Origin of the sequence: Paenibacillus urinalis (assembly GCF_028747985.1) — a bacterium.
Classification (GTDB): domain Bacteria; phylum Bacillota; class Bacilli; order Paenibacillales; family Paenibacillaceae; genus Paenibacillus; species Paenibacillus urinalis.
This window is the reverse complement of sequence record NZ_CP118108.1, coordinates 255,001-312,671: the sequence shown is the minus strand read 5'-3', so window position 1 is coordinate 312,671 and position 57,671 is coordinate 255,001. Positions and strand designations below refer to the sequence as shown.

The following is a 57,671-nucleotide window of genomic DNA, read 5'->3' as shown; positions in this document are numbered from 1 at the left end:
CATCCATGAGCAAGAGTGCGGCCATCCCGCTCCCTCCTGCACATACAGCCGACCAGTTGTGATCCGCCTGCCTCCAGAAGAAGGGCTTTTTCTGTATAAATACCGGCTCAAGAACCCGCTGCCGTACTTCTATTCTGATCCGCTCTGCTACCCGGCGATCCAATACATCTTCATACATATATAACAGCTCAGCCAGTGTCTCAGCCGTCTTGGCGGCAAACAGATCCACCTCTGACACCGGATCACCTTCTGCCGGAAGATGGGCAGTCAAGCACCAGGTGTACTCTCCGCAGATATCCCAGAGAGCATCCTCCAGAGCAGCTAGATATGCCCGCTCTTCATCGCTGTCCGCTGCTACAGCCGCCTGAATTCCCAGAGCCACAAGCCTTGCTCTGCGTTCAAAGTATACGTCCTCATAGCCTTTACGTGCCCCCGTCTCGGCAAACTGTCGGAAGATGGAATAGGTGAGCGGAGGCAGCGGCTCCTGCACGGCGACCCGTGCTGTTTCGGCAATCTGCTGCCAGTACAGGCTGAACTCAGGTCTCTCTGTCGTCTCCTGCAGCTGCACCTTCCAATCTGCCGTGCCTAGCAGGAAAGCAGGCTGTTTATTGCCTTGGATCAAAGCTTCTCTTATTTGGCTGCTGTCAACGTTCAAGTATGGAGTCCTTTCGCCTGTCAGCTCAACATTCTTCATATCAATCCTTACCACCTTTGCATAGGATAGTATGTATTCGTTTACATTTATCGAAGAAACTTTAGAGCATAAGTGACTTACAGAATTATTGTTTTAATTTAATATAAATTGAAGTCTAAGATTGGTTAATGTATGATAAGAATAGAAATAAGGACGGAGTGCCATCCGTCCCCAGTACAAACATCTTGATAGGGATTACCCTCCAGGATTACAGATGTAACCTAGAAAATAACCCACTTGGCCTTAACCTTACGTGGGTTATTTTCATTTATCCAGGTACGTCAGCAGCGCAATCAGGAAAATCCCGAAGGTCAGCACTTCACCAAACGAAATTTGCATCGCATCACCTCCTTTCGGAGGGAGCGCCCACTCAAGGTGTGTTGTACATGCTGTATTATATCATGTAATAAACTTCTATAATGGATTTTTTTACCTGCAATGTAGTTGAGATGTGAATAGAATCATCACACTCCCCCAAGTAAATTAAAGACAGCTGATCCTGGTATTATCCCCTCATGGTAGACAACGTAAAAAAGACATCTGGTAAGATGGACTTAAACGTTGGAGACCGGAGGGGATTTTTTGTGGGGAAAACAGGCCGTATTAATAACAGTTATCCTGAAGAGTTAAAAATGCAAGCCGTTAGACTGGTTACCGAGGGAAATATATCGTACAGAGAGGTGGCCAGACAACTTGGAATTCGAAATAAGTCACAGGTAGTAGTGTGGGTAAAGCGGTACCGTGAAGGCCAGCCATTTAAGCAAGAGGCACCTCGTAAAGGACGACCGAAAACGAAGTTTACAAGCGTAGAAGAAGAAATGGCATATTTGAGAGCTGAGATCGAGTACTTAAAAAAGCGGTATCCAAATCTACACGGGGAGTGACGAGTAAATCGAGTCGGTATGAAATCGTTGAGGAGATGCGGCTGAAATATCCATTAGGATGGCTCCTAAAATTAGCGGAAGTCTCACGCGCAGGCTACTACAAATGGCGTAAAAGGGGAAGCCATCTGAATTCCCTTATGCTGCAAGAGAAGTTGCTGGAAGAGCATATCATGGCCATACACCGACTGCACCCGTATTTTGGCTACTTGCGTATGACGGTGGCTATGAAACGAGAAGGGCTACACGTTAACCACAAACGCGTTTACCGACTTATGAAGAAGCTGGGGATTCGCTCTGTGATCCGGAAGAAACGACGCTTTTTCGGCAAGCAAGCCTCGGTGGTTCATCCCAATCGGCTGGAACGTCAATTCCACGCTGAGGCACCGCTGCGTAAACTAGTCACTGACATTACATATATTCGTGTGGGAGAGCGTTTTGTGTATCTCTCCGCAATCCAGGATTTATATAACAACGAGGTTGTGGCTTGGCGTCTGTCCGAGCGAAATGATCTCTTGCTTGTCACAAAAACAGTAGACATGCTCTGTGAGAAAACAGATCTAACAGGTGTCCTCCTGCATTCTGATCAGGGATTTCAATACACCTCAAAGCCGTTTAACAGTAAACTTACCAAGCTAGGAATCGTCGGCAGCCATTCTAGACGTGGAAACTGCTTTGACAATGCCTGTATTGAATCGTTCTTTTCACATCTGAAAACCGAAAAAATATATTTAACACATTTAGAATCGGTTTCTGACTTGGAACAGGCTATCCAAGAATACGTTTCATTTTATAACCACGAACGCTTTCAGAAGAAACTAAACGACCGTTCCCCGGTGGAATACCGAGAAACGGTCGCAGCATAACAGTGTCTCTTTTTTCTTGTCTACTTGACAGGGTTATGACCATCCACCTTATGGATCTGCTGTCTTTAATTTATGGAACTTTTTTTCAACTGACAGAGTCCAATTTCTAGTAACCGAATTCGCAATTCAATGAAATGGGGTCTTCAAATTGAGAAAAAAAGCATTACTGCTCTTTGTACTGCTGATGCTTACCCTATCTGGCTGTACTACGAATGCAGAGGATGAACCACCTCAGTCTGATATTCAGACACCGAAGGAATCACCTGCCGATCAGAAAGTCATCAACCTGCATGGACAAGTTTCGGGGGTATATTACCTTGATGAATTCCTAAATAAAGAACGATCTTCTCAAAAAGTCGTCTCCTACACAGATGAAGGCGATCCGATTTATCACACCTTAACACATATGGAAGACGGTACAATAGAGGTGCTCTATGATTCATCCAAGGATGCCTACGGTCCAATGGAAATCAGCACGTTCAGCTGTAACGCCCTCCAAAAATCAGATACAGACGAATCCTTAGTCTACTCCCTCTCACATTGCAATAACGGAGCTTTGGGTGAAACCTTAATTCAGATTAATTACCAGCTGGATCACTTGGAATCGCTGGACTTTCGTCTGGAATATGGCGTGGATCAAGGAAACGTAATAGATACAGAAACAAAGCAGATTACAGCCATTTTAGAGAATGGAGAGTCTGTTACAGTAAGTGATTTTCATCTGAATATAAAGACTCGAACGCAAATCTATAAGGAGATGGTCAAGCATGGGGCATTCTCCGCGAGCAGCGAGGGAAATACAACTTGCAGCAAGACACCCTATGAGAGCTACAGCCTCATTGTAAAATTCAGAAATGAAACTTATCGTCACGAATGGAGTGAATGTGATAAGTCACATCAGGATCTGACGCGATTAGCTGAACAAATAACTGACTTGGTCGACACCTACTATGAATCCAATGTAACGCTAGGAAAGGCATCCCCACATACTCCATCGGAGCCGCAAAGAACAGAACAGCTGCTTCTAAGCACGGACGAGAAAGAGTATCTGAGAGGAGAAACCGTTACCTATCACATGGCTAACCAATCTGATCAATATAACCTAACTTACGGGGAAGATGTCTTTATTGAGCAGAATACAAATTCAGTCTGGAGAGAAGCACATGTCTATGCCTCCTTCAAATTGCCGGCTTATGGCATGAACCTGGGTGAGACCGCAGAGATGGAGGCATATCAGGCTCGCAAGCTTCCTCCTGGAGAATATCGGCTTATCAAAAAGGTTACTCACTATAACCCAGAGAATCGTGATGATCGGAAGGATCTTGTACTCATCAGTAATTCTTTTCATGTAATGCCGCTCTAGGAAACAGTAGGTTCATACTTTATCACTAAAAAGATCCTCATCGAGTAGAAATTTTCGAACAGGATCTTTTTAAGTTGCGCAAAAATTATCAAAAACGCTCCTTTTTGTTCTGCTATCCTTAGAGACAAAGGAGGGCCTGACCTTGAGTACCCATCGCGCGATTCAACAAAGTATCGATTATATGGAAGCCCATCTGGAGGAACAGCTGTCACTAGAGAGCATCGCTGCTCACGTCGGCTTCTCACCCTATCATTTTCATCGCATGTTTCGAAGACAGGTTGGCATGAACGTAGCCGATTATTTACGAAGAAGACGATTGTGTTACGCAGCCCGGCTGCTGCTATACTCCGATGCTTCCATTATCGATATTTCATTACACTGTCATTTTGAGAGCCAGGAGTCGTTTACAAGGGCTTTTAAAAAGCTCTACGGCATGCCGCCTGGCCGTTATCGTAAATTATTTATGCTCCACACTTATAACCGCGAACAAGGAGAGGATTCAATGAAGGAACAGATCGCTTCACCGATTAAGGGCTGGTTTATTAGCGGGAGTCACCCCCACGACTATGAAATGGGCATCGACCGGAATACGGTACACCAAGGAAGCACCTCTGGTTATCTAAAAGCCCGGACTCCCATGGATGACGGCGCCTTCGCAACGATGATGCAGCAATTCAAGGCAGACAAATACAAAGGGAAACGAATGCGCTTCTCTGGATTTGTCAAAACCGAAAATGTAAAAGAATACTGCGGGCTGTGGATGCGTGTGGACAGCCACTCAGAGGATGTACTTCAGTTCGACAATATGAACGACCGCCGCATTACGGGAGATACACACTGGAATCATTATGCGATCGTACTTGATGTCCCTGAGGAGAGCGGCACCATCTCATTTGGAGTCCTGCTTATGGGTGAAGGAAAAGTATGGGTAGACGGTTTTCAATTTGAGGAAGTCGATCTCAGTGTGCCGACCACGAGTCTGAAGCTTGACTACGCAATAGGTGACGAACCGACTAATCTTTCTTTTGAGGAGTAGAAGACTTCTCGATCAAAAAGACAAAACGAGCCCTATTAAAGCCAGGCTCGTTTTGTTATATACAATGGTTCTATTTATTCTATGCTTTACTTCGAATCGTAAATTCAAAGGACAGATCCTTCGCCGGATCAATCAGGTACTCATCCAGTACCGGTGCGCCCCAGCTGTCATCCCCGCCGACACCCATCTGGCGTCCAGCAATAGTCACGACCGTATGATGCACATTCGGCAGCTCGTAATGATGCGTCGCATGCTCCAGCTCAAATGCAGTGAACGGCGAAATGTTCGCTTCCACCGGCTGCGTATTCGGAGCTGTGATCTCGATCCCTTGTCCGAGCTCATTCGTAATCGCAACACGTCTTACACCCGTGCGGTTACCGGACTCCTGCGGTACCAAATAAGCCGTTACGTTGTCCTCCGCTCTGTTCTGGAAGCGGCCAAGTCTCGCTCCATAAGCACGGTCAATGTAATTCTCCTCTGGTCCCTGAGCATAATAGTCCAGATTCGCATAATCAGCCGGCACCTTGAAGGACAATGCAAAGATCGGGAATTTAGGCAGGCCAGCTGCCCCTTTATAATCCGACTTCACTTTGATACTGCCATCTGCAAATACGGTGTAGGCAACCTTGACGCTGACTTCATCCGATACACTGAGTCTATACGTATACGCTACAGTCGCCTGATTCGCTTCCTCGCTCAGCTCCCACTTCACACATCTGCGGGAGAGGCTGGCTGCATACCAGGCAGAAGATTCGAAGTGGAGACCTGCTCCCTTGTCATTATCTGTCATCGCTCTCCAGAAGAGCGGCGCTGGCGGCGCGGAGATCATCTCGCGTCCTCCATAATTGACAGAGATCAGCGTACCTGCTTGCTTCGAGAACATGATCGAGAAGCTTCGGCCATGCACACCAATGTTCACGTCACCTTCAACTACACGGAATTCACTGCAAGCAGCAGGAGATGGGGCTGCTTCGGCTGCTTCGACTTGGAAGATATGCTGTCCAAAAGCCACTTCAAAGCCTGCTTCTGCCCACAGCTCTTCTTCTCTCAGTACAAGCGATACATCTACCGTATATTCCCCTGCTTCTGTATGCTCCGGCAGATCAAGACTTACATATTGCTCTTCACCAGAAGCAACCGATACGCTCTCTTCACTGCGGAACAGCTCTACGCCTTCCCGCTTCAAGCTGCATACGAGGTCAAACTGATCTGTGTTCACAAACAGATTCTCGTTCTTCACCGTGACACCCTTCGCGTCCGGCAGCAGCTTCACGTTCTGATACACGAATTTCACTTCCTGCATCTTCGGCGACCATCTGCGATCCGCATAGACAATCCCGTTACCCGAGAAGTTATAGTCGGTTGAACGGTCATCGAAGTCACCGCCGTATGCCATGAATTCCTTGCCGTAGCGGTCTTTCTTCACAATCACCTGATCCATGTAATCCCAGATAAATCCGCCTTGGTACATGGGGTACTTCTCTTCCAGCTCGGTGTATTTTACAATGCCGCCGACGGAGTTCCCCATCGCATGCATATATTCACAGCTGATATACGGCTTCTGCGGATCGGCATTCAAGTACTCCTCGATATCCGCCACTTTCGCATACATCCGGCTCTCCATATCACTCGCTGCATCATAATCCCGATTGTGGAATACACCCTCGTAATGAACGAGACGTGAAGGATCCCGGTCACGGAAGTAATTCGAGACATTAACGATGACTTCGCCTGCATAAGATTCGTTGCCGCACGACCAGATCAGGATGGACGGGTGATTCTTGTCCCGCTCTACCATCGAGATGGCCCGATCCATAACGATATCCTGCCACTCCGGAAGATTGCCCGGAACGTTCCAGGACGGCTCAACTGCTCCCATCTTCTGCCACGAGCCATGCGTCTCCAGATTCATTTCATCAATAACGTACACACCATATTCATCACACAGCTCGTACCACAGCGACGCATTCGGATAATGGGAAGTACGAACGGCATTCATATTCCCCTGCTTCAGCGTCTTAATATCCCAGAGCATATCTTCCTTCGTAATGCTGCGTCCTCTGTGCGGATTGAATTCGTGACGGTTTACACCCTTGAATACAATGCGTTTGCCGTTCAGATGCATCACTTTATCCTTCATCTCGAACTTGCGGAACCCGACACGCTGAGGTACGACTTCTACCAGCTCACCTGCTGCATCATAGATCGAGACGTACATCGTATAGAGATTCGGTGCTTCTGCACTCCATAGCTCAACCACGCCTGCATTCAGCGTCAGGCTTAAGGATTGCCCCGGTGAGCTCACATCTCCGAGAGCCGTAACCTGACCTGCTTCATTCTTCAGCTCTACGGCTACCTTGGATGCGGGAGCTCCGCTCAGCTGCACATCAACGGTTAGCGTCCCCTGCTCATAACGCTCATCCAGATCCGTATGAACAAACAGGTCCTGAACATGAACCTCAGGTACAGCGTACAAGTAAACATCCCGGAAAATACCCGAGAAACGCCAGAAGTCCTGATCCTCCAGCCAGCTGCCCGTACTGCGCTGATACACTTCAACCGCCAGCTTGTTCTCTCCGTCTGTAAGATAAGGAGTCAGATCAAATTCACTTGGAGTGAAGCTGTCTTCACTGTAACCGACAAATTCACCGTTCAGCCATACATAGAAAGCGGATTCAACCCCTTGAAAAGAGATGAATACAGGGCGCTTCCCCCACTCCTTAGGAACTTCAAAGTATTTCACATAGCTTCCCACCGGATTATGTTCCTCCGAGATCATCGGCGGACGAAGATGCTCATGTCCATCCCACGGATACATCGTATTGACATATTGGGGTTTCCCGTATCCCTGCAGCTGGATATGCCCGGGCACTTCAATATGATCCCAGCCTCTTACAGACACCTCGGTCTTATAAAAATCAGCCTGTCGCTGCGCTGGATTGAGAGCATAGCTAAACTTCCAGCTGCCGTTCAGGCTATGGCGGAGCGGCATTTCCGAACGCTGCTTCGCTTCCTCCATCGTTTCATAATAATAGTGATCGGAGTGAGCCGGCACCCGATTTACCGAAAATACGTTTACGTCAGACAGCCAGGCAAGGCTCGGTTTCTGTTGATGCGTCATTCGTATGATTCCTCCTGTCATAAAATGAAGAGGACTGCTGATATTCCAAGATTGTACTCTTCGAGTATGCAGACAGTCCTTCTTCCGTTTCATCCTTGCATAAGGGATATAGGATAATCCTCATTTAATAATTATTTAACGGACCCCGTCATTCCTGCAACAAAATGCTTTTGCATCAAGAAGAATACGATGGCCGTCGGCAATGTTGTAATAACAATTGCGGACATGATCAAGCCGTAGTCCGGAGCATACCCCGATCCGAGATTCGAGATCAGTAGCGGCACCGTCATATTTTCCGGTGATTGAAGCACGATGAGCGGCCACAGGTAGTTGTTCCAGCTGTTCAGGAACGTAATGATCGCTGCTGCTGCATACGTGGATTTCATCGTCGGCATATACACCCGGAAGAACAATCCAAGCTCTGTTAAACCGTCCATACGCCCTGCTTCGAGCAGATCCTTCGGAAACATCTTCGTGCTCTGACGGAAGAAGAAGATCAGGAACGCCGTTGTAAAGGTTGGCAGGATAACAGCTGCCGCTGAGTCGATACCGAAGAACGGTACTACGTTAGATATTTTTGCAAACATTTGATACAAAGGCACCATTATTGCGGCAAATGGAATCATCATTGACGCAAGCAGGATGTTAAATACGACATCCTTGGCTTTGCTGCGGTAAACCTCAAATCCATAACCGGCTGCCGATGCAACGAGCAAGGACAGAATGGTAGTGATGATGGAGATTTTGGCTGAATTCCAGAGTGCCTGCCACATATCTACGCTGTTAAACAAGTTCGTAACGTTCTCTATAAGATGGGACCCCGGCAGCAATGTTCCCTTCGTAACATCCACCGACTGGTTCGTTGCGCTTACGATCATCCAGATGAACGGGAAGATAGAAACGATGGTGGCGATAATAAGGAACAGGTACGTAAAAAAGCGTTTCGGCTTGATCATTTTTTATCGCCTCCAATCTTGTTCTGAATGATAGTAAGCAGTACAACCATAACCACGATGGAGTAGGATACTGTTGCTGCATAGCCGAAGTCCGGCGTGTATTCAAAGGATAGGTTATAAATATATTGCGAGATGGACATGGTCGAGTTACCCGGTCCGCCCTTCGTGATATTGACGACCTCATCAAACAATTGAAGTGTACCAATCGTAGAGGTAATTCCTGTAAACAGGATCATCGGTTTAAGCAGCGGAATCGTAATTTTGAAGAACTGGGTGAACGCATTCGCCCCATCAATTCGCGCAGCCTCGTACACCGATTTGTCGATGTTTTGCAGGGAAGATAAGTAAAAGATCATGTTATAGCCTGTAAAGCGCCACGTAATAGCGATAATAATTGTAACCTTTGCCCAGAACGGATCTGTAATCCATTGAATCGGCTCAGAGATCAGATGGAAGTTCATCAGCATTTTGTTGACGATTCCGTCTGCACCGAACATGTATTTAAATACGACCGAGTAAGCAACGAGAGATGTTACCGTCGGCAGGAAGATCGCTGTTCTGAAAAAACCTTTGAATTTCAAATTCTCATCATTCAACAAGACGGCGATAAAGATCGCCAGGACGAGCATGACCGGAACCTGAATAATCAAGTAAATAAACGTATTTTTTACCGCTGTAATGAAGTTAGCATCACTGAACAACCGAATGTAGTTGTCGAATCCGACAAAATCCAGATTCATCCCCCGGCCGGATTTAAACGACAGGATCAACGCCTGAATCATCGGATAGAAATAGAAAATACTGATTGCCAGAACCGGTATCAATATAAAGAACCAGCCCGCTAAATTCGTGCGATTGTGACTGACTAAACTTTTGCGGCCTGAGGTCAACTTCGCAGGTTTCACGCCACTCCACTTCCTTCCATAACTAAGCTTCTATTTATCTAGGCTATCTTATCTGTTCTTTAGAAAACCCCTGCCCCTTCTCCTCTAAAGAGCAATCCTCTTAAGAAGCAGCGTAAAGAGCAAGGGTTTGTTGTTATTCCAGCTTTGTAAAAATATTTAGATTAACGAATTTGTGTTTCTGCTTGAGTCTGAGCATCCGCTAGAACGGCATCCAGATCCTGTCCGCCAAGGTAGCTCTGCATCGCTACAACGAGAATATCTTCGATCGCGTACGTGTTCAGACCGTAGTTCACGTTCGGGATTTGTTCTGTCCAAGCTGCAAAATCGGATACGACTTTTTGATTCTGGAAGAATTCATCTTCCGCTTTGTATGCTTCACCTTCTGCAGCGGCTTTAAATGTACCGATAACACCTACATCTGTATTCAAGGTTTGATACAGATCCACATCAGATCCAAAGGTTTGCTTCAAGAATTCTGCTGCCGCTTCTTTGCCATCGACATTCATGACATACCAGGAGCTTCCTCCAAGGTTAGATGCATGAACAGATCCTTCAACACCAGGAAGCGTAGGAAGTGGAGCTACTGCCCATTGGCCGGACTGAGATGCCTCGGCTTTGATGGATGGTGTAATCCAGTTACCTGTAGGCACAGATGCAACTTCTCCACTATTCATTCCACCAACAAATTGGCTCCAGTCTGAAATGACTTTGACGATACCGGAATCCATCATTTCTTTATAAGTCTCAAATGCCGTCTTCATAGCAGCGTTATCAGCGATCGCTGGAGTTGAGCCGTCTTCAGCGGTATACCAGCTGCCTGCAGATTGGATCATCATACGAATGATGCCCAGATCATTAGGGTCTTGAGTCAGCATCGCTTTGCCTGTCTTCTCTTTCACGTCTTTACCGATCTCAATGTACTGCTTCCAGTCGATATCCTGCAGATCCTCAAGCGTATAGCCTGCCTGCTCCAGATAGTCGGTTCTGACATACATGCCGGTTACACCCGAGTCAAACGGTACGCCATACTGCTTGCCGTCTACACTCGTTGGGCCGATCTTATAATCTGCAAAGTCCTCTGCATTGATCACATCGGTCAATTCATAGAAAGCATCCGGGTAGGATTGAAGGAAGCTCTGTGCTCTGTAGTCTTCAATCAATACGATGTTTGGAAGTCCTTTTGTCGATCCAGAGTTAAGCCCCGTGTTCAGCTTCTGTACAATGTCATTCTGTGCATTCTCAACGATGTTGACTGTCACGTCCGGATTAACTTCAGCATAAGCTTCTTTTGCTTTATTCATTGCCGCAATATTGAATGCCGGGTCCCAAGCCCAAACGGTAATTTCATTCGTTTCTGCGCTTTGGCCTGATTCGGATTCTCCGCCTCCACCGCCACAAGCGGTCAGCAGCACTGCACTTGCCAGCATAACAGACAATAATTTTTTCAAAATCATAACCCCCTCAAGGCTTGTAAATGAGATGTTCTGTACGTCCGGGGCCTACGCCTCGGCTTAATGCAAAAAACTGAAAATAAAAGATGGAAGCGTTTACTCTTGCTATGCTCCCATCTTATCACTCTTGTATGCGTTTTCTTTAGAACTATCTTTGCAAGCTTTTGTTCTTTTATTGGGTGTTCGCAAGAGTACAAGAGTCACTGTCAGGTAATATATTTAGCTTTTTGCATTATTTTTATGACAGCCTGTACTCTATACTCTTGATTTGGGATTATTTTCATGATTTTGACGGTATCTATTATTCTCACGAATCTTAATCATTGTTTTTCTCAGAGGAAATAAGCGGCAGACTAATTCTCACCTTGGTTCCTTCTCCAGGCTTGCTTGTAATGTGAACACCATAGTCTTCTCCATACATGATTTTAATCCGCTCATCCACATTTTTGATCCCGATGCCTGAGAATAGCTTGCGATTCCGCTTGGTCTGTGGAAGCTTGGTCTCTGGAAGCCCGCTCTGATTAACACTTTCTGTACGCTCCCGAACCGGTTCCATTTCCATTCCGTCCCCATTATCCACGACCTCACAGATCAGCTGTTCATGCTGACTGGATATCATAATGAGGATGCTTCCTTCCCCTTTGTGATTAAAAGCATGAAAGAATGCATTCTCGATAAAAGGCTGAATAATGAGCTTAGGTACCTCGAAATCCATAACATCCGGCTCTATAAAATAGTTCACGCGAATTTTGTCTCCGTAGCGAACATGGTTAATATACACGTAGTTTTTCAGTGTCTCGATTTCCTGCTTCACTGGAATCGTGGATTCCACGTCGCTTACCGTATTTTGCAGCAGCGTTATTAAAGAGTTAATCGTCTCAGCTGCCCGTTCACGGTCTCCTTGCTGCACCAGAAATTTAATGGACGCGAGCGTGTTGTATAGAAAATGAGGATTAATCTGCATCTGCAGCGCTGCAAGCTCGGCATTACGCTGCTGCTTCTCGGTCTGAACAAGTCTCTCTACGTAGTCATTCAGCTCGTCCAGCATAAAATTGAACGCATTTCCGAGCTCTTGTGCCTCCAGACTGCTTGTTGAGACATCGACATAATTGCTGAAGCCCTTCGTTGGGATACCCGACATTTGATGGATCAGCCCTCGCAGGGATCTTGTCATTTTCCTAGTCATAAAGTACACGATAATTAGTGATATTCCCACAATACCCAGGGTAGTCAGTGTCAGCGCTCTTACGTTAACCATCTGTCCGATGGCAGCATCCTTATCGATTAGATTGACGAGATAGAAATCGAACTCAGGTAAGTACTCGGAGAACAAGATACGCTCATCCCCCTGTAGATCGGCGTTCTTACCTAGCTCTCCACTGCGCTGGTCGGCAATGACTTTGTTCAGCAGTGCCTTATCCGTCATTCCAATCAGCTCCTGCTGATTGCTGGAGATCACTAATCCTTCATCGTTCATCAGGAGCACATCATTTCCATCACTTGTGAAGTTGGCATAGAAAGGCTTAAATATACTGTCTCTGATCATGACGTACATTGTTCCGTAAATCTCATCCGAGCCATGATGATACAGCGCCTTGGAAGCAACCAGAACAGGCTCCTTCCATGTGCCGGACTGACTGTCATCATGGTAGAGCTGATACAAAATCTTGTGAGGATTACGAATCGTTCTTTCTGTAATCGGATGATCGGTAAGCTCTGCTGCTGTCGCGGACCAATACCACGGATCTGTCGTATAGCTGCGTCCATTGGCGCCCAGTACCATAATGCTCACTTCATAAGCACTTAGATTAGAGCTGATTGACTTCATTCGCTGCGTCATATTGTATGTCTGCATCGCCAAAGACACGGAGTCCGTATCTCCGTTCGTCAAGTAATTGCGTATCGTTCCGCTCTGACTAACTAAGTTCGTGGTGGTAGCCACGGCTCCGTTATAGGATTCAAGATTTGACTTCATCTGTTTAAGCAGCTTCGTATTCGTAATGCTGAAGGTTTGCAGGAAGAGCTGCTCCGACATCCGTATCGTTATTGCCAGTGTAATTACAGATACCGCAATAAGGCTGATTAAGGTTACCAGGAACAGCTTGACAAACAAGCTTTGATTATTGAACATTCTCATGTGTCTCAATCCTCTTTTGCAAATTGCTCTCTGCGGTAGGTACTTGGTGATAAGCCCGTAAGCTTCTTGAACACTTTTGTAAAATAGCTCTGATCCGAGTACCCCACCTGAGCACTGATCTCAGAGATGGACTCCTCTGTTGAAGTCAGCAGCTCCTTCGCTTTTTGAACGCGGATCTTATTCAGATACTCACTGAATCCCTCGCTATTATGAGCTGAGAAATAACTCGACAAGTAGGATGGGTTGAAATGAAATTGCTTCGCTACTTCGGTCAGTGTAATCGGTTCCCTGTAATGCTCTTGAATATAGCTCAGCAGCATCGCCATATTCGGATTCACCGCAGTGTTGGTTTCCCCAATCACCTGCTCGGCTTCATGAATGAAATCAACAATGCGCTGAATCGCGTCTCGGGCATATTTTGCCTCATCAATTCTGCGGAAGAACTCATATTTGCTCTGCTCGAGCCGCTCTGTATCATATTTCATTTTTCCGAGTGTACTTGTCACATTGAAGATAAAGTTGCCCAGATAAGCTTTGAATTCAAAAATATCCGTTCGGTAATCCATGGATTTGAGATGAATGTGCTCCAGAAATCCGGCAAAGCCCTTCTGAAACTGCTTCCGCTTCAGCTGCTCTGTCAGCTCTCCCATGTCGAGGTCTGCTGTCACTTGAGGCAATTCCGGCAGATCCCCTTCAAAGATAAAATGCTTATCCGGCATATAGAACGAATACCGCGCAAGCGATAAGAACTGATTCCGATACACCGCTCCTAACTGCAGGAAATCCGTAAAACGCTCTGTCATGACCATATGAACGCCAGATTTTTGTTCCGGCGGCAGCTGCCCTATCCTTCCTCTAACGTCCATAATGAGACTGCTCCAAATCCCAGAGTCCATGTTAAGTATATATAGGGCCTGGTCCTTCATGTTCAAATGGATGCCTACCGTATCTGCAATCTGTGAGATCATGGTTTCTATCATCTGACTCAAGCTGGTTCTTACTTCCTGCACTGCGATGTGCTTCATATCCATCCCTATAAGGACGTAGCTGTCCCCTGGCAGAACGGACTCCAGCACGCCGGGTGGAAGCTCTGCTTCATAGCCTGCGATCAGCTTCTCCGCGGCCTGTTCAATGTACCTCTCCTCAGCAGGTTCTTCTGCTGCGGTTTCCTGTAATTCGGCGATTTGGGCTGCCGTTTTATTCAAGATGCTGAGTAAATACTCGGCTTCCAGCTTTGGCTTCAATATATAATCGGCTACACCGCTCTGGAAGGTGGATCTGACGTACTCAAATTCACTAAAGCTGCTGAGAACGATAACCTCCGTCTTGGGGTGCCGTTCCTTCACAATTTTCACGAACTTCTCGCCATCCATGATGGGCATGACAATATCGGTCAGAATGATATGAGGTCTAACCTCCTCCACAAGATCAAGCGCCTCGAGTCCGTTCGCAGCCTCGCCGACAATTCGAAATCCGGCCTGTTCCCAGTTCATTAGATGCTTAATGCCCTGTCTTACCAGCATCTCATCATCAACGATCATCACTTTGCATATGGATTTCAAAATTTCATACCTCCTCTTGAATACAAAAAAAGCCCAGCTAATCCGCCAGGCGCCCATTCGTTGGGACATGGGTATCTTAGATCTGCAGAAAATGATGAATGAAACGCTTCCGTTCATTTGTTTTATCTATTGTATAGATGATACCGCTCACAAACAACCTTGAGGCAGAGGCGAGCTGATTTTTATGTATGCAAATAAAATAAGCTAAGATGATATTTCTTGCAAATACCTTCTTAGCTCATGCCGTTCATTCGCGCTCTTTTCTATCTTATCGCTATACACTTGGTTTAATACTCGTAATTATGATCGAAGATCTGAGAGCGGGGATTTTTCGATCGCCATACGGATCATCGTTAGCATCTTCCGCACCTAATGCGCTGTTCCCGTCATTCCTCCGCCCTGGTAATCTGTCTCATCCTCTTTAATCTGTACCCCTGTGCTTCTGGCTTCCTCCAGCAGATCAGCAGCATCGTCCTGAGGCTTGTATCCGATCAGCGATTCCAAATATCCGATATCGTAGTAATTGTCTGTATTGGCCGAGGTTCCGTACAAGCATAGAAACTTATGCTCATCCGAGGCCTCGATACATTTCTCAGCCAGCTGTACCATATCCCGCTCTGAAATCCAAATGTGGGCGGCTCTTTCTGAATGCGGACGGTCATCACCTGGAAAATTGCCGATCCGAATGTTAATGGAGGATATCCCATACCGATCCGCATACAATCTCCCAAGCAGCTCAATATAGCACTTGCTTAATCCGTAGAAGCTGTCAGGGCGATAAGGGTCTGTTACCTCTACTTCCTCGTCCACTTTATAGAAGCCGGTCGCATGGTTTGAGCTTGCAAAAATAATCCGTCTCACCCCTTGCTTGCGTGCCGCTTCGTACAAATGATAGGCCCCTGTTACATTGATCGGCAGTACTTTGCCCAAAAAGTCTTCTTCATCCTTCGCCCATGCAATATGAAGCACAGTGTCCACCCCTTCAGTAAGAGCAAGCAGCTGTTCCGCATTGGTGACATCCAGCTTCTTAATGCCCTGTTCCTCATTTGCATTCAGATCTGCGGCAATAATGTTGTATGCCTCTGTTGCCTGTAAGCCTTGGGCAAGACAGCTTCCGATTCTCCCTGCGGCCCCTGTGATAAGTATTTTCCGTCTATCCGCCATTCCTTCCTTCCACCCTTCATAAGATTATTTCCCGGGATATAATGATGAGTTCTGCTATACCCAGTATTAACCTAAAAACAAAAAACACATGCACGATGATCTCGAATGTACATGTGTTCTTAATGGGGTAAGTGTATTTTTTTATTACAAGGTGTTGTATCCATTCGGTTCATAAGGACTCAACTTCTCAAGCCAGCTTGCCTCCAGCTTCTTCAGCGCATCCTTCGCATCGAAGAAGGGATTACCCTCCGGTACCTTCAGCTTCTCCAGCACTTCAATCTCGAATGCATGCTCACCAAGCTCTGCCCACTCCTGCTGCAGCGCGCGATTTCGGTGACTACCCATGTTCAGCATAAATTGCTGTCCGTTGATAGATTTCAAATTCGGTGTGCTGGCGACGTAGAGCTTGCCGTTCTGCTTATTGCGGATTTGGTAAACCCCTGCCTCGGTCTTCACTTCTTTGGCTTGCTGTTGTAATTCCTCTCTCCGGTTCATCTTCTTATCCTCCGTTCCTATAGAATCGGTTAACACATACCGGCTTCCATCTTCTTCTCTGCTTAGAATTCCGTAATCCACCATATATCTGCGAATCGTCACATAATCCTCATACACTTGTTCAAGCATACGGTTGACCTCAGGCTCCGAGTACACGACCCCGGGTATGAAGCGCTTCGCAAGCTCGTTCATCACAATGATGCGATGCTTCTCCTGCATGGAAAAGGTCTTAAGCGGACCATCCACTCCATGGGGGAAGTATTTCTTAAGCACCTTCTCTTGTTCGGATGTGGTAATACTGTATCTGTCATCATCGTGACCAGCGCGTTTGCTGATCGGTGCCGCAAGCTCTACAGGGCGATTCGGATCATGCTCACTCAGCAGCTCCATGACCGCAAGCAGAACCTTGGCCTGGCGCTCCTTCTCCTTCAACACAAAACGATGATTGCGTATAGTCGATGTTGATCCTGTACCAAGCTCCTTCTGAATGTCTGCATCCTTTTTGCCTTCGTAAAATTTCGCTAACAGCTTGCGCTGTATATCAGAGAGTCCACTCACACTTTTATCCAGAGATATCAAATATTCAAATACAGACCCGTGCTCCTGCTCAATATGGATCTGAACATATCTGAAGGCTTCATACAAGACACCATCAACCGGATAAATTACTCCCTTCTCAATCCGTTCGCCACAGCACACACAGATGAACTCGAGATCGTGCTCCATATATCCACGCTTGATATCCACAAGCCCCGCATCATCCATATAAGCTTTATTCACTTCCATATCATTCGCACTCTCCATTATATTTTATATAGACATAATATTATTATGTTTGTTAATTGTCAAACATATATAATAATTATCTAATTATTAATTGAAAATGATATGAATCGATATTAGAGCATCAGCTTGCTCTTCTTTCTTACAGTTACAATGATGTGAACAATTAAAAAAAGCAGGACCATGAAGGTGAACTCCCTTCATAATCCCGCTTATCCTACGGTTTCAGCCAAGCGCCAGCTTGCCCATTACAACCCGGCGGCCCGCTCCTGTAGCGGAAGGCACATTGTTTGGTATGCCGTGGATATATTCGTTACCGAGCAGTGCAAAGATCAGCGCTTCTTTTGCATCGTCATCCATCCCAAACGAACTTGCCCTGGCAACGGTCCGGCCAGGAAGCAGCTCACTCAGCATAGATAGAAGCGTCTCGTTATGTGCACCCCCGCCAGATACGATAATTTCGTCAATTGTATACTTAGAGAATACCCAGCGTTCATAGCTATCCGCGATAGACTTTGCTGTGAACCATGTTGCCGTAGCTACGATATCCGCCGAGGACAATCCACGCTCCCTCCCACCGGCTAAAAAGGCTGCCGCAAATGCCGCCCCAAACAGTTCACGACCGGTGGATTTAGGCGGCACTAGCGAGAAGTAAGGATGCTGTATCATCTCACTTATCCAAGCTTGGTCCGGTGTTCCCTCTGCTGCCCATTTCCCGTTCTCATCATAGGCAAGCTGTCCTCCGGACAATTCGAGCACAACTCGGTCGATAATCATGTTACCCGGACCCGTATCATAAGCCGTTACTTGATCAGCTGTGCAGGCCGCAGGAAGAATCGTACAATTCCCGATTCCTCCGATGTTTTGTAAGATCCTCCCGCGCTGTGGATCACCGAACAGAATCAGATCTCCATAAGGAACCAGCGGAGCACCCTGCCCACCGGCCGCCATATCGGCTGGCCTGAAATCACCCACAACCGGTCTTCCGGTTCGGGCTGCGATGACCGACAAATCCCCAAGCTGTAAGGTGGAGCGGGCAAGCGACCGTCCTGCATCTTCCTTCGGAATATGCCATACCGTCTGTCCGTGTGAGCTGATGAAGTCCACTTCATCCATAGCGATGCCTGCTTGATGGCATACAGCGTGAGCAGCAGCGGCAAATCTATCCGCAAGCAGAAAATTCATCGAACAGATGTCTTCTACATTAGAATGTTCAATCGTACACAGCTATTTGATCCGCTCTCTAAATTCCTCTTCATATGGGAGCTGTGTATAGGCAATCAGACTGGATGCTGTACTCAGTCCACTCCCTTTGATTCGAACCAGCGCTGCGTCCACACCATCGAGCGACGTGCCTGACATAAGCCCGATGACTAGACTCTCTGCTTGAAAGCCTGTAATGCGGATCATTGCGAGGAGATGCCTGCCGTCAACTCATCACTAAGGGTGACGGGCAGCTTGCCCTTGAACGGAATCGAACCAAGCAACGCTCTTGCCACGCTTCTCATCGTTAGCGGCCTGCTCTCATAAGCCGCAATGTATACTTTAATATCGGGAAATGCCATAAGGTCATAGGGATTGCGTGTAGCGACCACCGCAAGCGGCTTGCCCGTAGCCTGCAGCTGTTTCACCAGCTCTGCCTGCTCAGAATAGAAGTGTGCATTATAGGTAGCGATCACAATCTGCTCAATATCCGGGCTTGCTGCTGCGGTGATGACTGATCCGATCTGCTCAGCCACTTCTGCTGCCGCTATACTAAGGTCTTCTACATGAATTCCCTGCTCGATCAGCGCAGCACCAAGACTCAGCTGATCCTTGATCTTCTCATCGGCAATGGTCATCGCTGAGGATGCTACTGTCACAGCAAGCACCTTCTTCCCAGACAACGGAAGCATGCCTGCATCATCACGAACGAGCGTCATGCTGCGTTCACTGATTCGGCGAGCGATGTCCCCATGCTCTGCAAGCCCGACGCCCGCTGGCAAGCCGTTCGCGTCGATAACGGGTGCAGCCTGCACCTCCTGAGGGAAGCTGCCATCCTCCATCATGATGCCGCGCCGGATCTTCAGCGACAGCAAACGGCGGACTGACTCATCGATTCGCTCTTCAGTAAGCCTGCCTGATAGCACAGCCTGTTCAATCGCTTGATATGCTCCAGTGAGCAGCTCATGGGTATGACTGATCAGCACGAGATCGGCTCCTGCTTCGAGCGCCATTACCGAAGCCTCCACAGTGCCGTAGGTATCGACAATGGCATGCATCTCCATACAGTCGGTCATGATCACTCCCTCATAGCCCAGCTGATCTCTTAGCAGCCCTGTCAGTACAGAGGAAGACAGCGTCGCCGGCTTCTTCTCCGCTTCGAGTGCCGGGAAGTAGATGTGAGCAGACATAATAAAGTCCACTCCCTCTTCAATCGCCTTCACAAATGGCGACAGCTCCAGCCCTTTCATTCGCTCCAAGTCATGGGGAACGATCGGCAGATCCAGATGCGAGTCAGCAGCTGTATCACCATGTCCAGGGAAATGCTTCGCACAAGCAGACACACCGGCATCCTGATAGCCACGAACCGCCTGAGCACCATACTCGGCCACCATCTGTGCCGACTCACCGAAGGAGCGAACCCCAATCACCGGATTAAGCGGATTGTTGTTCACATCCAGAACCGGTGCAAAATTCAAATTAATGCCGAGCGCACTTAATTCCTTGCCACTGGCCAGGGCCGCTTCATAAGCATCATCACTTGCGCCTGCAGCTGCAATCGCCATATTACCAGGGAATAAGGTAATTCCATCCGCTATACGAGCCACCATCCCGCCCTCCTGATCAATGGATATCAGCAGCGGCAGCTGGCTGGCCTCCCTTGCAGTAGATTGCAGCTGATAAGTAAGCTGAGCTACCTGTCCGGGACCCTCTACGTTCCGGGCAAAATAAATAATGCCCCCGACAGGATGCGCCTTGATAAATTCTACGAGCGGCACTGTCAATTCTGGACCCGGGAGTCCGCACAGCAGCAATTGACCGATTTTTTCACGCAGACTTAAACGAGCAAGCAGTGCTTCTACATTGGAATTTGAATTCATGTTCTCAGCTCCCATAGATCAGATAAGATGCTCTTCTCTCACGCCATTTCTCTTCATCCTGATGCCAATTCGCCATGATCTGCCGAAGTCCTTCTTCGTCCCGAACCCGTTCTCTAATTTCCTTTCCTCCTGTGAGGAGATCTATAAAATAACGGTTGCCTTCTGGAGGAGGCGAAGTCCATTCGAAGTGCTGAGGGTGCGAGCGTGCAATTTCATGCAGCAGCATCAGCCCTGTCTCTACTGCTTTGAATTGGTCTCTATCCGTAATGAACAGCCGAACGCCCCCGCACAGTACGCCTTGATGCTTGGAATACACAGGTGCAGCATATACGGGATGAATATGGACACCGGGAAGCTGATGAGCTTCCATTTGCCGTGCAATTCGCTCACCCTCCATCCAAGGTGCGCCTATCCACTCAAAGGGTCTGGTCGTACCTCGTCCTTCAGACACATTCGTCCCTTCAAACAAACAAGTCCCTGCATAGACCTCAGCCGTTTCTGGTGAGGGAATATTGGGTGACGGCATCATCCAGGGCTGCCCCGTCTCGGCATAGGTCATGGATCGCCTCCAGCCTTCAAGCCTGACGACATCCAGCTCGCATCCGCTCCCCTCTTCCTTGTTCCGCATCATGGCAATCTCTCCGATCGTCATCCCATAGCGTATTGGCATATGCCAGGCACCCACGAAGGATTCATAGCCTTGCTGCAGGATGCCTCCTTCTACCTTCATTCCCCCCATTGGATTGATTCGATCAAGAACAAGCAGTGACTTTCCGCTGGCACCACAAGCATCCATTATATAGAAGAGAGTAGACAGATATGTATAGAAGCGTACTCCTGCATCCTGCATATCAAAAATAACTGTATCCACCTGTTCCAGCATTTCCGGCGTCGGTGTCTTCTGCTTGCCGTACAGGCTGAATACGGGAATTCCAAGCACAGGATGCATCTCATCCTCGAACGGAACTCCTGCCTGACGTTCACCGTACAGACCGTGTTCTCCCGCAAACAAGGCGGTCAGCCGGCTGCTCTTAAGCTGCGCACATATCTCGATCGTCGTCCTGAAATCAGCCGTTATACCTGTAGGGTTCGTAACCAGCCCTATTCGTTTGCCATCAAGAAATGGATGCGATAATTCGGATAACTGATCAGCTCCGGTAAGTACATTTGCCGTCATGCCATCCCCTCCCTTGGTTATAGAGAAGGCGCAGGACATCACCCTGCGCCTTCTTTGTTATTTTTGAAGCAAATTATATATAAGCTGTGCAGTTTCTGCTCTAGTCAGTGTGTCATGCGGATCGAAGCTGCCGTCCGTTCTTCCGCTGATAAGCCCTTCGCGCGTAGCGGCAAGTATTGCTTCCTGCGCCCAATCGCTAGCTGTGCTCATATCGGTGAACGAATGAGCGTTGTTCGGCGTGCCTTCCGTTATTTCCATATGCTCGAACAGTCTCATCAACACGACTACCGCTTCTTCCCTCGTCATCTGATCCAGAGGACGGAAGTGCCCCCCGCTTCCCTGCATAATGCCTAGCTGCTCAGCCGCAGCAACCGCATTTGCATAGTAGGCTTGATCTGCCACATCTTCAAACGAGGATGCATCTTCTGAACGATCAATTCCCAAGCTGCGCATGGCCATTACCGCAAAATCCGCGCGGCTCACGGATGCGTTCGGTTTGAAATTAAGTTCTGAAGTTCCTTTCACGATATGCCTCGCTGCCATTTTTTCTGTTATTTCCTTAGCCCAATGGTTCTGCATATCATGAAACATGATGTGATATTCCATTACTGCAATCAGCCCTGTTCCATCGGTCTCAAAAGTAACAACCCCATCTTTCCATTTGCCATAGATATATTTAGCTCCCGTGGCATGAACCCTATATATCCCTGCATATTCAGGATCAATATCCGAGGTGTTGATCTGCCAATTTACTTGAACTGGAGCGGCAAGAGCAGTAAGACTGCGGTCTCCTGAATACCAATGAATATCTGCAACAAGATTTGAAGGCTGCAGAGCAGGTGTCGTTTTTGCTGCTTCTATCCACCCACGACTCTCGTCATCAAGTACAAACTTGATGTGTAAAGTGAGCCATTCCTCCTCCATTGCCTCACCTTGCATAGCTGCATAGGGAACCACAATATTTAGGGAGCCTGTGTGAATATGAAGATCCTTCTGCTCTTCATGCAACAGTCTCAAGCCTTCCGTCTCTATTTGTAGCTGCGGTTGTCCAGACTCTCCTGGAATACCTTCCTGCCTGATCGTAATATATTCTTCCGTCTGAGTGAGAGCTTCAGAGATATCCTTCTGAGCTATCACGGCTTTACCATCGGATGTAACTTGAACTGAAATGATTCCCTTTTCAATGACCGGATTACGCTTCTGCTCCTCAGAGCTTCCGCCGCCAGCTTGATTACCCGTGTTTCCTGTACCCGGATTATCTGTCCCTGGATTACCACCGAATTTACCTGTTGAGAAATGCCATATATCCGATTTTGTAGAGCCACTGTGTTCATCTTCAGCTACGGCATACCATTGATACACCGAATTATTCGCAAGCCCTGACCAATTTACACTGGCCTCACTTCCGCTATCGATACCTGCTGCCTTATCAATCAGCTCATTCGTATACACCTTAATGCCTGCATAGTCTGTAGCTACTCTCTTCAGCTTGCCTTGCAAGTCCAGATCAAGTGAAAATTCGTCCTTCCCCGGATACTCGGTTGGATCATAATAGTTGTAATCATCTAAGAGAGGCGAGTATGTCTTCATGTGCAGCTTGTTGTTCTGCATATCAAATTGCATGAGCCGGATATAACCAAGTCCACCCGCTTCTGCTCCTTGGTAATCTGCCAGCATCTGATAGACACTGCGATCCGGTGTACCGTCTCCGTCATCATCGATCTCATCTACCTTCAACTCCGCATCATGATAATGCCCCGACAATGCGGCAATTACATTCTCATTCGGAAGGATGACCTCTTCGTAGACTTTGTCAGCAATTGGTGCACGGTTACCGGATACGAGCAGGTATTCATGGAAGGCTAGAATCGCCTTCCGCTCCGGATATTTAGCGAGCACCTCGTTCATCCAGTCAATCTCCGGCTGACCCAAGCCCCAGCCCATGTACACAATAATAAAATCGTTACCGTTTGATGAAATAAGGTCATAATGCCCCATATTATTTTTGTAGGACTCTCCGTAATGCGGTTGATCCTCAAAACGCCAAGCCCCAAAGTATTTCCAGTACTCGTCATAGGTACCAAACTGATTAGATACATCGTGATTTCCTGCAAGTACTCCATAAGGAATATTGGCTTCCTCGAGTACCTTCATGTTCTTATCCGCCTCTATCCATTGATACTCCTTGTCGGATTCATCAACAATATCCCCGGTATGAATTACATATTTAATTTTTTGCTCTTCTTTCTGATTACCAATCCAGTTCGCAATCTTGCGGTAGGTTTCTGGATAGCTTTCTGAGTAGTACTGTGTATCGGACATCCATACGAATGAAAAATCATACGGATCTTCGCTCACAGGCAGCTCATCCTGCACCATCATCTGAATTTTACCGCCGCTCCGATAATTGCCCGCAGTAACCATCGCCTCAAGCTTAAAATCCTCATCTCCTGCAATTTGCTGGTCAAGCAGCTCCCACTTTTGCTGATCAGGACGGAACGCGTACAGGCTGACTTTACGTCCTTCAAGCGACTTCCCAACCCACTCCAGCAGTACTTGATCGGTATCTTTGACTGACGAATTCAGCTTAGCCTCAAATCGGTGATACGGAAATTGCTCCATGGAATCGTCTGTCAGATATTGACCATCAACATTTGCAATTTGAGTATAGTCTCCCTTAGTCATTGCCTTTTCTCCGGCAGGCACTTCTTCTTTAGGCGGCTCTACGTCTGCTGCATTACGGTATCCTTTGAAGGATTCCAACTGTTTAGCATCATGCAGATAACCTTTGTAAAAGGATACGTCCATCACATCGGAGGCAGGATCAGTAACCTTAATTTTGAGCTCTGCATTTAGCGCCACATCTTCTGCACCGTTCTTAGGAGATACCAGCTCAGGTTTCAGTGGATTTTCTTCCGGAACGATGAATCGGATTGCGACCTCGCTCATATTTCCTGCCTGATCCTCTGCTTGGATCTTCAGCTGGTGTTCGCCAGCCGATAGTTTGGAGGACGATGTCTCATAAGGCAGCGTTATCACTTCGCCGTCAAGCTCAGCATGGCTTTCCTTAACTCCTGCAAGCTCATCCGTGATATGAGCATCAATCGTAAATTCACCACGGTACTCTTTTCCCTCTTCAAGGTTCGGATTAATGTTAGGCGCCGTGTTATCAACAATGACGCTGGCACTGACCCTTTCCTCCCCCGCTTCTGCAGTGAGATCATGCTCGCCATCCTCTGCCTTTCTTGTGTCCCAGGCATATGCCGTTGATCTCAGCTCTTCAGCAGTCAGATTAAATGCAAAATCAATATACTCATAGCGACCTGAGCTGTCTCCCATTTTGATCTCTTCTTGGGGGTTAGAATAGCTCGGATCATATACTACGGTTCCATCTGCAAGGACGAGACGAATATTACGAATCTGAAAATCATCCTTATTCTCTTCTTCACGCTCATCAAAAGGCGACGACTTGGAGCCTGCGCGAATGGAAAGAACGTTATTCCCTTCACGGAATCGCTGCGCATCAATCGGCACTGTCAGCGTTTCATACTGATTAATCGGATCCTGAAAGGTGTGAAGGATTTCCTCTCCGCTGGTTACCGCATTTTTGAAATAATAATTAACGCCAATCACTTCAAATGCAAAATAAGCATCGTGCTCAAGGGCATCAAACGTTTCCTCAGCAGGAACGGCTTTGTCATCTATGAACAGCTCAATATCCTGCTCTCCTTCAACACCTTGTGTTCCTTTGATCATTGTATTACCGCTAATGATCTGATCTTCCTGTACATTCAAGCGCAGCTCATCTGACTGGACATTGCCAGTAATCTCCACGAATTTAGGTTCAGTCTGCCGCTCGTTCGTCCCATCGGACAGCTCCAGATAATACTCCAGCTGTTTGCTGCCTATAAGCTCAGGAGAATAGACCGTATAGTGATAATTAGAATCGTCATAGGATAAGTACAAGTATCTTTTTGTAAACTCGGAATCCTTATCCGTCTTATAAAATAAGACAACTGATTTGACAGAAGTATGGTCTGTTACCCCAAAGGCCATTTTTATGTTATTAAGCTGGTCCACAGTATCAGGTACATCAGCAAATTGCAGGACAGGTGCTTCAGGATCAGTCTCTAACTGCACAGGAACAGACGGAATCTGTACAGGATCAACCACACCTGGGGTTGCGTCCAGCAGACCTGCACTGTATTTCAGCATTTCTGTTCTTCCGCCAGTCGGATAACGATAGAAAATACCTTTGTCTGCTTGTGTCTCATCATCGTTATCATACGCTGCAGAGGCTATGTCTATATGAGTATTTGTGCCGATAACAGCAGCCCGCTTACCTCCGTTGGCCATACCGTCAGAGTAGACTCTATACAGATTGTCATTCTCAACTAAATTACTGCCATAGTTGGCATTGAAATCGGCCGCTGTTTTATCTCCATTCGCTGAATTAATGACCCAGAAGACGATCGTTTCCTGCGATGAGATCATCATTTCTTCATGATCTGTAGGCCATATAACGTCTGCTGACGGACCAGAGTCCGTATAGCGGTAGTACAGCTTATAATTCTTCAAATTAATGTCCTGATTAGTATTGTTATACACCTCAATAAACTCATATCCATCGGCCCCACCGACATTTGTTGAATCTGGGACAAGTTCGGTTACAAGCAAGGCTGGGACCTCATTGTAATCGACATCTGCCTGTTCGACGTTGACCGTATATTGTTCAGTTCGTGAGACTGCTCCATGAGCTTCAGCTTCTATATAATAGATCAGCTGCGGATCCGTCAAAGAAGTCTTTGGAATGGAGGCCGTGTAGTTCATGCCTTCCGCTTTACTCATATTCAGAACATGGAATTCTGTCTCCGACATACTCCGGTAATAAACGGCAGCTGTGACGGTTGCCTGCTGCTGTGCTGCCTCGATCTGAGCAGCTTCTTCCAGCATGTTCTGATCAGTGATCTGCTGCTCTGCTGCTGCTTCCATCTCAGGAATTGCAACTGAAGCCTCCACATCTTCTGCCTGTTGATCTGCTGTTTCTTCTTCCACAACGCCATCTGGTGCACCCGCTGCTTCGGCTTGTTGCTCTGCTTCATTCTCTCCAGCACTCTCATAAGTATCTTCTATCACAGTTGGATTCTCGTTTAAGCTCGAAGAAGCGGATTCATCTTGTTCATTCTTGTCTACAGCTTCAGCTGCAGACAAATCAGCTCCCTGTCCAGCTATGCTAATGTCCGCTTGGATCAAGACATCTTCATCTATACTGACCGAAGTAACCGGGATATGTAATATCACCGGAGCCTGCACTTCCTCCTGCGGCCTCAACTGCTCTGAAGCTACTGAACCCGGGGTAGCAGCACCTCTGCGCTCATAGATTGTCTGCTCACCACCAGATGTTGGAGGGTAATAGTGCGCACTTGTTCCTTCACTGACATCATCAGATAAATAGTTTGCATTGGCCAACGGTTTACCGCTGCTATCCTGTACAATAACTCCCCTTTTTCCTCCATTAGCAAATCCGTCAAATCCTGTTACTTGGATAATCTGAGATGAAGTCAGTCCTGTTCCAAAATGAATATTAAAATCATCCAAACCTACTCCCGTTTTGTTGTACCACATCACCATAGCTTGTCCAGATGGAATAACTACGTTATCTGGAACAACAAACGCCTTGTTCGATCCGGGATTATCTGTGTAGTTATAAATCAAAGAATAATTGCTCAAATTCAGATCTGATCCTGATGCATTGTACAACTCAAAAAATTCATAAGCTTCTGCTCCCAGATTATCCGGATGTATTTCGGTAACGAATAAATCTGATTTGGCAGCTGCCAGTTCAACACCCTCCTCTGCCCGCATGACACCGGCCGGAGCCCAGAGTCCTGCGAGCATTGATCCAAGACACAATAAAGATAATCTTTTCTGCCATTTTCTTAACAAACTGCTTCACTCCTGTATTTTGTAGTAGATAAAGCCATGATAGAATATAACTTCCTTTATCAGGCTAAATCGACTGTGTAAACAGAACACGAGGAGTATGTAAAAACAAACCATTAAACTGTAAAACATTACATTTATTTTACGCTCGGCGTCATTCCTTTCTCAGACCACTCATCTGCGGCAGGCTCTTCTTCCTCCTCAATCAAATTAGCCGTCACCTTGTACATATAAATGCCCATCATACCGTTAAACAGCACGAGGAAGCCGACTGCCGTCAGCGCGAGCAGCACCGTAAGACATACTGTCTGGAAGAAGGCCCCGACAGTGTACCCCGGATGCCTCAGGAGCAGCTTGACACTCTCTCCCATCGCCTTGAAGATCCCCATCTCCTTCTGCAGAACGAGCTGGAACGTATGGAATTGAGAGATGAACGCCATGATGACAAAATATGTCTGAAATACCGCAATAATCGTATAAAACATGCCTTCTTTGCCGCCGTAATACCACCAGGTGGACCAGAGAATGAACACGAGCAGCGATACGAACAGCCCCATGATTACCGCGGGAAAATACCCTCTTCTCATTCCAGCAAGTAAATCCTTTAATCCATTCCTTCTGCTCTTCCGCTCCATCTTGTGATGGAATACATTCAGTACACCCAAGAACAGCGGCATATAAATGAAGGGAATGATGATCAAGGCAGCGGTTATGGGCAGCAGCAGCACAGCAGGAATCAGAATTAATGAACTGATCACACTGTATAGGGCAACGGGAATGATCTCCCGATAAATCTCCGCTCCCGTCTTGACCAGCACCTCACTCAGCTTACGCATCACATTTCACCCCTTGTTCTTATTCTCACGAATTTAATATAATTCTTTGCTCGGTCTCTGGATCAAAATAATGGGCCTTATGCAAGTTGAGCAGGAAAGTCTTGGACAGTCCCGTATATGCCGTCGTTTCCGGATTAACCTTCGCTGTAATCAACCGACTCCCGATGTGAAAATAGATCAGGTTCTCCGATCCGAGATGCTCAACAACATCTATGTTTGCTTCAATTCTGTGATCACCCTCCAAGCTCGGAGCAATGTCTTCCCCGTAAATATGCTCAGGACGAATCCCCATCACGACCTTCTTGCCATGATAACCCGCAAGTCCGGCCGCTACCGCATCTGTGAGAGTCAGCTCTGCTCCTTCAATACGAATCTTGTTACCCTCAACGACGGCATCGATGAAGTTCATCGCAGGTGATCCGATAAAGCCGGCGACAAACATGTTCTGCGGATTGGCGTACAGCTCCGTTGGAGAGTCTATCTGCTGAATAATGCCATTATTCATTACAACGATGCGCTCCCCGAGCGTCATCGCTTCTACCTGATCATGCGTAACGTATACAATGGTTGCTCCAAGCCGCTTGTGAAGCTCACTCAGTTCTACCCTCATCTGGATACGAAGCTTGGCATCAAGGTTTGAGAGCGGCTCATCAAACAGGAACACCTGCGGGTCCCGAACGATCGCCCGCCCGACAGCCACACGCTGGCGTTGACCGCCGGACAACTCCCGCGGCTTCCGCTCCAGCATATGCGTCAGTCCCAAAATACCGGCTGCATTTTCCACCTGCTGATTAATGTACTCTTTATCCTTCTTCAAATTACGGAGTCCAAAGGACAGGTTCTCCCGTATCGTCATATGAGGGTATAGCGCATAATCCTGAAACACCATGGCAATGTCCCGGTCCTTCGGATGCAGGTCGTTTACGACCCTTTCGCCGATGAGGATATCGCCGCTCGTCTGCTTCTCGAGACCTGCAATCATGCGAAGCGACGTTGTTTTTCCACAGCCGGAGGGACCAACGAACACGACAAATTCTTGATCCTCAATAACGAAGTCGGAGCCCGCTACTGCGGTAAAGGTCCCTTTTTTGTCATCACTAAATTGCTTGCGTACTTGTCGAAACTCCACCCGTGCCATAGGTATTCCTCCTTTCACGTATCAGCCTTTAACGGCTCCAATAGTAATGCCTTGCAGGAAATAGCGCTGCAGGGAGAAGAACAGAATAATCATCGGCAGAGCGCCCACGGTCGCTCCCGCCATCATGGCGGCAAAATCGGACGCATCACCGAACACGAAGGAAGCCAGCCCGACCTGTATAGTCCGCATATCGCTTGAATTCGTAATAAGGAACGGCCAGAAGAACTCATTCCACGAGGCAACGAAGCTGAAGATCGCAAGGACGGCCAGTCCCGGCTTCGCCATCGGCAGTATGACCTTCCAGAAGATCCCGAACTCGCTGCAGGCATCAATCCGTGCCGCGTGAATAAGTGAAGTGGGAAGGGAGGACATATACTGCTTCATGAGAAAGATATTTCCCACGCTGACTGCCGTCGGCAAGATGATCGCCGTGTAGGTATCCCCGATGTTGAACACATTCACCATCAAAATATACAGGGGAATCAGCGTAACCTGGGCAGGAATCATCATTGTGCTGAGCAGGACCCAGAAGATCGCTTTGTCCCCCGGGAACTTAAGCTTGGCGAAGGCATAACCTGCGAGTGAAGCGAAGAACACGTTTGTAATTGTGGTAATTGCTGCGATAACAAACGAATTCCATAACCAGCGCCAGGCATCTGTTTTGCCAAAGAATCGCTCATAAGGCGTCATTGAGATCACTTCAGGAATCATCTGCGGCCGAAAAGTAGCGGACACCTTCGTATCCTGAACAGAGCCGACCAGCATCCAGTACAGCGGAATGATCGTTACAATCGCCCAGAGTAAAATAATAACGGCTGCCAGAATGAGCAGGACCGATCTTTTTTGTAGTTTCATCGTCATACATCACACCCCCTCTATAGCTGCCTTTAATATTCAACATCACTGGAGAAGTATTTAAACTGGATTATGGAGATGACCACGATGATAAGAGCCAGCACAAAGGACTGGGCCGAAGCCAGACCAAACTCATAGAATACGAAAGCGGTCTGATAGATCAAATAAGCGATTGTCGTTGTCGCAAAATTCGGACCCCCTTGGGTCATTAGATACACCGAAATGAAGACCTGGAACGACCCGATTACACCTGTAACGAGCAGGTAGAGCGTCGTAGGTTTAAGCAAGGGCCAAGTAATCTTCGTAAATTTGGTCCATGCACTGGCATGATCAATATCTGCTGCTTCATAGAGCGACTTCGGAATGCCGCCCAGAGCGGCCATGTAGAGAATGATCCCTGCCCCATGAGAGCCAAGCCAGCTCATTAGGATGAGCGAGAAGAGAGCTGTACTGGATTGTCCCAGCCAGATTACAGGATCAAGCCCGAACCAGCTGAGGAATCTGTTGAGAAGTCCGACCTCGGTCGGATCGAATATAGCCAGCCAGACCACGGAGATCGTAACGCCGGAGGCGACAGCCGGCAGGTATAGCGTTGCTTTGAAGAAGGTCTGCCACTTGCTCTTCATTTGAAAGATCAGCACAGACAAGACGAAGGTAATGATAATGTTGACCGGCACGGTTCCCAGTGTAAAAATAACGGTGTTTCGCATCGACTTCCAGAATGTAGCGTCCTGGAATAACCGACTGTAGTTATCCATCCCTACCCAGGTGGAATTCATAATGCCATACTCCTGAAAGCTCATAAAAAAAGCATGACCCACCGGATACAGTGTAAATACGAGGAACAGCAGAACCGGCGCTAAGATGAAGAGATAAGCCCAGCCATATTCCTTAATCGCTCGCATTGGGCTTTGGCGGGAAGGTGTCCTTTTTGGCGCAAGTGATGTCTGCATCGTTCTCTCACCCCTTGTGTTTGTCGTAGAATTGAACCATTCCTTCTAGCAAAAAGGCTCCTGAGGACTTTGTCCTCAGGACAGCCTCCTCTGCAGATGACGCTATTTATTTGAGCATTTGCTCTGCCTTTGCCTTGAAGTCCTCTGCAATTTGCTCAGGTGTCTTCTCGCCGGAGAACAGGGCTTGAATGTTGGGCTTGACGACTTGTTCCTTGAACTGCTTCTGCTGCGCAGATTTGTCAATGTCGAGTGAGAGGGTTACCGGAATTTCGATATGCTCTGCCATCATATTCGCGGCTTCTATGGTGTCCGGTGTGCCCAGACCCTTGCCTTCGAAGTATTCGGTTTGTGAATTTCGAACGAAAGGAAGCACAAGCTCGTTAGCCGAGTTCCCTGCTTTGGCGCCGCTCAGCGCCTCCATCACAAGAAACGTATTCTTGGCATGCTGCTCGCCCTTGTCATTTTTTTTGCTTGAAGGCAACGTAACCCTCTCCACCCATGGTTGATTTAGGCTCCGCTCCGTCATTATGGGGTACAGGAAGCAATACGAATTCGATTTTCTCGCCTTGGACGGTGCCTGCATCAATATCTTTGTTACGGTTCTGAATCATGACATCATAGTAGGGAAGTGCTTTGGAGATGATCGCCGCTTGCCCGGCATAGAACATATCCGTTCGTTTGGCGGGAGCAATGGCTGCGGTTTCTTTAGGCATATAGCCTTGATCAATGAGGTTGTCTATGAAGGTAAGTGTGTCTAATATACGTTGGTCATTCCACTGAAATTCGCCGCTGGCGTTAAGCACATCGGGCATTCCATTATTGCGTGTCAGCATTTCAATAAAATCCAGTGAGGTTCCGTCTGTGACGAGCGCATACTGCGTGGTGCCGTCAGGAGCCGTACCTGTAAGCTTGGCCGCCGCCTCGTTAAATTCATTCCAGGTCCAGCCCTCCTGCTGGATCTGCTTCCAGTCAATTCCCGCTTCCTCCAGGATGCGCTTATTTCCGCCCCAAGCCCACTGGAATTGATAGAGCGGCAGTCCATACTGTTTGCCTTGAATTTGGCCAAGCTCTAGTGTGCCAGGCACGTAGTCATTCTTGATCTCATCGGTCAGGTAAGCGTCCAATTCAAGCGCAAGCCCTGTCTTCACATAAGCGCCATCAACACTGTGAAAATACAGATCTGGCGGATTACCTGCATTCAGAGCGACGTCGAACTTCTTAGGCCCCTCTGCCCATGTAAGCATTTCGTACTCAACCGTAATATGGGGATGCTCCTGATTAAAATCAGCGATCAGCTCCTTCAGCTCATCTTCATATGTGCCATGAACAGGGTAAGTCCACACGGTTACTGTATCCTTGGCATCCGCATCTCCGGTCTCCGCTTCACTGCCTGAAGTGCCGCCGCAGGCTGTCACGATGAGCATCATCATAGCGATCATAAGCGTAAGCGGTTTTTTCATATACACTTCCCCCTTTTTCGCATCGCATCTAAGGATCTACTTGAACATCTCTTCTCCCTTAGCCTTAAACTCGGCCGCTATCGCTTCGGCTGTCTTCTCGCCTGTAAATAACGCCTGAATGTTCGGCTTCATCACCTGTTCCTTGAACTGCTTCTGCTTCGCTGCCAGCGCTGAGTCAAGCGAGAGAACGACCGGCTGCTCCATATGCTCTGCCATGATACGGGCTGCCTCCAGCGTTTCCGGCGTACCCAGACCCTTGCCTTCAAAATATTCAGCCTGTGACTTTCTAACAAACGGCAGCACGAGCTCATTGGCCGAATTCCCGGCTTTGGCGCCGCTCAGTGCTTCCATAACTAGGAACGTGTTCTTGGCATGCTGCTCGCCCTTATCATTCTTTTGCCTAAAAGCCACATAGCCCTCGCCGCCCATCGTTGATTTCTGCGGAGCATCCTTATGATGAGGGACCGGCAGCAATACAAATTTAACCTTGGCACCCTGCACCGTTCCTGCATCAATATCCGCATTCCGCTGCTTGATGAGCACATCGTAATACGGGATTGCCTTGGAGATAATGGCCGCCTGCTCGGCATAGAACATTTCTACACGTTTCGCAGGAGCAATGGCTGCCGTTTCTTTTGGCATATAACCTTCTGCACGAAGGGTCTCCAGGAATTTCAGCGTCTCTAGAATACGATCATCATTCCACTGGAATTCACCTTCCGCATTCAGCACATCCGGCATATTGTAATTGCGGGACAGCAGCTCCATAATCTCCATCGTCTGCCCTTCGGTCACAAAGGCATATTGTGGAGATCCGTCAGGAGCAGTCCCCATCAGCTTAGGCGCGATCTCAAGGAATTCACCCCAAGTCCACCCCTCCTGCTGGATCTTCTGCCAATCGACTCCAGCTTCCTCAAGAATACGTTGGTTGCCGCCCCAGCCCCATTGGTACTGGTAGATTGGAAGACCGTATTGCTTGCCTTGAATCTGCCCGAGCTCAAGCGTTCCCGGATAATAATCCTCCCTGATCTCAGGTGTCAGATAATCATCCAGCTGAATAGCCAATCCAGAGTCGACATAACTTCCATCTACACTGTGAAAATACAAATCCGGCGGATTGCCCGCATTCAGGGCGACATCAAATTTCTTTGGGCCTTCAGCCCAGGTGAGCATCTCTGTCTTGACGGTAATATTCGGGTGTTCCTTATTAAAATCAGCGAGGAGCTCCTTCAGGTCCTCTTCATACTTGTTATGAACAGGATACGTCCAGACCGTCACTGTATCCTTGGCATCCGCGCTTTGCTCGCTGCTACCTCCCCCGCCGCTGCAGGCTGTCACCGCAAACATTAGAATAGAGGTCAGCACAATCCATGTTTTACGCATTAGCACTTATCTCCCCTCATTCGTTCCTCGATAGGAACACCGTAGATTAGACTACCTTCTCAGCGCCCTCCTGCTCTCCTCCAGATACTTGACCGACTGCTCGTAATTCTTGCTGGCTACACAGAGATACAAAATATCAATCAGATTAAGCTGAGTCATCCGGGAACCCATAGCAGCGCTTCGAATTTCACTCTCTGTGGATGATGTGTATAGAGGTACGGTCGCCAGCTTGCTCAGCTTGGAATGACCGTACTTGGTCATGCTGATCACTTCTGCCCCCCGCTCCCGAACCAGCTCAGCAACACGAAGCACTTCTTCCGTTTCACCCGAATAGGAAATGCAGACAGCTACATCATCTTCTGTCATTGTGACCGCGGACGTGAGCTGCTGATGCGGATCAGCGAAGGAGAAGCTCATCTTGTTAATTCTTAAAAATTTCTGCTGTGCATCCATGGCTATAAGGTTAGAAGCTCCCACGCCAAAAAAATAAATACGCCTTGCCTGATCCATTAAAGAAACGGCCCGCTCCACCATCGCCTCGTCCATAATCTTCAGCGTATCCCGGATGGACTGAATATTGTTGTTCGATACGCTTCGAATCATCGCAGATACACTGTCATTCGGTCTGATCTCCTGATAGCCTGCCTGCTCATCCGACTCCCGCAAGTCACCAGCCACTTTAATTTTCAGATCCTGATAGCCTTTGAAGCCGATCGTTTTGCATAGGCGGACGATCGCTGCCTGACTTGCACCGCTCTTCGCTGCCAGCTCGGCAACGGAGAGCTCGATGATCTCGCCAGGCTGCTGCAGAATATAGGCCGCGATCTTACGCTCCGAAGGATTCAGTGTTTCATAGGCTTCCTTGAGACGAACCAAACCACCATTCATGAGAGCCGTTCCACCTCCATTCTCAATAGATATGTACATATAGGTTAGATAAACTAACACGATTCGTTCCCTATCCTCCCAAATATGTTTGGATTGATATTATTATATGAGTTGTAAAATATAATTTCAATAATATTTTATTTACTTAAAATTTTATTTTACAATCTGGAAATTATGACCTATACTAAATAAAAAATGAGAAGGGGTGAAGCGGTGAATGTCTTTATTGGCGTAGATGGTGGCGGTTCCAAAACCGAAATAATAACCATGTTAGAAGATACATCTATTCTCGCTCAATTCTATGGCGGGCCAACGAACCCCTATACAACTTCACCTCTTGAAGCAGCCAGCGAGCTGAACCGATTGCTAGAAACAACCCTCACTTTTATTAATGATCACTCACTTTTATGTAATGGTATTTGTCTTGGAATGTCAGGTATATACTTGGATGAAGAGAAGAATGCGCTTATCAATCAGGTTACTCAATGCTTGGAGCGCAAATCCTTCTCCGCGAAAATTACGGTTTGTACAGAGGGGGAAATATCTCTCATGGCGGCATCAGGGGAGCATACAGGCGTGCTCGTGATCGCCGGAACAGGCTCTATTGTTTATGGATTCACAAGAGAGGGAAGCATTCACCGTGCAGGAGGATGGGGACACCTCCTTGGAGATGAGGGCAGTGGTTATCAGATCGGCCTACAGACCCTTCAAGGGATTATGAGAAGTTATGACCGAGTCATCCCGCCTACGTTACTTACCTCCCTCGTTCAAGAAGACTGCCGATTAAACGAGATTACAGAGCTCCGCACCTTCATCTATCAACAACCCTTTAGTAAGAAGACCATCGCTTCTTATGCTGAGCTGTGCATCCGCGCCGCTGAGGAAGGAGATCCACTTGCAGACAGCATACTTAGATCTCAGGCCGCAAGTCTGGCCGACACAACCACCGCTCTTCTACATTCTCATCCTGATCTCCAGCAAGAAGTTATCGCTATGACGGGCTCTATCTTTCTCCATTCCTCTATATATAGAGCACACTATGAGTCATCCTTATGTACGATCTTCCCCCACCTTCGTATGATCACAGGTTCGGCAGATAGACCGCCAGCCTATGGCGCAGCACTGATTGCACAACAGCGGTTCTACCCGGATCAAGGAGTCTATGGACTCGTATAGTATGGTGAAATACCGCATGAGTCTGCCTTGCCGTTACTTACAAACGAAGGTTCATTAATATAGAAAAGCTTGCAATCAAGATGCCCCGTATATAAACGAATAACACCAATCATTTTCTAATCTAGAATTGGGGCCAGGAGCGAAGGAGGCCGTACCTTATTATGAATCATCTAAGCCATAAACTTAGCCAGTTGATTACTGAACATCCCAATCCGAGAACAGACCATATTGATCAGCTGGATTCCATTGAAATCATGAAGCTCATTAACGATGAGGATCAGCTAATCGCTAGGGTAATCAGACCGCTTATACCGCATATCGCAAAGGTTGCTGATTGTATAGTAGAGAGCTTTGAACGTGGTGGACGTTTATTTTATGTCGGTGCCGGTACCAGCGGCAGAATCGGCATCCTTGATGCATCCGAGTGCCCTCCCACCTACGGTACCGATCCGTCACTCATTCAAGGTCTTATCGCAGGAGGTTTCGAGGCCGTCCGAACACCTGTGGAAGGCGCTGAGGACAGCGAGCAAGGGGGCAGAGAAGATATGCAATCCCATCAGGTCGGCCCGCACGATGTTGTGATTGGCATTGCAGCAAGCGGCAGAACACCTTATGTGCTGGGTGCCATGAAGGAAGCCCGCACTCTGGGCGCTCTTGTAGTCGGACTCTGCAACAACCCCAATTCAGCCATGAAGCCGCTGGCAGATTATATGATTGAAGCTGTAACCGGACCCGAGGTCATTATGGGCTCCACCCGAATGAAGTCCGGGTCCGCACAGAAGCTTATTCTCAATATGCTGACGACGACAGCCATGATCCGCTCCGGTAAAGTATACCGGAATTTGATGATTGATCTTAACCCTTCCAATGAGAAGCTGGTCGATCGTGCCAAACGCATCATCAAGCTGGCAACCGGAGCCTCCGAGGAGCAGATCAAGGATGCCTATATCGAATCAGATGGCCATGTCAAGACCGCCATTGTTATGATTATGACCGGTTCAGACGCATCCTCAGCGAGGAAGCTGCTCGCTTCATCCAAAGGCTATGTTCGTAAGGCGATTGACAGCACTCCCACTTCATAAGAAAAGAGCGCCCCTCTATCCTTAGCACTAAGGAATAGATAGGGCGCTCTGCCATTTCAATCTACAATTTGAAACGCTGAATAATCTCCTGAAGCTCATCCGCTATATTCGATAAAGTTGCTGCAGAAGAAGCGACCTCCTGCATGGCTGCCAGCTGCTCTTCCGAAGCAGCAGACCCTTCCTGTGCGCCAGCGGATATCTGATCCGAGATCGCTACAGCGACCTCAAATGATTCACCGACATGGGCCATAGAGGCATCCATCTGCTTCGAGGCTGAGGATACTTCCTCCATCTGAGCGGCAACCTCTTGAATGGAGTGCAGAATCACTCTGAACCGCTCGCCTGCCTCCTGGACTGTAGCGATCCCTTTCGTAATTTCTTTAGATGCCGTGCCCATCGATGCTGTCGCAGCTCCTGTTCCCTGCTCCATTTCATGGGTCAATTTAGCAATTTGTGCTGCAGAAGCGGCCGACTGCGCTGCCAGCTCCTTCACTTCGTTCGCTACAACAGCGAACCCCCGTCCATGCTCACCTGCTCTTGACGCTTCAATTGAAGCATTCAGCGATAAAATATTCGTCTGTTTAGCGATATTCGTAATGACTTCAACAATCTTCCGTATCTCTAATGACTTATCTCCGAGCCCTTGAATCACCTCATTGAGGTCACCCGCTGAAGCACCGATCTGATCCATTTGATGCTTCGCTTGATCGATACTCGTCATACCGGCCTGGGACTCTTCAGATACCTGCTTGGCTGCCAGAGTCACTTCTCCAGCTTGGTTTGTAATAGCTCTTACACCGCGGGACATCTCTTCAACGAGCTGCTTGGCTTCGCCAAGGCTTTGATTGGATTGAATCGTTCCCGTTGCCGTCTCCTGCATAATTGTGGCCAGCTGTTCTGTTGCCTTTGTTGTCTGCTCGGAGCTTGCCGCAAGCTGCTGAGAGGACGCTGCAAGCTGATGCGACGTTTCACTTACTTCTCCGAGCACAGCACGAAGAGAACCGGTCATCCGATTAAAACCTTCCGCCAGAATGCCGTATTCGTCCCTGCGCTTCACGGATAGATCTATCGTCAAATCTCCATTTCCAATATCACGGGATGCTCTGACCATTGCCTGTATCGGGCGATGCAGGCTGCGGATCATTAGAATCATAACCCCCAGTCCCACAATGGCAGAAATGCCAAGCACGATAATCAGCGCGTTAAGAATCGGACGAGAGGCTTCATCCACTTCGGCATAATCCATTTCTGCGATGAGCTTCCACCCTGTACTCGCATGTGTATTAAAGAAGGCATATTTCTCTGCATTTCCTATGGCATAACTCAGATCCCCATTATCCTGTGTGAGCGCCGAATTTGATAGTGTCTCCAGCGCACTGGTTCCTGCATTAAAACGGGAGTGCACCAGATAATTGCCGTCACCATCTACCAAATACACGATACCTGTTTCTCCAATATGTACATCATTCACTGTAGAAGTCAGTGCTGCCAGACTGATCTGCATGCTTGCTACCCCTTGACCATCTGATAGTGCTCTGGCCAACGTTACAACGACATTACCTGTCGAGCTCGATTTATAAGGCTTCGTTACGATAACCTCTTCACTGCTTTGAGCATCCTGATACCAGGGCTGATCTGTCACAGATTCATTCATTCCATACATCGGGGCTTTCATCTGCTGGTCTCCGCGAGACGATACGATGACGAGAGATTCAACCTGAGGGTTGGCATCCTTCAAATCATCCAGCAGCCGCTGGGCCTGAGGACTTTGATTGGCAATTTGCGCCGCATTCGTCTGTCTTGCTAACAAATTGATATTTGCCTTCTGACTGTCAATCAAGGAGTCAATCTGCTTGCTGACAAGGGCGAGGGATTGCTCCATTGTCTCCTGATCCGACTTCCGAATCTCTGAATCAGCCGTATTATAAGAAACCCAGAAGATCGCTATACTAGGCAGGAACAGGAAGAGTAGGAATGCTGCAATCAACCTTACTCTAAAAGACAACAAGCTCTTCTTTTCTCTGCTACCCTTTTCAATTCTGTGCTTCTCATTACGGTTATCTTCCTTGTTCTTCTTTTCTTCACTTTTGTTCCCCAGCTTCACTTTTGCTAAGCTTTTTTTCAATATTTCCTTCAAAGAAAAAGCCCCCCTTTCTACGATATGTGTGGTTTATGCAGCTCGTTAATGCATCAATGAGGATGACGTCAACTGCATACTGTCTATAAAAAAGACAGAACATTTTATCTATCGGCAATTGGAGGCTGAGATGTTATACATTTTCTGAAATTTTTCATTTTAGTTTACATTCAATGTAAGATAACAGCTTGCTAAGCAGATATGTCAGTATAAAATAAATCAGCGCAGCCGTTAAGTACGGCTCCCAGATCGCATAATATTGGCCTCTCATCGCGTTGCTCCAGAACATAATTTCCTGAACGGAAATGATCGCAAGCAGCGAGGAATCCTTGACCAGCACGATGAATTCATTCCCGAACGCCGGAATCATGCGCTTTATAGCCTGAGGCATGATGATATAACGCATCGTCTGGTAGCGGTTCATTCCGGAGGAGTAGGCTGCCTCAAACTGTCCTTGATCGACGGATTGAATTCCTGCTCGATAAATCTCTGCCATATACGCGGCAGAATTCAGCGTCATGGACAAGATTCCCGCTGTGATCGCATCCGTGCTCCCATAGAACATCGGCACAACACCAAAGTGAACAATCAGAATTTGAACATAAAAAGGCGTTCCACGAAAAAAGTTGATATAGAGACTCGCAGGCCAGTTCAAATACTTCGGCTTCGCCATTTTTCCGAAAGAAATAAACAATCCCAGGACAGCACCAAGCAGAATGGAAACGATAGAGAGTCCGATCGTCAGAAGCATACCTTTCAGGATTAATGGCAGATATTCCACGATAATATCAAATCTAAAATTATCCATGAGCTGCACTCCCTTATTTAATATGGGCAACAAGAAAAGCATGAGTCCGCACATACCGCTGACCCATGCTTCCTGGTTCCTGCCTGTGCGCTTACTCTGCTGCCTTATCCAATTCTTCCATCAATCGGGTTAAATCCGGTTCATCTCCAAACCACTTTTTATATACCTCGGCATATTTCCCATTATCAATGACCGCCTTGATCGCAGGATCCAGCTTTGCCTTCAGCTCCGAGCCTTTAGGATACAGAATGCCGTAGTATTCGGAATCAAAGTTCTCCGGATCAAGGATGCTCTCGAACGCTTTATCCGGATTGTTCTTCATGTACTCCTGCACGATCGCTACGTCCGCCACCGCAGCATCTACACCGCCGCTCTCAAGCTCCATGAAGGCAAGGACATTACTCTCAAATTTCTTAAGGCTGCTGTTGCCCTGGCCCATGATCTCCGTCATCAGTGTATCGGCCGTTGTAGCGCCCTGGACCGCAACCTTCATATCCTTCAGATCCATTGCACTCGTTATACCGGCTCCTTCTTTGAACAGAATCATGTTCGTCGATTCGAAGTAGGGCAGGGAATAATCATACGTTGCTTTACGCTCTTCCGTGATGGATACACTGGATATCCCAGCGGCAAATTCAGTCCCCTGCTGGACACTGGTCAGCATCGCATCCCAGCCTGTATTGCTAAGCTCATAATCAATGCCTGCTTCGGCCATCACTTCCTTAAGAAAATCAATATCAAATCCGGTAATCTCGCCCTTATCCATAAATTCCATTGGAGCATATGCCGCATCCGTCGCAATTTTGATAATCTCAGATGATTCCTCTGCCGCTCCAGCTCCTCCAGCTCCTGTCGTAGCGCTCTCTTCATTGCCACAGGCCGTCAAAACTATCACAAATAAAGCAATTAACATAACACCGATTCTCTTAATCATATGAACCCTCCCTATAGGAATCCAGTAATATAAACAGATTCTATCAACAGATCCATAGATTAACAACACATTTTATTGCATGCGTCAATAAACATAACATATAAGTATTGTTTTAATCGTGATTTAGCTCACAAAAAGCCTCGCTGAGGAGCCAGGAGGCTTTTGTTTCTCTCTATATTTTGAAGCTGGCATAGTGAACCTGTATCCTTCTGAATGGTGTTTCTGTTTATTCATCCGTATTAGTCTACTGAATCAATTTCATAGCACCATGAAATTGATTTACTGTTGTACTCATATCTCAAGTCGTTCCAATCCGCACACCCATCTGATTAATCCAGCGGCGGTAAGCCACCGATAACATATCGGCTTTATGATTCAGCTCTGCCTGCAGATCCAGCGGCAATAACTCGGGCTTCTGGGTTTCAATAATCCACTTGTCCTGCTCGAATACGGTATCCTGAAAATCAATAAACTGCTGATCATCCACCTCATGCGCATAATTGCGAGATACCGGCATATACACGATACACTCCTGCTCTGACACCGGCAGCACAGTCAGCATAATCCAGAGCGTCTGCCCCGTTGCCTGATCTCTCTTGGATAAACGGGCCGCAAGCGGTCTAAACACCTCCTTTACATAGATATAAGTGGTCCCCTCACGATGATCTGACCCGGAATGGGCAACCGGCTGGAAGATTGGCACATCTCCGGTATATACCCTGTCCGGTTCCTTGAACACCTCAAAGTCCGGCAGCTCCGAATAATCCGGGTGACCAAGCAGACCGCCATGCACATACATCAGGTGGGCAAAGTCCGTAAAGTTTTCGATAACTCTCGTCCCCGCGGCCTTCACATGATACGGACCACATACGAGCGGCCGATATTCCGGATTCTCAAATTCCTCGAAGCTGGGCAAATCAGTCCTTGGCTCGCCGATACACACCCACACGATGCCGAATTTCTCCTGGCAATGATACTTGGTCGCCTTCGCTCTCGGCGGAATACGGTCATCCTTTCCTTGAGCAGGGATACATACGCATTTGCCATCCGAATTGTACTGCCATCCATGATAAGGACAGACCAGATTCTCATTCTTGTCTACCCAGCCTTTGGACAGCATCGCTCCGCGGTGAACACAGAGATCACGCAGTGCATGCACACCTTTGCTTGACCGGTAAACCGCGACGCGCTCCTCCAGCACGATAGCGGATACCGGCTTGTCAGCCAGCTCGTGTGATGCACATACCGGATGCCATTCGTTCTCAAGCACCGTATCTGACAGGGCGGATGAACCTAACGGTTTAAGCAGTTTTTGATCAATCATCGTTATCCTCTCCCGTTTCCATATTCTTTTCTGCCTGTTCCATCACCACTACTCGTTTTGGACCAAAATCTCACCGCTCTTCAAGGCGTCGATCGTAGCCTGAACCTGATCCTTGATTTCCGGCGTCATTTTCTCCTCAAACCCATGGTAGGGACTCATGTATACCGCGCCTTCTTTCACACCCAGTGACATCGGCTCTGCCTTCATCGTTCTCTCCATAATGGATTTGACCGCAGCCGTCATCGCTGTTGGATAATCTTGAATCACACTTGTAATGACGGTGTCCGGAGCAACGGGGTTTAAATCTTCATTGGACCCGATCGCGAGTACACCCTCCTGCTTGGCAGCATCAATACCGCCCATTCCCGCCTGATTTGCATTGGTCATGACGACGTCTGCTCCCTTTTCGATGAGGGAGATCGCGGTCTCCTTGGCTTTTGCAACATCATCACTGGACCCCGTCATGGTCGTCAGGACGTTAATATCAGGAACAGCTGCCTTCGCACCCTCTTCGAACCCTTTGACAGAGTTGGTAATGGGCGGAATCTCCTGCCCACCAATCGCCGCTACTGTCCCCGATTCAGACATCAAAGCCGCTACCGTTCCCATCAGATAACCCTGCTCCCGATTGTTGATACTGATGGAAGCGACATTCGGGCTTTGACTCACCGTAGCGCTGGTAACCAAAAACCAGGTATCTGGATACTCCCCGGCAACAGACATCATGGGTTCCGCGAATTCAAATCCATGACCGATGACGACGTCATATCCATCTGTCCCATACCCACGAATAAACTCCGCCATATCAGACTGGGCAACCTTCTCGGAATACTGCACTTCCGCACCAAGCTCGCTCTCCATCTGCTTGAGCCCTTTATACGCCGTGGCATTCCATCCGTTATCATTTACTGGACCCGGCGTGAGCAGAGCGACCTTAAGCGGCTGATTCGCTTCTGTAGCAGCGGTACTGGAGCCTGCCGCTGCCTCCTCGCTCTGCCCGCTTTCTGCAGCACCGCCGCACCCTGCGAGCAGAACAGCAACAGCTAGGATCAACGTACACAACAAGTGGAATCGTCTATTCAACATTTTTGTGAATCCCCCTTTAATTGATTAATCCATCATCCCGGCCATGCTACGGCCGATTCGTTCTCGCGTTGCCTCTTCCCTGCTCACCATGTCCACAATCCGGCCTTTGAACAGAACAGCGATCCGGTCTGAGAGTGACATCACCTCTTCAAGCTCTGTGGAGATGAGCAGAATGCCAACTCCCCGATCTCTCTCCGCCAGAAGCCGCTTATGTACATATTCCGCTGCTCCTACATCCATTCCGCGGGTCGGCTGCATCGCAATGAGCAGCTTCGGATTCAGCATCAGCTCTCTGGCCAGAATGACTTTTTGCTGATTGCCTCCTGACAGCTGACCGGCCGCACGCTCGCTTGAGGGGGTTCTGATATCAAACTCCTGCACGGCTTGCTCAGCGGTCTTCCTTATCGCTCCCTTGCGCAGCATGCCGAATTTGCTGAAGATGGATGACCTGTACTGCTTCGCAATTAGATTCTCCCCAATGCTCATGGGCAGCATGAGCCCTTCCTTGTGCCGATCCTCGGGAATGTAACCTACACCTTGCTCGGTCATGTATCGGGGATGCAGACGCTTTACAGGCCTGCCGTCAAGCTTGATCTCTCCACTTGACAGTTCCGTTAGACCCATGAGTGCCTCACTCAGCTCACGCTGGCCGTTGCCGTCTACACCAGCTATGCCGACAATCTCCCCTTCCCGTACAGTGAGTTTGATGTCAGATAACACGGGTACCTGGCTCCGCACCACCGAAAGATCCTGCACCTCAAGCAAGCAGCGCTGGCTACGGGTATAAGGACTATGCTTCAGTACTGTGACCTCTCTTCCAACCATGAGCTTTGCCAGCTCCGCAGGGGTCGTTTCCTTCATGGCCATAGAGCCTTCCATTTGTCCGGCACGCAGCACTGTCACCTGATCACAGACCGCCTCCACCTCCTGCAGCTTATGGCTTATAAAGACGATCGTTTTCCCTTGCTCCTTCAGTGACCTCAGAACAACGAACAAATCCTTGACCTCTGGTGGAGTAAGTACGGCAGTGGGTTCGTCCATAATGATGAATTCTGCGCCGCGGTATAACGTCTTCACAATTTCAACACGCTGCTGCTGACCGACAGATAATTCACTGACCCGCTTCGCGGGGTCTACATCAAGACCGTAGGCATCTGAGATCTTCTGAATCTCTGCACAAGCTCTGCGAAAATGAAACCAGGGACTCCGGCCTTCCTTAAGCCCAAGCACCACATTCTCTGCCACGGTCAATGCCGGTATCAGCATAAAATGCTGGTGGACCATACCGATTCCGATCTCCATCGCCTGCCTTGGTGAATCAAAATGGACTCGCTTACCTTTAAACAGAAGCTCTCCCTCATCGGGATGAAGAAGGCCTGACAGCATATTCATCAGCGTGCTCTTCCCTGCACCGTTCTCACCCAGAATGGCATGGATTTCGCCATACTTGATGCGGAGATCAAGACGATCATTGGCTGTGAACGATCCGAACCGCTTGGTGAGTCCTCTGGTTTCCAAAATATAATCATCACGCCCTCTGATGAGGGCTGAATATTTCGGTCCAGCCGAAGACGGTTCTATAGACTCAGAAGTGTATGACTGCATTAGTTCAGCTCCTCCTTCCGTGTATCAATCATCCGGGCACTGCTTATGCATGACGATTGGCTGCACTTTTATAAGGCTTGCCTGTCGCTGCCGGCTGTCTTGCCTTACCTGAGAACCAGGCCAGTGCAAGCATGGTCAGAAGATAAGGAAACATCAGCATGAACTGGTAAGGAATCTCAATGCCAAAGGACTGGACGCGAAGCTGAAGCGCATCAGCTCCTCCAAATAATAAGGAAGCTCCCATTGTCCCCGCGGGTGTCCAGCGGCCGAAGATGACAGCCGATAGTGCGATAAAGCCTCTGCCCGCTACCATATTCTCCGTGAATTGATTCAGAATGCCGAGTGACAGCGCACAGCCTGCAAGACCTGCGAGCATACCGCCAATGAGACAGCAGGTATAGCGAACCCGATGCACCCTGACCCCGAGCGTATCTGTCGCAAGCGGGTTCTCGCCTACAGCGCGGACCGTCAGTCCCCAGCGGGTTCGGTATAAGACAACACTTGTGATCGGAACCAGTAAAAATGCGAGGTAAGCCAGCAGATTTTGCTCAAATACAGCGGGGCCGATCCAGGGTATATTCTGCAGAAGTGGGATATGAGGCACGGGAACCGCTTCAACCTGAATTGTTTCTGTACCCATCCCCAGAAGACTCCTGCCAAAGACTGTTGTCAGACCAAGACCGAGAAGATTCAGCGCCGTGCCGATGATGACCTGGTCCGCTCCGGTCGTTACAGTCAAGAAAGCGAAGATGATACCAACCAAGCCGCAGACCAGAACTCCAGCAGCAAGCCCGGCCCATACATTACCGCCATAGTACGCACCCACCACTCCAGCCAGCGCCCCGATCAGCACCATGCCCTCCATACCGATGTTCAGAATTCCACTCTTGGACATGAACAGCACTCCGATTGCAGCCAGAAGCAGAGGTATCGAGAGCCGGATTGCGGCAGCTGCATAACTGATCCACAGCTCTTCACCCATTTTTTCCGCCTCCTGCCTTGGACAGAGACACCTTGCCCGGATGAGCTCCAGCATGCGCACCTTCGAGTTTGTGCAGTATCCATTTAGTAATTTGACGTTTGTATTTGCCGAACCAATATCTGTTGCACACCACGATGATGATCATCAGTGCCTGAATGACGAGCACGAGCGAGGTTGAAGCACCGGTCACTCGCTGCATTGCATTCGCTCCGCTCTTCATCCCTCCGAACAATAGTGCCGATACCATATTGCCGAGCGGGTGCGTATTTCCAAGCAGTGCGACCGCAATTCCTTCATAGCCATAGCCTGGGGAAAAATTTTGCAATAGCCTGTGCTGAACACCGGCAATTTCGATGTATCCGCCGAGCCCGGCGAGGCCACCGCTGACGAGCATCACCATGACCATGTTCCTTCTCACCGGCATCCCCATGACTTTGGCCGCCTGTCCATTAAGTCCTGTGGAGCGAATCTCATAGCCCCAAGTCGTCCTGTGGAGCAGGAAGTACATAAGAATGGCAACGACAATGGCAATGATAAAACCATAATGCAGCCTGGACCCGAGCAATGTCGGCAGAACCGAGCTGTCTGGAAGGGGTGCCGATTGAGGCATGCTCCCATTCGGGTCCTTCAACGGGCCTGTGACCATATAGCTGATCAAATAGATCGCAATATAATTCAGCATAATGGTATTAATGATCTCGCTTGCTCCCCGGCCTACCTTGAGCAGTCCGGCAATGCTGCCCCAGATTGCTCCGCCAAGACAGCCGCACAAGAGAGAGAGCGGCAAATGCAAGAGAAACGGAGTACCAGCCGGCATAAGCAGGGCAGCCATCGCCCCTGTAAGGGCTCCGACGTAGATCTGACCCTCTGCTCCAATATTGAACAGCCCGCTTCGATAAGCAAAGCTGTAGCTTAGGCCCGCAAATAAGAGCGGGGTTGCTTTTACCAGGGTCTCTTTGATACTGTTCACACTGCCCGCTGCTCCCTGCCAGATCAGCCCGTATGCTTCGAGCGGTGATACGCTCGCCGCAGCCATCACGAGCCCGCCTGCAACCAGAGCCAGCAGAATGGCAAATGCATAGAAGATAACCTCCATCCCCCACTCTACGATTCTGGTCACCCACCTTCGCTGTGTCATCTCATCCCCTCCTTCTATAAGAAGACGTATTTAGCTGCGAACACTATAAGCAGGATAACGGTTCATCAGCTTCTCCCTTAGCCGATCCACCCTTGCTTGTGCCCGCCTGATGATCTCCTCCTCATCAACGAGCGTACAGCGTCCGGCTTCCACAACAATCTGTCCATTCACAAACACCGTATGTACATCGTTCCCATTGGCGTTGTAAACAAGTGCAGAGGAATAACGGTGAATCGGTGCAATATGGGCTTTTTGCATATCAATAATGACGATATCCGCCTTCTTCCCAGGCTCTAGCGAGCCCAAATCCTTCTCTCTGCCCATCGCCTTGGCTCCGCCGCGTGTACCCATTTCGAGCACCTCCATTGGAGGGAGCATTGTGGAATCCAGATGATGCACTTTATGCAGACATGCCGTGAACTTCAGCACTTCAAGATTATCCTGACAGTTGTTACTGCCCGGTCCATCCGTACCCAGCGCAACATTAATGCCTGCCTTTCGCATTTCAGGCACCCTTGCAACGCCGGAGGCAAGATACATATTTGATACTGGACAATGAATAATGGATGCCTGGTGCTTAGCAAGGAGTTCAAGCTCGCCATCATCGAGCCATATTCCGTGCACCACCTGAGTCCTTGGACCGAGCATGCCGACCGCTTCGACCAGCTCCAGATTCCGAAGTCCAAACCGGGACAGCGTATTGTCAATCTGATCGCTCGTTTCGGCGACATGAATATGCGTGATCAAGTTCCGGTCCAAGCTGAATCTGGCCGCCCGTTCAAGGAATGGTCTGGAGCATCCGTACAGATTTAATGGACCCATAGCAATCTCGATACGTCCTGTTCCTTCCCCCTGCCAGCGGTCGAGCAGCGCTGCTGTACGCTCGAAGATGACGTCCTCTTCTTCTCTCAGCCTCGGCTCGTAGCTCAGATCCACTCCCCCGCGAGCCAGATGCCCGCGGATCCCTGATTCCACCATGGCCCGGAGTACATTCTCCGTGTTCTCCTCGTAGGTATGGATGTAATGGTGATCCATGATGTATGTAGCGCCTGACTTTAAATTTTCAATACATCCAATCAGTGCAGCCAAATAAAAATCCTCGGCTTCCATGGCAAGCGATCCCGGCCATATCACCTGCCGCAGCCACTCGGACAAGGGATGGTCATCTGACACGCCGCGAAGAAAGGTCTGAAATAGATGCGTGTGTCCGTTAATCAGACCAGGAATGACCGCTTTGCCCCCGGCATCTATTTTCCGATCTGCCTCCAGCAGATGACGGATGCTCCCTTCCTCCATAGGCCATGCTCCTGTCTCTACAATCTGGTCATGCTGGATGTATACATAGCCCGGAGAATACACTTCATTGTCCACATTCATCGTAAGAATCGTGCCGTTATATATAAGCGTTGTACTAATGCTGATCACTTCCCGCCTTATGTTAGTATTTATTACATTTCTGTGAATTGATCTCATCATAAAGGATTGAATATTTCATTGTCATTGGCTATAGTAGACTAAAACATTTTAAATCATTGGTTAAGATAACTATTTTCTAGAAAAAACCTAACGCATACCTGACACATATACCCAAAAAAAGTATTCTCTTCGCCTCCCAAGCTTTCTTGAAGTAACCATCTTCACTCAAGGCCCTTTCCTTTTCACCGGATTGAACTCTGATTGAGCTGTACAATTTTATATATTTGATACCTTTGGAGGTAACCTCATGAAAATATCCGATCTGCTCGACATTCCCATGCTCGCCAGCTCCCGGGTAACCGCCGGCCGCGAGGGACTTTACCGTGCTGTATACTCGGTCAATATGATGGACTCTCCCGACATCTTCGAATACTTAAAGCCTAATGAGCTCCTCCTTACTACCGGATATGCCATCAAAGACAAGCCTGAGATATTGACGCAGCTGGTCACGAGGATGGCTGAGCTGGGCTGTGCCGGACTTGGCATTAAGACAAAGCGGTATCTTGATCACATTCCTGAAGAAGCCAAGGAGGCCGCCGACCGTCTTCAATTTCCACTGCTGGAGCTGTCGCTCGACTGCGCTCTCTCCGAAGCGCTGCATCAGCTGCTGGCCCGCATTATGGAATCCCGAACAGAGGAGATGCGATATGCGCTTGAGAGCCATCGTTACTTTTCCGACATTCTTCTGGAAGGCAAAAGCCTCCAAACAATTCTGGAGGAGCTCGCAAGGCTCCTCTCCTATCCTGTACTGCTTGTAAACCGCAGCTTGGAGCCTTTCGCTACATCATCCGGATTTGGAACTGCCTATTCCTCGCTCCTGCAAAATATCTCGAACTGGCTGCCGTCGATACTGCATGAAGCCCGCTCTCCCAGCATTCCGCTGCCACCCAGCAGTGCTGTTCCTTTTTCCTATTTGCTCCAATATCCGATCCAGACGGATCAGTCCCAAGGATACCTGCTGTCCTTTACGAACCAGTATCCTGTCAGTACGCTCTCCTTGCTGACCCTCGAACAGGCAGCGAACGTGATCAGCTTCGATCTACTGAAGCGCCAGGCTGTCAAGGAACGCTCCCGCCGCTACAAGAACGACTTCTTCGGCGACCTTGTGGATGGACTGATCTCAGATAAGCAGGACCTGATTCACCGCGGGCGCAGATATGGACTCAGCGAGCAGCGCTCCTATTACTGTGTTGTGCTGAAGAAGGATGCACCTCTCCGCAGCCGCAATAGCTTCAGCTCCTATTCACCAATGCTGCCGAATGACTCCATCGGGGGGCGCACAGCTTCAATGAAGGAGGATCTGTATGAGCTCGTTAAAGGGGAATCCAAGGCAAGCGACTTCTCATTCATTCTTTTTTCCAAAAATGACGCCGTCGTCATGCTGCTTCCAGTGCATACCCTTGAGGAAGCTGCCCTTGACGAGCACCAGCTGCCTGAACGTCTTCTCGCGTCACGCCTGCAGCAGATGATTCATTCGCTCTGGTCCCAGCATGAAGTATCGCTGTCCGTCGGCGTCAGCAATACCGCAGATGAGCTGTCCCAACTGCCGCGAGCTTACCAGGAAGCACTTGATGCATTGCAGACGGGCCAGCACAGCCAGCAGCAGCGCTACGTGCAGTTCTATCATGTCAAGGAGTTATCTGACCTGTTGCGGATGCTTCCGCAGGAGGATCTGCAGGAGTTTATCAAAGAAACGTTCGCACACCTGCTCTTTCTGGAGGACAAGGAACGCGGAGAGCTATTGAAGACGCTGCGGAGTTTTTTAGATAATCACTGCCATATTGCCGATACGGCCAAGCAATTGTACCTTCACCGGAATACGGTGATTTACCGACTGGACAAATGTGAGCAGCTGACAGGCCGCTCCCTGCGCCTGCCTGCCAACAGCCTGCGCTTTCGAGCAGCGTTTTTAATGGAGGAGTTATTAAATTAATGCCCCATTATATGGGTTGTTTACCAACTTTCAATCCTATAAAATGAAACCAGTGTGGTTATATCCATTACATAAGGTCATAATCAGAATTGGAGGCTTACTTACAACATGTCTATATTCAGCACATATGTTCATAAGAAATCGATGTTTAATCGAATTTTATCAGCCATACTTGTTACCTCTGCATTACTATCACCGTCAGTAGGCATATCGCCGGTTCAGGCTGCTTCCGCAGCTGCCGCCACGACCAAGCCGGCTTCCATTACAGTCGACAGCGAGTCTGTCACGTGGGAATACGCCCCTTTTGTTGAGAAGGGAACGACCTATGCTCCCCTTAGACAGGCGGCCGCTGCTCTCGGCGGGCAAGTGAAATGGAACCAAGCCAAACAAACGGTGGAAATTTATAATCATGGCGATACCATTACACACCGTGCGGGAACCAACGTCATTCAAATCAATGACGATCGGCTCATGCTCCCTGCTCCATCGAAGAATATGAGCGGCACACTTATGATTCCGCTGCGTACCCTCTCGGATGCGATGAAAGCAGGGCTGCAGTTAACGAATACCTCTTCCCAGATGATCATCACCCTGCAATCAGATTCGTCGACGATCATGAGTAGTGATTCAGCTGCAATCGATCAGTATCTTAAGGAGACCAAATACTCAGGCATAGCGCTTGTGGCGAGTAATGGAGACATTCAATTGAGAAAAGGCTACGGATTATCGGATATCAATTCCCTTGTTCGCCCGGATCAAAAATCACGCATTGCCTCCATCACCAAAGGCTTTACAGCCGCAGCCATCATGCAGCAGGTTCAGCAGGGAAATATTTCGCTTGAAGACCCTGTTTCCAAATACGTATCCGGCATTGACCGCGGTAATGAGATTACCATTCATATGCTGCTCTCACATACTTCCGGGCTTCCTTCCAATTTTACGCGTGAGGAAGGGATTACTATGGAGGATACACTTGCGGAGATTCGTACGAAGAAGCTGATGGCAGAACCGGGTGCTGAATACCGTTACAGCAATAACGGATACATTTTACTTGCTGCTATATTGGAGCGTGTGTCGGGCAAAGAGTACGGCGCATATCTTCAAGAGCAATTCTTTAAGCCGATTGGCATGAAGAATACAGGTACGGCAACCCCTTCTACCAAAACAATGAAAGGCTATACGGATCAGAAGGGTACATGGGCCGAGGCCAGCTATTATGTTTCCCAATCCGGAACCGGTACACTGTATTCTACAGTTGATGATCTGCTGAAATGGGATCAGGCTCTACGGGGTAACAAAGTGCTGTCCGAGGAAATTCAAGAGACCATGTACACGCCTTACTCTGATCGAAACTATGGATACGGCTGGATGGTCAGTGAAACAGATGAAGGCATGGTCGTATTCCATAACGGCAGTGGTACAGGCTACTCTACAGGTATTTCGCGTAATCTGGATAACGGCATAACGATCATCCTGCTCGGCAACCATGCCGGAATGGATATGACAGGCATGCTCAATCATATACAGGAGATGGCACTCAAGCTATAGACATTAATTTTAGGTCAGACCAACTGAATAGAGGTGTCACTAGTGTTTAATAAACCACAGATGGATCATATTGAGATCATCGGAAGCATAGCCGAACAGCATATGGATAGTGCAGCAAGAGCAGATGAGCAGAATGAGCTGAACTACGCACTGATCGGAGACCTGCTGGCAGCAGGCTACCACACCTATTCTGTTCCCAAGGAGTATGGAGGGCTGGGCGTATCTCTCTCCGATTTTCTGCAGTGTCAGGAGCGTATCGCCATGGTGGATGCCGCAACAGCTCTCGCCATTGGATGGCATCATATTACGGTATTCAACGTAGGACAGAACCAGCTATGGGATGAAGCGTCCTTCCATGCTTTATGCAGAGCCGTTATATCGGAAGGCGCCTTGGTTAATGCAGCAGATTCGGAAAAGGCGACGGGAAGCCCTTCACGTGGTGGGAAGCCGCAGACCTCTGCAGAGAAGACTTCGGATGGCAATGGCTATGTGCTGACAGGGCGGAAGACATTTACGTCGCTATCAACGGCACTTCATTATTATGTCGTATCGGCCACAGATTCGGTTACTGGTGAAGTTGGTGAATATCTGGTTCATAAAGATATGCCAGGTGTAAGTATTGAGCCCACCTGGAACATGACAGGCATGCGCGGGACGGCCAGCCATGATCTTGTGCTAAACCAAGTGCAGCTGCCTGAAAATGCGCTGGTTCGAAGACGCCCTGCAGGGAAGAAATCCATTCGTCCCAACGCCTACTTGCTTAACATTCCAGCCGTATATCTTGGGATCGCCCAGGGGGCAAGGAGAGAAGCGCTTCGTTTCGCTGCGGCATATCAGCCGAATAGCCTGGCCCATCCCATTATCGAGCTGCCTCACATTCAGCATAAGATTGGGCAGCTCGAGATGGAGCTGACGACAGCCCGTCATTTTTTGTACAGTGTAGCGGCTAGATGGGAGCAGCTGGAGCGGCCTTTGACAGACAGCGACTTGGCCGGAATCGCTCCCGATCTTGGCGCAGCCAAGACCTTTGCCGTTCAGAATGCACTCTCTATTGTAGATACAGCGATGCGGATTGTCGGAGTTCACAGTCTGGCCAGCTCCCACCCGCTCTCACGTATGTATCGTGATGTAAGATTCGGACTCCATAATCCGCCGATGGACGACGCCGTTTATCAGATGCTGGCCAATCGCGCCATCAGTGAAGTTCCCTTAAGCTAAATTTTCAAATGAAAAAAGAAGCTACGAAACACTGCCTTCCGCCTAAAGCTGGCATGTGATTCGTAGCTTCCTATCATTCTTCTCGCCTGATATTATTTTCTATTAGATATAGCTGGCAGCAACACCGTAAGCTTATCCTGATTTTTGCTCATATTACTAGTTTTCACTACCAACCTAACCTGAACCTTCTACTCATCCCATATTTTTATTTAATTTGGCTGTTTCGTATTTATCCCAGCCCACCATATTCTCTAAAATAATGACTAGCACTACACCTATGACAAGTCCATTGGACAACAGGGGCGTAAGCAGTGGAGGAAAGTCTCTAAAAGCAGAGATCGGTATGTTCATGATGCTTATTCCAACAAGTACAGGCAGCGCCACCCGATAGATGGTCTTCGGATTAAATACCGCGCCTTGGAACGTTCGAATGGCTGTACCGAACATTTGGAGATACGCGGCAAACAGTACCGCATTTCCAACCGTTAGAGGCAGCTGAGCCAGCCAGCCGCTTAACGAAGGAAACACCCCGACGATAATAAACATTAGGGATCCAGCTAGTAAGGCCGCACGCCGGAGAACCTTTGTATTTTCCAGAAATCCGATCGAGGACGCAAATGTGCCAAAAGGAATCAATCCCAGGCATCCTCCGAGCACCGAGAATACATTGGTGAATATAAACGCTCTTTTGTATTGCCCCGGTGTTGCTGTTCGATTGAATAATTCCCCTGCAGCGGTTAGGCTCGTTAACGTATTCGTCATGTTCACAAGCCCGGCAAGCAGCCCAACCATTATAATCCCTGGCTCTAACCCAAAATTACCCCAGGGCATCCACTGCCATAGTGAAGCACTACCAGCTGAGCCCCCTGTAGAAGCAGCAGATGCAGCCGATCCTGAATTTTGACCAAACAACACCGCATAGGCTATCCAGCCAATCACAATTCCTCCAAGGAGCGAGAACTGTCCCCATTTCCCTCTGCCTTTGAGATGAATAACAGCGACCACCAGAATAATGACTAGCGATAGTCCGGCCAGGGGCAGATTCCATGTACCGCTCTGATCATAGCCGATCATGCCTTTGAAGAACGTATTAGCCAACTGAAACGTAAGCAGCAACAGATACACGCCCATTACGATCGGAGTAAACACTCGCTGCAGGATGCGGATAAAGCCGCACATCGCCAAAATAATGACCATCACACTGGACAAAATAAATCCGCTCATCAAACTCGACCCTACTGTTGCGAGATCCATTCCCATTGCAGGAGCAGACGCACAAATACTAAGCACCACACCCCACCACACGCCGGCAGGTCCATCCATGAGCGCATATCGGTGTCCCCATATCACCTGGACGATACATAGCAGCCCCGTCAAAATAAAAGAACGCTGCATCGAAGCAGCAATCTCTTCAGGTGGGAGCCCTAGCGCATGACCAATCGATAGCGGCACCATCACGGTATTGGTAAACAAAAAGAAAAGCCACTGCACACCGGCAAGCAGCACATTCAATGAGAACCTCGATTTGAGCTCCTGGAGTAAATAGCTCGGTCTGAGCTCAACACCAGATCCTTTCTGGCGTAGTTCAGAAATTGTAATCATTGACCTTAACTCCGCACTCGTTGTCTGATTCTTCTCAAGTTCGACTTCGTTTTTTTCTGCGATCTTATCCAGCTTCGTATTCAAACCTTTGTTTAGATGCTTCTCTTTATCTTTCATTTCACATTTCGTTATGGGTTTCTTATCGGTACTCATTATTAAAACCAGCTTTCAAATTTTCAATATATCCAGTTCCTTGATAATCTGTTTCTCCTGTACTTTGCAATCATTGGTCCTATTACTTAGCACCAGCCTTCTCCAGGATTGTAATCATGTCTTTAAAATCTCGGCTCTTCGCATGCGCCAGGGGCGTTACACCTTGTCCATCAGCCAGGTTTACATCCGCCCCATGTTCAACGAGCAGCTTCACAATTTGAGTGTGCCGTTCTCCGCCATCTCCTAAAATAACCGCCTCTAACAGCGCGGTCCATCCGAGATTGTTGATATGATCAATATCTACATCCGAATGCTTAAGCAGATACTCGACAATCTGGACATGACCTCGATCTGCCGCAGGTATTAATGCCGTGCCTCCGAACCGGTTCGTTAGTGTTGTGTCTGCACCTGCTTCAACCATCAGTTTCACAATCTCTGGTCTGCCTTCAGCTCCGGCATAGAGAAGAGCGTTGTCACTACGCTGATCTCGCAGGTTCAAGTCTGCCCCTTTCTGGATAAGAGCCTCTACCGTATCAGGCTTATTTCCATATGTCGCTGCAAGGATCGCCGTTCTTCCTCGATCATCCGTAACATTAATATCAATACCTTGCTCCAGCATGGTAAGAACCTTGTCGGTATCTCCAAGCTCTGCTGCATTTACAAAATCCATAGAGTTCACTTGATCATCCTCCTGACGATGATTCTTATTGTTATTTTGCTGTGCTCCTGCGTTGAAAGAAACCTCAGATTCAATGGCGCGATCAGATGTGCCCGAATTCATAGATTGATCTGCTTGTGTATCAGAAACAGGTTGTGCCTCTTGCTGAGATTTTTCTGAATTGCCATCCATTGCACAGCCTGAGATCAACATCATCATAACTAATATTGATAAGGAAGCCTGTAATAACCTCACATCATCCCTCCACCACTGTGCTATGTTTTTATGGTATCATGGGACATACTATATTAAAAATATTTAAAACCTTGCTAAAGTATAGGATTATCATATAGATAAGGATGAGGAGTTTAGTGGATGGATATTAAGCAGCTACGTTATTTTATTGCCTTGGCCGAAGAATTGCAGGTTACCTCAGCAGCGCATAGACTTCATATGTCACAGCCTCCACTGAGCCAGCAGCTGAAGCTGATGGAAACAGAACTCGGTGTCCCTTTGTTCTATCGAAACGGGAGACAATTAGAGCTTACTGCCTCAGGCAAGACGCTATATGAGCATGCGTTAACCATCACCCGCTTGATGGAAGAAGCCACAGCAGAGGTACAGGAATCGGGTCTTGGGGTCAGAGGAAAATTATCTATTGGCATCAATACACTGTCTGATGAGAAGCTGCCGAAGGTACTGAGTACTTTTCGCACCCTCTATCCGAAAGTTACCTTTAAAATTCAACAGAACGAAACCAATACACTTGCTAAGCTAATCAAAGAAAGGGTACTTGATCTAGCCATTATACGCCTTCCCATCGCACTAGAGGATTTTGACTATGAAGTACTTGGCACGGAGCCTCTATATTTTGTTACGGGAGCTCATCAAGCAAACGCAGATCCGTTAAACCATGAATCCGTGGTTTCCATCCCTTATGAGAGGGTGTCACAGTATCCATTAATCCTGCCAAGTACAGAAGGACTGGGCTTATATCACTTGATCCTGGATCAGTTTCACAGTCGAGGCCTGTCGCCTGTAATCATAGGAGAATGCTCTGATATTGGAATGCTCGTTGAACTCGTCGCTTCAGGGTTCGGCTCTTCGATCCTTCCTAGAAGCTCCTTACATCGATATAAAGGCGAACAGATCCTCACTTATCAAATTGCGGGACCTCAGGAAACGTCTAGTTCGGCTGTCATTTGGCTCAAACAGCACTACCTTAGCAAAGCTGCTCAGAAGCTCATTGGTCTGTACAAAACTTTGTGAGTCTCCTGGTGAATAGTAATTATGAGCAGTAATAAACCATCGCAGTATCATAGTGAAACAGACCTGAATTGTTTAAGACTCACAAATCTCTGGCCTCACTACCTTATCCCCGCTTCGTACACTATCCAATGCCTTGTGTGTGTTCCACATCGGGGATAAGGTTTATGGTTATCTATGCGATAGCTTGCTCCTAGCTCCGACTAGTTAATTTATTTTCTAATATATTCTAATGCTATGCACAAAAAAGCCTTCCGCATAAAGCGAAAGGCTCCTTTTAAGTAAGCGGGTGATGGGAATCGAACCCACGCTACCAGCTTGGAAGGCTGGAGTTCTACCATTGAACTACACCCGCAAAATATATGAAATCGGGATGACACGATTTGAACATGCGACCCCCTGGTCCCAAACCAGG

At 48.2% G+C, this 57,671-nt stretch carries 40 protein-coding genes, 2 tRNA genes and 1 pseudogene (2 of these 43 only partly in view); 9 read left to right on the top strand and 34 right to left on the bottom strand.

Annotation, left to right across the window (positions count from 1 at the left end; all coding sequences use genetic code 11):
* A protein-coding gene (locus tag PUW25_RS01495; protein ID WP_274337924.1) for a heparinase II/III family protein crosses the window boundary here: on the bottom strand, positions 1-694 show its 5' end (the start). It extends 1,289 nt beyond the left edge of the window; the window shows 694 of its 1,983 coding nt (coding positions 1-694); it begins with the start codon at positions 692-694; its stop codon lies off the left edge, out of view.
* A 584-nt stretch (positions 695-1,278) separates the two neighbouring features.
* Here PUW25_RS01495 and PUW25_RS01490 point away from each other — a divergent pair.
* The 3 genes from PUW25_RS01490 to PUW25_RS01480 all read left to right on the top strand — a co-directional run bounded on the left by PUW25_RS01490 (position 1,279) and on the right by PUW25_RS01480 (position 4,840).
* Positions 1,279-2,441 (top strand): IS3 family transposase gene (locus PUW25_RS01490; protein ID WP_370510360.1). Its coding sequence is split into 2 segments (ribosomal slippage): positions 1,279-1,555 and positions 1,555-2,441, totalling 1,164 coding nucleotides; the frame shifts between segments, so codons are not numbered across the junction.
* Positions 2,442-2,589: 148 nt separating this feature from the next.
* Positions 2,590-3,804: an immunoglobulin-like domain-containing protein gene (locus PUW25_RS01485; RefSeq protein ID WP_047912480.1), complete on the top strand. Its 1,215-nt coding sequence runs from the start codon at positions 2,590-2,592 to the stop codon at positions 3,802-3,804.
* 142 nt (positions 3,805-3,946) lie between these two features.
* Positions 3,947-4,840 (top strand): helix-turn-helix domain-containing protein, encoded by an 894-nt coding sequence (locus PUW25_RS01480; protein ID WP_274337923.1) that lies wholly within the window; start codon positions 3,947-3,949, stop codon positions 4,838-4,840.
* A 79-nt stretch (positions 4,841-4,919) separates the two neighbouring features.
* On the opposite strand, the gene lacZ is transcribed toward PUW25_RS01480, so the two are convergent.
* The 20 genes and pseudogenes from lacZ to PUW25_RS01380 form a co-directional block, all read right to left on the bottom strand.
* The gene (gene lacZ, locus PUW25_RS01475; RefSeq protein WP_274337922.1) at positions 4,920-7,961 is read right to left on the bottom strand and encodes a beta-galactosidase, LacZ type; all 3,042 of its coding nucleotides are present in this window, start codon (positions 7,959-7,961) and stop codon (positions 4,920-4,922) included.
* Between the two features lie 131 nt (positions 7,962-8,092).
* On the bottom strand, positions 8,093-8,917 hold the full coding sequence (locus tag PUW25_RS01470) for a carbohydrate ABC transporter permease (protein ID WP_205054478.1): 825 nt from the start codon (positions 8,915-8,917) through the stop codon (positions 8,093-8,095).
* Positions 8,914-9,807 carry a carbohydrate ABC transporter permease gene (locus PUW25_RS01465; protein WP_076314964.1) on the bottom strand — a complete coding sequence of 298 codons (894 nt, stop codon included), beginning with the start codon at positions 9,805-9,807 and terminating at the stop codon, positions 8,914-8,916. Before PUW25_RS01465 ends, PUW25_RS01470 begins: the two co-directional genes overlap by 4 nt.
* Positions 9,808-9,983: 176 nt before the next feature.
* Complete coding sequence (locus PUW25_RS01460; RefSeq protein ID WP_205054479.1) at positions 9,984-11,270, bottom strand: ABC transporter substrate-binding protein; 1,287 nt, start codon at positions 11,268-11,270, stop codon at positions 9,984-9,986.
* Between the two features lie 319 nt (positions 11,271-11,589).
* Entirely contained in the window at positions 11,590-13,410 is a 1,821-nt protein-coding gene (locus PUW25_RS01455) for a cache domain-containing sensor histidine kinase (protein WP_205054480.1), read from the bottom strand.
* 5 nt (positions 13,411-13,415) lie between these two features.
* The gene (locus PUW25_RS01450) at positions 13,416-14,972 is read right to left on the bottom strand and encodes a response regulator transcription factor (protein WP_205054481.1); all 1,557 of its coding nucleotides are present in this window, start codon (positions 14,970-14,972) and stop codon (positions 13,416-13,418) included.
* Between the two features lie 369 nt (positions 14,973-15,341).
* Complete coding sequence (locus PUW25_RS01445; protein WP_205054482.1) at positions 15,342-16,136, bottom strand: NAD-dependent epimerase/dehydratase family protein; 795 nt, start codon at positions 16,134-16,136, stop codon at positions 15,342-15,344.
* A gap of 144 nt (positions 16,137-16,280) precedes the next feature.
* Positions 16,281-17,417 (bottom strand): DUF2087 domain-containing protein, encoded by a 1,137-nt coding sequence (locus PUW25_RS01440; protein WP_047912487.1) that lies wholly within the window; start codon positions 17,415-17,417, stop codon positions 16,281-16,283.
* Positions 17,418-17,639: 222 nt separating this feature from the next.
* Positions 17,640-18,824 (bottom strand): annotated as a pseudogene (locus PUW25_RS01435) (anhydro-N-acetylmuramic acid kinase).
* Entirely contained in the window at positions 18,821-20,497 is a 1,677-nt protein-coding gene (nagZ, locus tag PUW25_RS01430; RefSeq protein ID WP_047912539.1) for a beta-N-acetylhexosaminidase, read from the bottom strand. Before nagZ ends, PUW25_RS01435 begins: the two are co-directional and overlap by 4 nt.
* A 4-nt stretch (positions 20,498-20,501) precedes the next feature.
* A complete protein-coding gene (locus PUW25_RS01425; protein WP_047912488.1) occupies positions 20,502-21,674 on the bottom strand; it encodes an exo-beta-N-acetylmuramidase NamZ family protein in 1,173 nt (390 codons plus the stop codon).
* A gap of 57 nt (positions 21,675-21,731) precedes the next feature.
* Entirely contained in the window at positions 21,732-27,620 is a 5,889-nt protein-coding gene (locus PUW25_RS01420) for an S-layer homology domain-containing protein (RefSeq protein ID WP_052512050.1), read from the bottom strand.
* Positions 27,621-27,754: 134 nt separating this feature from the next.
* A complete protein-coding gene (locus PUW25_RS01415) occupies positions 27,755-28,453 on the bottom strand; it encodes a hypothetical protein (protein ID WP_047912489.1) in 699 nt (232 codons plus the stop codon).
* A gap of 25 nt (positions 28,454-28,478) precedes the next feature.
* On the bottom strand, positions 28,479-29,591 hold the full coding sequence (locus PUW25_RS01410) for an ABC transporter ATP-binding protein (RefSeq protein WP_274337917.1): 1,113 nt from the start codon (positions 29,589-29,591) through the stop codon (positions 28,479-28,481).
* Between the two features lie 21 nt (positions 29,592-29,612).
* The gene (locus tag PUW25_RS01405; RefSeq protein WP_205054521.1) at positions 29,613-30,446 is read right to left on the bottom strand and encodes a carbohydrate ABC transporter permease; all 834 of its coding nucleotides are present in this window, start codon (positions 30,444-30,446) and stop codon (positions 29,613-29,615) included.
* Between the two features lie 32 nt (positions 30,447-30,478).
* Entirely contained in the window at positions 30,479-31,399 is a 921-nt protein-coding gene (locus tag PUW25_RS01400; protein ID WP_076314915.1) for a carbohydrate ABC transporter permease, read from the bottom strand.
* A 106-nt stretch (positions 31,400-31,505) separates the two neighbouring features.
* On the bottom strand, positions 31,506-31,880 hold the full coding sequence (locus PUW25_RS01395; protein ID WP_274337916.1) for a hypothetical protein: 375 nt from the start codon (positions 31,878-31,880) through the stop codon (positions 31,506-31,508).
* Entirely contained in the window at positions 31,858-32,859 is a 1,002-nt protein-coding gene (locus PUW25_RS01390; protein ID WP_274337915.1) for an ABC transporter substrate-binding protein, read from the bottom strand. The genes PUW25_RS01395 and PUW25_RS01390 overlap by 23 nt, the downstream gene beginning before the upstream one ends.
* Before the next feature lie 36 nt (positions 32,860-32,895).
* Entirely contained in the window at positions 32,896-34,242 is a 1,347-nt protein-coding gene (locus tag PUW25_RS01385; RefSeq protein ID WP_274337914.1) for an ABC transporter substrate-binding protein, read from the bottom strand.
* Positions 34,243-34,293: 51 nt separating this feature from the next.
* Positions 34,294-35,130, bottom strand: a complete 837-nt coding sequence (locus PUW25_RS01380; RefSeq protein ID WP_274338256.1) for a MurR/RpiR family transcriptional regulator — start codon at positions 35,128-35,130, stop codon at positions 34,294-34,296.
* A 213-nt stretch (positions 35,131-35,343) separates the two neighbouring features.
* Between PUW25_RS01380 and PUW25_RS01375 the strand changes: the two genes are divergently transcribed.
* On the top strand, positions 35,344-36,306 hold the full coding sequence (locus tag PUW25_RS01375; protein WP_274338508.1) for an N-acetylglucosamine kinase: 963 nt from the start codon (positions 35,344-35,346) through the stop codon (positions 36,304-36,306).
* A gap of 161 nt (positions 36,307-36,467) precedes the next feature.
* Complete coding sequence (gene murQ / locus PUW25_RS01370; protein WP_274337912.1) at positions 36,468-37,388, top strand: N-acetylmuramic acid 6-phosphate etherase; 921 nt, start codon at positions 36,468-36,470, stop codon at positions 37,386-37,388.
* Between the two features lie 61 nt (positions 37,389-37,449).
* On the opposite strand, the gene PUW25_RS01365 is transcribed toward murQ, so the two are convergent.
* The 9 genes from PUW25_RS01365 to PUW25_RS01325 all read right to left on the bottom strand — a co-directional run bounded on the left by PUW25_RS01365 (position 37,450) and on the right by PUW25_RS01325 (position 48,827).
* Positions 37,450-39,525, bottom strand: coding sequence for a methyl-accepting chemotaxis protein (locus tag PUW25_RS01365; protein WP_274337911.1), 2,076 nt, complete (start codon positions 39,523-39,525; stop codon positions 37,450-37,452).
* Between the two features lie 154 nt (positions 39,526-39,679).
* Entirely contained in the window at positions 39,680-40,333 is a 654-nt protein-coding gene (locus PUW25_RS01360) for an amino acid ABC transporter permease (RefSeq protein WP_047912497.1), read from the bottom strand.
* A 91-nt stretch (positions 40,334-40,424) separates the two neighbouring features.
* Positions 40,425-41,267, bottom strand: coding sequence for a transporter substrate-binding domain-containing protein (locus PUW25_RS01355; RefSeq protein WP_047912498.1), 843 nt, complete (start codon positions 41,265-41,267; stop codon positions 40,425-40,427).
* Positions 41,268-41,565: 298 nt separating this feature from the next.
* Complete coding sequence (locus tag PUW25_RS01350; protein WP_274337910.1) at positions 41,566-42,591, bottom strand: aromatic ring-hydroxylating dioxygenase subunit alpha; 1,026 nt, start codon at positions 42,589-42,591, stop codon at positions 41,566-41,568.
* A gap of 48 nt (positions 42,592-42,639) precedes the next feature.
* On the bottom strand, positions 42,640-43,677 hold the full coding sequence (locus PUW25_RS01345) for a BMP family protein (RefSeq protein WP_047912500.1): 1,038 nt from the start codon (positions 43,675-43,677) through the stop codon (positions 42,640-42,642).
* A gap of 24 nt (positions 43,678-43,701) precedes the next feature.
* The gene (locus tag PUW25_RS01340; RefSeq protein ID WP_081872544.1) at positions 43,702-45,282 is read right to left on the bottom strand and encodes an ABC transporter ATP-binding protein; all 1,581 of its coding nucleotides are present in this window, start codon (positions 45,280-45,282) and stop codon (positions 43,702-43,704) included.
* A 43-nt stretch (positions 45,283-45,325) separates the two neighbouring features.
* Positions 45,326-46,264, bottom strand: a complete 939-nt coding sequence (locus tag PUW25_RS01335; RefSeq protein WP_047912501.1) for an ABC transporter permease — start codon at positions 46,262-46,264, stop codon at positions 45,326-45,328.
* Positions 46,257-47,402 (bottom strand): ABC transporter permease, encoded by a 1,146-nt coding sequence (locus tag PUW25_RS01330; RefSeq protein WP_152557761.1) that lies wholly within the window; start codon positions 47,400-47,402, stop codon positions 46,257-46,259. Before PUW25_RS01330 ends, PUW25_RS01335 begins: the two co-directional genes overlap by 8 nt.
* A gap of 30 nt (positions 47,403-47,432) precedes the next feature.
* Positions 47,433-48,827, bottom strand: coding sequence for an amidohydrolase family protein (locus PUW25_RS01325; RefSeq protein ID WP_238546413.1), 1,395 nt, complete (start codon positions 48,825-48,827; stop codon positions 47,433-47,435).
* Positions 48,828-49,125: 298 nt separating this feature from the next.
* Here PUW25_RS01325 and PUW25_RS01320 point away from each other — a divergent pair, with 298 nt between their 5' ends.
* The 3 genes from PUW25_RS01320 (at position 49,126) to PUW25_RS01310 (ending at position 53,577) form a co-directional block, all read left to right on the top strand.
* The gene (locus PUW25_RS01320) at positions 49,126-50,811 is read left to right on the top strand and encodes a PucR family transcriptional regulator (RefSeq protein WP_047912502.1); all 1,686 of its coding nucleotides are present in this window, start codon (positions 49,126-49,128) and stop codon (positions 50,809-50,811) included.
* Between the two features lie 108 nt (positions 50,812-50,919).
* Entirely contained in the window at positions 50,920-52,359 is a 1,440-nt protein-coding gene (locus PUW25_RS01315) for a serine hydrolase domain-containing protein (RefSeq protein ID WP_274337909.1), read from the top strand.
* Between the two features lie 42 nt (positions 52,360-52,401).
* Positions 52,402-53,577 (top strand): acyl-CoA dehydrogenase family protein, encoded by a 1,176-nt coding sequence (locus tag PUW25_RS01310; protein WP_274337908.1) that lies wholly within the window; start codon positions 52,402-52,404, stop codon positions 53,575-53,577.
* Between the two features lie 192 nt (positions 53,578-53,769).
* Here the strand turns inward: PUW25_RS01310 and PUW25_RS01305 are convergent, their stop codons facing one another.
* Both PUW25_RS01305 and PUW25_RS01300 read right to left on the bottom strand, forming a co-directional pair.
* Entirely contained in the window at positions 53,770-55,332 is a 1,563-nt protein-coding gene (locus tag PUW25_RS01305) for a uracil/xanthine transporter (protein ID WP_274337907.1), read from the bottom strand.
* An 82-nt stretch (positions 55,333-55,414) separates the two neighbouring features.
* On the bottom strand, positions 55,415-56,245 hold the full coding sequence (locus PUW25_RS01300) for an ankyrin repeat domain-containing protein (RefSeq protein ID WP_338000040.1): 831 nt from the start codon (positions 56,243-56,245) through the stop codon (positions 55,415-55,417).
* A 120-nt stretch (positions 56,246-56,365) separates the two neighbouring features.
* Here PUW25_RS01300 and PUW25_RS01295 point away from each other — a divergent pair, with 120 nt between their 5' ends.
* Entirely contained in the window at positions 56,366-57,259 is an 894-nt protein-coding gene (locus PUW25_RS01295) for a LysR family transcriptional regulator (protein WP_047912505.1), read from the top strand.
* A gap of 281 nt (positions 57,260-57,540) precedes the next feature.
* Here PUW25_RS01295 and PUW25_RS01290 read toward each other — a convergent pair.
* Together PUW25_RS01290 and PUW25_RS01285 are read right to left on the bottom strand one after the other, a co-directional pair.
* Positions 57,541-57,611: transfer RNA gene (locus PUW25_RS01290), tRNA-Gly, on the bottom strand.
* Positions 57,612-57,624: 13 nt separating this feature from the next.
* Positions 57,625-57,671, bottom strand: a tRNA-Pro gene (locus PUW25_RS01285); it runs 27 nt beyond the window's last position.

What these genes read in the sequence shown, in the direction of transcription:
- PUW25_RS01315 (WP_274337909.1), top strand. Translation starts at nt 50,920, where the DNA reads ATGTCTATATTCAGCACATATGTTCATAAGAAATCGATGTTTAATCGA.
- nagZ (WP_047912539.1), bottom strand. Translation starts at nt 20,497, where the DNA reads ATGAATTCAAATTCCAATGTAGAAGCACTGCTTGCTCGTTTAAGTCTG.
- PUW25_RS01335 (WP_047912501.1), bottom strand. Translation starts at nt 46,264, where the DNA reads ATGGGTGAAGAGCTGTGGATCAGTTATGCAGCTGCCGCAATCCGGCTC.
- PUW25_RS01400 (WP_076314915.1), bottom strand. Translation starts at nt 31,399, where the DNA reads ATGCAGACATCACTTGCGCCAAAAAGGACACCTTCCCGCCAAAGCCCA.
- PUW25_RS01440 (WP_047912487.1), bottom strand. Translation starts at nt 17,417, where the DNA reads ATGGAAGTGAATAAAGCTTATATGGATGATGCGGGGCTTGTGGATATC.
- PUW25_RS01330 (WP_152557761.1), bottom strand. Translation starts at nt 47,402, where the DNA reads ATGACACAGCGAAGGTGGGTGACCAGAATCGTAGAGTGGGGGATGGAG.
- PUW25_RS01425 (WP_047912488.1), bottom strand. Translation starts at nt 21,674, where the DNA reads ATGACGGCAAATGTACTTACCGGAGCTGATCAGTTATCCGAATTATCG.
- PUW25_RS01390 (WP_274337915.1), bottom strand. Translation starts at nt 32,859, where the DNA reads ATGAAAAAACCGCTTACGCTTATGATCGCTATGATGATGCTCATCGTG.
- PUW25_RS01320 (WP_047912502.1), top strand. Translation starts at nt 49,126, where the DNA reads ATGAAAATATCCGATCTGCTCGACATTCCCATGCTCGCCAGCTCCCGG.
- PUW25_RS01295 (WP_047912505.1), top strand. Translation starts at nt 56,366, where the DNA reads ATGGATATTAAGCAGCTACGTTATTTTATTGCCTTGGCCGAAGAATTG.
- PUW25_RS01445 (WP_205054482.1), bottom strand. Translation starts at nt 16,136, where the DNA reads ATGGCGGATAGACGGAAAATACTTATCACAGGGGCCGCAGGGAGAATC.
- PUW25_RS01410 (WP_274337917.1), bottom strand. Translation starts at nt 29,591, where the DNA reads ATGGCACGGGTGGAGTTTCGACAAGTACGCAAGCAATTTAGTGATGAC.
- PUW25_RS01345 (WP_047912500.1), bottom strand. Translation starts at nt 43,677, where the DNA reads ATGTTGAATAGACGATTCCACTTGTTGTGTACGTTGATCCTAGCTGTT.
- PUW25_RS01350 (WP_274337910.1), bottom strand. Translation starts at nt 42,591, where the DNA reads ATGATTGATCAAAAACTGCTTAAACCGTTAGGTTCATCCGCCCTGTCA.
- PUW25_RS01385 (WP_274337914.1), bottom strand. Translation starts at nt 34,242, where the DNA reads ATGCGTAAAACATGGATTGTGCTGACCTCTATTCTAATGTTTGCGGTG.
- PUW25_RS01455 (WP_205054480.1), bottom strand. Translation starts at nt 13,410, where the DNA reads ATGAGAATGTTCAATAATCAAAGCTTGTTTGTCAAGCTGTTCCTGGTA.
- lacZ (WP_274337922.1), bottom strand. Translation starts at nt 7,961, where the DNA reads ATGACGCATCAACAGAAACCGAGCCTTGCCTGGCTGTCTGACGTAAAC.
- PUW25_RS01380 (WP_274338256.1), bottom strand. Translation starts at nt 35,130, where the DNA reads ATGAATGGTGGTTTGGTTCGTCTCAAGGAAGCCTATGAAACACTGAAT.
- PUW25_RS01305 (WP_274337907.1), bottom strand. Translation starts at nt 55,332, where the DNA reads ATGAGTACCGATAAGAAACCCATAACGAAATGTGAAATGAAAGATAAA.
- PUW25_RS01415 (WP_047912489.1), bottom strand. Translation starts at nt 28,453, where the DNA reads ATGCGTAAGCTGAGTGAGGTGCTGGTCAAGACGGGAGCGGAGATTTAT.
- PUW25_RS01340 (WP_081872544.1), bottom strand. Translation starts at nt 45,282, where the DNA reads ATGCAGTCATACACTTCTGAGTCTATAGAACCGTCTTCGGCTGGACCG.
- PUW25_RS01470 (WP_205054478.1), bottom strand. Translation starts at nt 8,917, where the DNA reads ATGATCAAGCCGAAACGCTTTTTTACGTACCTGTTCCTTATTATCGCC.
- PUW25_RS01405 (WP_205054521.1), bottom strand. Translation starts at nt 30,446, where the DNA reads ATGAAACTACAAAAAAGATCGGTCCTGCTCATTCTGGCAGCCGTTATT.
- PUW25_RS01360 (WP_047912497.1), bottom strand. Translation starts at nt 40,333, where the DNA reads ATGGATAATTTTAGATTTGATATTATCGTGGAATATCTGCCATTAATC.
- PUW25_RS01355 (WP_047912498.1), bottom strand. Translation starts at nt 41,267, where the DNA reads ATGATTAAGAGAATCGGTGTTATGTTAATTGCTTTATTTGTGATAGTT.
- murQ (WP_274337912.1), top strand. Translation starts at nt 36,468, where the DNA reads ATGAATCATCTAAGCCATAAACTTAGCCAGTTGATTACTGAACATCCC.